This is a genomic window from Massilia soli (genome assembly GCF_016809835.1).
Lineage (GTDB): Bacteria > Pseudomonadota > Gammaproteobacteria > Burkholderiales > Burkholderiaceae_D > Telluria_A > Telluria_A soli.
Genome location: NZ_JAFBIL020000004.1, coordinates 170,151 through 227,126, shown reverse-complemented (window position 1 = coordinate 227,126; position 56,976 = coordinate 170,151). Strand labels below are relative to the sequence as shown.

Sequence of the window (56,976 nt, the reverse complement as noted above, 5' to 3'; positions counted from 1 at the left end):
CCCGGCGCGACCCAGGCTGTGCCTGCCCCTGCGACCCCGATCGCGTTGACCGATGCAGACGCGGAAGATATCCAAGACGCGCAGGCCGTGGCCGCCGCTCCATCGCGGCTGGCCAGCCATTGGGAGCTTGGCGACATCGACAACCGTGCACTGCGCTTCCGTCCGCACCAGGCCAATTACCTGATCGCCACCTACAGCCACGCGCCGAACGGCGAGCCTTACCTGCCATTTCGCGATCTGCTGGAACAGGACAAGGGCTTGTCGCACGCCGAACTGGCTTATCAGCTGAGCTTCAAGATCAAAATGATCGACCAGGCGTTCAGCAAGCCGGTCGACCTGTGGTTCGGCTATACCCAGAAGAGTTTCTGGCAGGCAGCCAATCATGATGCGTCGAGCCCGTTCCGAGAGACCAACTACGAGCCGGAAGTGATGGCGGTGATGCCCTTGAAGGGGTCATTGTTCGGCGTGAACGCGCGTTTCGCCGGGCTTGGTTTCGTGCACCAGTCGAACGGGCAGGCAGGGTCGCTGTCGCGCAGCTGGAACCGCACCTATGCGCAGGTTGGCGTAGACAAGGGCAATTTCTCGCTGGTCGGTCGCGTCTGGAAGCGGGTGAGTGAAGCGGCTGACGACGACAACAATCCCGACATCGTCGATTTCCTGGGCCGCGGCGACCTGGTCGCCGCCTACCAGTGGGACAACGGCCAGGAGCTCAATGCTATGGTCCGTTATAACAAGTCGACCGACAAGAGCGGCGTGCAGATCGGCTACACCTACCCGATCGCCGGCAAGGTCGGCGCCTATGTGCATTTGTTCTCGGGCTATGGCCAGAGCCTGATCGACTACAACTACTTCCAGCGCTCGATCGGATTCGGCTTCAAAGTCTCGCCCTGAGCGGAGCTTGCTGCGCCACCTCAAGGCGCAGGGCTGCCATTTTGATACCTTCGTCGGGTCACTCCGATCATGAAGGAACCGCAATGACAGCCATCCGCATCTCGTGCGCCAAAGTCACCAGCATCAACCAGCACGGCTTCTGGCTGCAGTGCAATGGGGAAGAGCTGCACCTGCCGTTTGTCGAGTTTCCGTGGTTCGAACACGCCACCATCGCCCAGATCTGCCGTGTGACTTGCCCCAGCGCCAACCGGGTCTACTGGCCCGACCTGGACCTCGACCTGACCCTCGACGCCATCCGTTTTCCGATGGCGTTCTCGCACGCCGCCCTCAGTTCGGACTGCTAACGCGGCAAGCCGCCGAAGCGCTGGTAAAACGCCTCTTCGGCCGGCTGTGCCTGCGCATCTTCGCGCAGCAGCGTCGTCATGATATGTTCCTCGGCGGCGCGGTAGGTCGCCAGGTACAGCGCGCGCGCCACGTTGTAGGCTTCCACGCCCGGCCACGGCTGCGGCAGCAGGTCCACCGGCAGCATCGGATCGTGCAGCTGCACGCGGCGGTAAGCGTGAATCAGCAGGGTGCGGATCACGAACGCTTGCTCGGGCACCACGCGCTCGTCCAGCAGCGCTTGCAGCGGCGCGAATTCCTCGATGAAATGACGGTAGCCGGCGGCCACGTCGGACAAGTCCCAGCCTTCGTCGACCAGTTCGCGCAGCGGACGCGAACCAACCTGCGGCAACTCGCCGGCACTGAACACGAACAGCTTGTCGCGCACATCGGCGCGGCCGAGCAGGTCATCCAATACGGCCGGGTCGCCCGCCGGGTGGCCAAATACGCCGGTGCCGACCAGGGCATAGCCTTCCCACAGCAATTGCTTGCGCAGCGAGACCCGTCCCGGCGCGTCCAGCCCGCCTGGGCCGGCCATCACCAGCGTCCATTTGCCGTCCCAGCTGACCGCTGGCACCGCGTAGATGCGGCGGTAGGCACGCTCGAAGCGGGGCAGGGCTTCCGGCAGGATCGCGTACGCGCTGCGGCGGCCGTCGCGGTTGGCGACCAGCCAGCCTTCCTGGGCCAGCCGGAACACGCTGGTGCGCAGCGCGCGGTCGTTCACGCCGAACGGCGCCAGCAGATCGATCAGGCTGCCCAGCCAGATCGCACCGCCGCGCGGCACGATGCTGTCGCCAAAAATCGTCATCACCAGCGACTTCGACCGGGGCGGGTCGCTGGCGAGAAAGTGGCTGATCCATTCAGCGCTGGTCAATTGTTTCATGCGAGCATGGTCTGGCGCTGGGTGCCTGTTTGTCAAGGAATGCCGGAGTTTACTTCGCGGCGCAATCGGCGCACGATTAATTTTTAGCTATCGGAACCGACAATGAGATACATAATTTAAATACGACACAAAAAACGTGTGTACTTCTGATTTTATGTATCGTATTATCGATTCACAGATCACGTGATGGAGAACCACCATGTATGCACAGATGGTAGAAACCGGCCTCAAGAAGGTCACGACCGACGCCGACATGAGTGTCGAAGAACGCGCATTCCAGCAGCGCATCGACGACGGCATCAAGATCGAGGCCAAGGACTGGATGCCGGACGCGTACCGCAAGACCCTGATCCGCCAGATCTCGCAGCATGCCCACTCGGAAATCGTCGGCCAGCTGCCGGAAGGTAACTGGGTCACCCGTGCGCCTACGCTCAAGCGCAAGTCGATCCTGCTGGCCAAGATCCAGGATGAGGCAGGCCACGGCCTGTACCTGTACAGCGCCGCCGAAACGCTGGGCGTCTCGCGTGACGAACTGCTCGCGGCGCTGCACTCGGGCAAGGCGAAATATTCGAGCATCTTCAATTACCCAACCCTGTCGTGGGCCGACATGGGCGCGGTCGGCTGGCTGGTCGACGGCTCGGCCATCATCAACCAGATCCCGCTGTGCCGCTGCTCGTACGGCCCGTACTCGCGCGCCATGATCCGTGTCTGCAAGGAAGAATCGTTCCACGCGCGCCAGGGCTACGACATCATGATGAGCCTGGCCAAGGGCACGCCCGAACAGAAGGCGATGGCGCAGGATGCGCTGAACCGTTGGTGGTGGCCGTCCTTGATGATGTTCGGCCCGTCGGACGCCGAGTCGGTCAACAGCGCGCAGTCGAGCAAGTGGCGCATCAAGCTGTTCTCCAACGACGAACTGCGCCAGCGCATGGTCGACCAGACCGTGCCGCAAGCCGAATTCCTCGGCCTGACCGTGCCCGATCCCGACCTCAAGTTCAACGCCGAGACCGGCCACTACGAGTTCGGCGAGATCGACTGGAGCGAATTTCACAACGTCCTGAAAGGCAACGGCCCCTGCAACAAGGAGCGCCTGGCGACCCGCGTCAAGGCGTGGGACGACGGTGAATGGTTCCGCGACGCGCTGGTGGCGCACGCCGATAAAAAAGCAGCAGCACGCGCCGCGGCGTAAGCGGCTCACACTACAAACACTGGAGCACCGAATGAGCAAAGAATGGCCACTGTGGGAAGTCTTCATCCGCAGCCAGCACGGACTCGCCCACAAGCACGTGGGCAGCCTGCACGCACCGGACGCCGAGATGGCGGTAAACAATGCGCGCGACGTCTACACCCGCCGCAATGAAGGCGTGTCGATCTGGGTGGTGCGCGCCACCGACATCGTCGCCAGCAGCCCGGGCGACAAATCGGCGCTGTTCGAGCCGGCCAACAGCAAAGTCTATCGTCACCCAACCTTCTTCCCGATGCCGGAAGAAGTCAAAAACCTGTGAGCCAGGCCGTGGATCCTAAACTCGATTACCTGCTGCGCCAGGGCGACAATGCGCTGATCCTGTCGCAGCAGCTGTGCAAGCTGTGCGGCAAAGGCCCGGCGCTGGAAGAGGACATGGCGCTTGCCAACGTCGCGCTCGACCTGCTTGGCCAGACCCGCATGTGGCTCACCTACGCGGCCGAACTCGAAGGCCTCGGCCGCAGCGAAGACCACCTGGCCTACCTGCGCGACGCCCACCAGATGCGCTGCTGCCTGATCGTCGAGCAGCCGAACGGCGACTACGGCTTCACGCTGATGCGCCAGTTCCTGTTCGATACCTGGCACTACTTCCTGATGCAGGGACTGACCAGGTCGAGCGACCCGCGCATCGCGGAAATCGCCGAGAAGTCGCTCAAGGAAGTGACCTACCACCTGCGCCGCAGCGGCGACCTGGTGGTGCGCCTCGGCGACGGCACGCCGGAAAGCCGCCAGCGCATGCAGTCCGCGCTGGACGCGCTGTGGAGCTATTCGGGCGAGATGTTCATCTACGACGAGATCGACGACCAGATGGTCGCGCAAGGCGTGGCGCCAGATGCCGCCGACCTGCGCGCTTCCTTCCTCGAACACGCCGGCGAGATCTTCGCCGAAGCCACGCTGGCGATGCCGCCCGCGGACGCCTGGATGCACAAGGGCGGCAAGGTGGGCAAGCACAGCGAACACCTGGGCTACACGCTGGCCGAGATGCAGTTCCTGCAGCGCGCCTATCCGGGAGCGGACTGGTAATGCACGCGACGCTGGCCAGTACCGAGCAGGTTTGGGCCTGGCTCGGCGAGGTGCCCGACCCCGAGATCCCGGTGATCTCGGTGGTGGACCTCGGCATCGTGCGCAATGTCGAATGGCAGGGCGACGAATGCGTCGTCACGATCACGCCCACCTATTCCGGCTGCCCGGCGATGCAGGTGATCGCCGAATCGGTGACCGAAGCGCTGCACCAGCATGGTGTCGGCAAGGTCCGGCTGGTGAACCAGCTGTCGCCTGCGTGGACCACCGACTGGATGAGCGAGGCCGGCAAGGCGGCGCTCAAGGGCTACGGCATCGCGCCGCCTGCGCAGCAGGTGATCGACATCAGCGGCCTGACTGCCGGAGTCAAACGGCGCACGATGCCCGAGCTGGTGATCACCTGCCCCAACTGCGGCTCGAACCATACCCAGCTCACCAGCCAGTTCGGATCGACGCCATGCAAGGCACTGTACAAATGCCTCGACTGCCGCGAACCCTTTGACTATTTCAAGTGCCATTAAGGCCGACCAATGAGCAAATTCTACCCACTGCATGTCGCCGGCGTGCGTAACGAAACGCGCGATACCATCGCCGTTACCTTCGCGGTGCCGCCCGAACTGGCGGACAGCTTCAAGTACCAGCAGGGCCAGCACCTGACCCTGCGCGCAATGATCGGCGACGAAGACGTGCGCCGTTCGTATTCGATCTGCTCCGCCGTGCAGGACAACCAGCTGCGGGTGGCGATCAAGCGCACGCCGGGCGGCCTGTTCTCGACGTGGGCCAACGAAAACCTCAAACCCGGCGACACGCTCGACGTGATGCCGCCGATGGGCCACTTCAACGTGCCGCTGGCGGCCGGGAACAGGCGCCATTACGCCGCTTTCGCGGCCGGCAGCGGCATTACGCCGATCCTGTCGATCATCAAGACCACCTTGCAGGCGGAGCCCGACAGCCAGTTCACGCTGTTCTACGGTAACCGCGCCTCGTCGACCGTCATCTTCAAGGATGAACTGACCGACCTGAAAGACGTCTACATGGAACGCCTTAACCTGGCCTACGTGATGAGCCGGGAACAGCAGGACATCGAACTGTTCAACGGCCGCATCACCAAGGAAAAGTGCGAGCAGTTCATGCGCTACTGGGTGAAGGTGGAAGACATCGACGTCGCCTTCATCTGCGGGCCGGAAGACATGATGCTGGGCGTATCGGCGGCGTTGCAGGAAGCCGGCATGCCGAAATCGAACATCAAGGTCGAACTGTTCGCGGCCAGCATTCCGAAGCACGAACACAAGCCGCGCCACTTCGATCCGACCGTCTCGCACGAGACCGAGGTGACAGTGATCATGGACGGCAGCCACACCAGCTTCACGATGGACAAGGACAAGGAGTCGATCCTCGACGCCGGCCTTCGTCACGGCATCGACATGCGCTACTCCTGCAAGGGCGGCGTGTGCTCGACCTGCCGCTGCAAGATCGTCGACGGCAAAGTCGACATGGACGTCAACTACGCGCTCGAAGACTACGAGATCGCGCGCGGCTTCGTCCTGTCTTGCCAGAGCTTCCCGGTGACGGACAAGGTCGTGGTCGACTTCGACCAGGCTGAATAAATAAAAATAACGGAGACCGCATGAACTACGCAAACATCAAGTTCCAGATCAAGGACGGGATCGCGCTGCTGACGCTGAATCGCCCCGACAAGCTCAACAGCTTCACCCAGGCGATGCACCTGGAAGTGCGGTCCGCGCTCGACGCCGTGCAGGCCGATAAAAGCGTGCGCGTGCTGGTGCTGACCGGCGCCGGCCGCGGCTTCTGCGCCGGCCAGGACCTGGGCGACCGTGCGGTCGAGCCGGGCGCCAAAGGCGTCGACCTGGGCGACTCCGTTGAAAAATTCTACGCGCCGCTGATCCACACGCTGCGCACGCTGCCGATGCCGGTCATCTGCGCCGTCAACGGCGTGGCCGCTGGCGCAGGCGCCAACATCGCGCTGGCCTGCGACATCGTGCTGGCCGCGAAGTCCGCCAGCTTCGTCGAGGCGTTCTGCCGCCTTGGCCTGATCCCGGACAGCGGCGGCACCTGGCATTTGCCGCGCCTGATCGGCCATGCGCGCGCCACCGGCCTGGCCATGCTGGGCGAGAAGCTCAGCGCCGAGAAGGCCGAGCTGTGGGGCCTGATCTGGAAATGCGTGCCCGACGAAGCGCTGTTCGATGACGCCATGAAGATGGCGGAACACTTTGCCGTCGCGCCGACCAAGGGACTGGCCTTCACCAAAAAAGCGCTGCAGGCGAGCTGGCACAACAGCCTTCCCGACCAGCTCAAGCTGGAAGGCGAGATGATGCGTGAACTCGGCTACAGCCATGACTACCGCGAAGGCGTCGCCGCATTCATCGAAAAGCGCCCGGCGTGCTTCAAGGGGGAATGAGGATGGCACAGGCTCTCGACAAGGGAAGCATCGTTGCGGTGGTAGGCAGCGGCGCCATGGGCACCGGCATCGCGCAGGTGGCAGCGGCGGCCGGCTACAAGGTCGTGCTGTTCGACGCACGCCCCGAAGCGGTCAAGGCATCGATCACCGGCATCTGCAACATGTACGGCAAGCTGGCCGAAAAGGGCAAGATGACCGACGAAGAGGTGCAAGCGGCGAGCGACCGCCTGAACGGCGCATCCAGCCTGGCTGAATTGAAGGATGCCGCCATCGTCATCGAAGCGATTGTCGAAAGCCTCGACGTCAAGCGCACGCTGTTCTCCGACCTCGAAGGCATCGTCCATGACGACTGCATCCTGGCCACCAACACCTCGTCGATCTCGGTGACCGCGATCGCGGCGCAACTGCGCCTGCCGCAGCGGCTGGTCGGCATGCACTTCTTTAACCCGGTGCCGCTGATGGCCCTGGTCGAAGTCATCAGTGGCCTGGCCACCAGCGGCGCGGTGGCCGACACCGTGTATGCGACCGCCACTGCGTGGGGCAAGAACCCGGTGCACGCGAAGTCGACGCCAGGCTTCATCGTCAATCGCGTCGCGCGTCCGTTCTACGCCGAGGCGCTGCGCCTGCTGAACGAACAGGCGGCGGACGCGGCCACGCTGGACGCCGTGATGCGCGAGGCGGGTGGCTTCCGCATGGGGCCATTCGAGCTGATGGACCTGATCGGCCACGACGTCAATTTCTCGGTAACGCAGTCGGTGTTCCAAGCTTACTTCAACGATCCGCGTTTCACGCCGTCGGTGCTGCAGCAGGAGATGGTCAACGCGGGTTACTTCGGCCGCAAGTCGGGACGCGGCTTCTATGACTACGCCGCCGGCGCCGTGAAGGAAGAACCCCAGACCGAAGCGCCGCAAGACCGGCCGGACGCGCTTGCGCTGAGCATGGCCCAGGGCGTGACCGGCGCCGTCACCGCGCCGCTGGAGGAGCGCCTGGTCGCTGCCGGCTTCAAGGTGACCCACCGCGAAGCATTGCCGGGCTCCGGCGAAAACGAAGCGCCCGCCTTCCACTGCAATGGCGCGGCTTTGTTCCTGACCGACGGCCGCAGCGCGACGGAACGTGCCGCGGCAAACAAGCATCCCGATACCGTGCTGTACGACCTGGTGCTGGACTACGGCAGCGCCAGGCGCATCGCGCTGGCGCGTGCCGACCAGTGCAGCGACGCCGCCTACAACGCGGTGGTCGGTTTGCTCCAGGCGGCCGGCTTTGCGGTCACGCGCCTCGACGACGTCCCTGGGATGGCCGTCATGCGCACCGTGGCGATGCTTGCCAACGAAGCCGCCGACGCCGTCAACCAGGGTGTGTGCAGCGCCCAGGCCGTCGACATCGCGATGCAGAAGGGAGTCAACTACCCGCGCGGCCCGCTCGCCTGGGCGGACTCCGTCGGCGTGGACCATGTGGCCACTGTGTTGTCGAACCTCGCCTCGACGTATGGCGAAGACCGCTACCGCGTCTCGCCGCTCATGCGCCGCAAGGTCGCCGCATCGGGGACCTTCCATGCATAAGGATGTCCATCACGACGCGCAGGCGCTGGCCGAACTGGCCGGAAAAACCATGTGGGACCGCGATCCGGCCAGCCAGGCGCTCGGCATGAAGCTGAGCGAAATCCGTCCTGGTTACGCGCTGATGACCATGCCGGTGCGGCGCGACATGCTCAATGGGCACCAGACCTGCCATGGCGGCTACATCTTCATGCTGGCCGACAGCGCGTTTGCCTTCGCCTGCAATTCGCATAACCACAACACCGTTGGCGCCGGCTGCACGATCGACTACGTCGCCCCCGGCCGCGAAGGCGAAATGCTGGTCGCCGAAGCGGTCGAGCAAACCCTGAGCGGCAAGACCGGTGTGTACGACGTCAAGGTGAGCAACCAGGATGGGCGCCTGATCGCGCTGTTCCGCGGCAAGTCGCACCGCGTCAGCGGGCTGGTCGCCGAGGTAGCCGGATAAGTTTATTCAAGGAGTCGATGATGGTCCAACGCATTCCCGCCCAGGACGACCTGGAGCCGATAGAACGAGCCAGCCGCGACGAACTGCAGGCGCTGCAGCTTGAGCGCATGAAGTGGTCGCTGAAGCACGCGTACGACAATGTGCCGCATTACCGCGCTGCGTTCGACGCCGCCGGCGTGCACCCGGAAGACCTGCGGACGCTCGCCGACCTCGCGAAGTTCCCGTTCACCGAAAAGAAGACCTTGCGCGACAATTACCCGTTCGGGCTGTTCGCAGTGCCGCGCGAGCAGGTCGTGCGCATCCACGCGTCGTCCGGAACCACCGGCAAGGCCACCGTGGTTGGCTACACGCAGAACGACATCGACACCTGGGCCGGCGTGGTGGCGCGATCGATCCGCGCCGCGGGTGGGCGCCCCGGCGACATCTGCCACATCTCTTACGGCTACGGGCTGTTCACCGGCGGACTTGGCGCGCACTACGGCGCCGAGCGGCTCGGCTGCACCGTCATCCCGATGTCGGGCGGCCAGACCGAAAAGCAGGTGCAGCTGATTTGCGACTTCAAGCCGGACATCATCATGGTGACGCCGTCGTACATGCTCAACATCGTCGAAGAGTTCGAACGCCAGGGCATGGATCCGGCGCAGTCGTCGCTCAAGATCGGCATCTTCGGCGCCGAGCCGTGGACTGACGCGATGCGCACCGAGATCGAACGCCGCGCCGGCATCGACGCGCTCGATATCTACGGGCTGTCCGAGGTGATGGGGCCCGGCGTCGCCAGCGAGTGCATCGAGAGCAAGGATGGCCCGGTCATCTGGGAAGACCACTTCTACCCGGAGATCATCGATCCGGAAACCGGCGAAGTGCTGCCGGACGGTTCCGAAGGCGAGCTGGTATTCACGTCGCTGACAAAGGAAGCCTTGCCGATCATCCGCTATCGCACGCGCGACCTGACGCGCCTGCTGCCGCCAAGTTCGCGCGCCATGCGCCGCATGGGCAAGATCAACGGCCGCTCCGACGACATGCTGATCATCCGCGGCGTCAACGTGTTCCCGAGCCAGATCGAAGAGCTGATCCTGAAGATGCCGGCGCTGGCGCCGCACTACCAGCTGCAGGTCTCGCGCGACGGTCACCTCGACAAGCTCGATGTACTGGGCGAGACGCGCGACGGCTCGATGTCGGCCGACGCCGTCAGCGCGCTATGCCGCGACCTGGAACACCGCATCAAGACTTTCGTCGGCGTGAGCACCCGCGTGACGCTGGTCCCCCCCGAAGGCATCGAACGCACCATGACCGGCAAAGCGCGCCGCGTCGTCGACAAGCGTCCAAAGACTTAACCAGAGGAGCATTCACTTGAGCACAGCAAACGACGCATTCATCTGCGACGCCATCCGCACGCCGTTCGGCCGTTACGGCGGCTCCCTGGCCAGCGTTCGGGCCGACGACCTGGCTGCGCTGCCGATCGCCGCGCTGATCGCCCGCAATCCCGGCGTGGACTGGGCGATGGTCGACGACCTGTTGTACGGCTGCGCCAACCAGGCCGGCGAAGACAACCGCAATATCGCGCGCATGGCGGGCCTGCTGGCCGGCCTGCCTTCCGATGTTCCTGGCAGCACCATCAACCGCCTGTGCGGGTCGAGCCTTGACGCGGTCGGCACGGCGGCGCGGGCGATCAAGGCCGGCGAAGCGAACCTGATCATCGCCGGCGGTGTCGAGCACATGACGCGCGCGCCTTTCGTCATGGGCAAGGCCGACAGCGCCTTCTCGCGCGCAGCCAAGGTCGAAGACACCACCATGGGATGGCGCTTCGTCAATCCTTTGATGAAGGCGATGCACGGGATCGACTCGATGCCCGAGACGGCCGAAAACGTGGCAAAGGAATTCGGCGTCAACCGCGCCGACCAGGATGCCTTCGCGCTGCGCAGCCAGCAGCGCTGGGCCCGCGCTAACGCGGCTGGCCTGTTCAAGGATGAAATCGTCCCGGTGACGATTCACGGCAAAAAAGGCGAGTCGCGCGTGTTCGACACCGACGAGCATCCGCGTCCCGACACCAGCATCGAGATGCTGGCCAGGCTGCGCGGCGTGGTCACGCCGGATGGGACAGTCACTGCGGGCAACGCATCGGGCATCAACGACGGCGCCTGCGCGCTGCTGATCGCCTCCGGCAGTGCGGCCGCGCGCTTCGGGCTCACGCCGCGCGCGCGCATCGTGGGCATGGCGCTGGCGGGGCTGGAGCCGCGCATCATGGGCTTCGGTCCGTCGCCTGCGACCCGCAAGGTGCTGGCGATGACGGGCTTGAGTATCGGCCAGATGGATGTCATCGAACTCAATGAAGCATTTGCCGCGCAGGGATTGGCGGTAACGCGCGACCTCGGCCTGCCGGACGACGCCGGGCACGTGAACCCGAACGGCGGCGCGATTGCGATCGGCCACCCGCTCGGCGCATCGGGCGCGCGGCTGGTGACGGCGGCGGTGAACCAGCTGCACCGCACCGGCGGACGCTACGCGCTGTGCACGATGTGCATCGGGGTAGGGCAGGGCATCGCAGTGGTCATCGAAAGAGTATAAGAAGCCAGAACGGCTTCGAGGTATATGCAGGGCGGGTAAGCGCAAGCGCACCGGCCGTGCACAGTGAGAACGCCAACGATTCTAATAATGGAGACAACCATGTTCAAGAAAACCGTACTTTTCGCCGCACTCGCCTTGGCAGCTGCAACGTCGTTCGCTGCCGACACCATCAAGATCGGCTCGGTCCTGTCGGTCACCGGGCCGGCCGCCTTCCTGGGCGACCCGGAACTGAAAACCCTCCAGCTGTACGTTGAAAAAATCAACGCCGCCGGCGGTGTCCTTGGCCGCAAGCTCGAACTGGTCCACTACGACGACGGCAGCGACGCCGCCAAGGCCAACAGCTTTACCAAGCGCCTGATCGAGTCCGACAAGATCGACGTCCTGATCGGCGGCACCACCACCGGCGCGACCATGGCGATGGCCCCGCTGGTCGAGCGCGCCAAGGTGCCGTTCATTTCGCTGGCAGGCGCAGTGGTCGTCATCGACCCGGTCAAGAAGTGGGTCTTCAAGACCCCGCACACCGACCGCATGGCCGCCGAGAAGGTATTCGAGGACATGAAGAAGCGCGGCATCTCCAAGGTCGGCCTGCTGTCCGAAACCAGCGGCTTCGGCGCGTCCGGCCGCAAGGAGACCCAGGCCGTCGCCGGCAAGTACGGCATCACGCTGGTGGCCGACGAAACCTACGGCCCGAAAGACACCGACACCACCGCCCAGCTGACCCGTATCAAGAACGCGCCCGGAGTGCAGGCGGTGTTCGTCTTCGGCCTTGGCCAGGGCCCGGCCATCGTCACCAAGAACTACGGCCAGCTTGGCATGTCCAAGGTGCCGATGTACCAGTCGCACGGCGTGGCATCGGATGAATACCTGAAGCTCTCCGGTGCGGCTGCCGAAGGCGTGCGCCTGCCGACGCCGGCGCTGCTGATCGCCAAGGCGCTGCCGGCAAACGATCCGCAGAAGGCCATCGTCACCGGCTACGACAAGGACTACCGCGACCGCTACAAGGCCGAGCCATCGACTTTCGGCGGCTACGCGCTGGACGCGCTGAACATGTCGGTCGACGCGATCAAGCGCGCCGGTTCCAGCGATGGCGAGAAGATTCGCGCCGCGCTGGAGTCGACCAGGGGCTTCGTCGGCACCACCGGCGTGTTCAACATGTCGCCGAAAGACCATATGGGCCTGGACCTGTCCGCGTTCCGCATGGTCGAGGTCAAGGCCGGCGACTGGCAGTTGCTGAAGTAAGGCTCGCATGCTCGCTCAATTTCTCCAGTTCCTGTACTCGGGAATGACGGTCGGCTCGGCGTACGCCCTTGCGGCGCTGGGCTTTACGATCATCTACAACACCAGCGGTGTGATCAACTTCGCCCAGGGCGAATTCATCATGCTCGGTGGGATGCTGGCGGCGCTGCTGTCGGCCGGCGGCATTCCGCTTCCGCTCGCGATCATCATCGCGGTACTGGTCACCTGCGCGGTCGGGGCGGCGATGGAGAAGGTGGCGATCGAGCCGGCGCGCGATGCGCAGGTGGTCACACTGATCATCATTACCATCGGCGCGTCGCTGACAATCCGCGGGCTGGTGCAGATCTGGCTCGGCAAAGGCACCCATACGCTGGCGCCGTTTTCCGGCGATACGCCGATCCAGTTCCTCGGCGCCAGCCTGCTGCCGCAAAGCTTGTGGGTGCTCGGCGTCACGCTGCTGGTGGTTGGCGCGCTGGCCTGGTTCTTCGGGCGTACCTTGCTCGGCAAGGCGATGCTGGCGACATCCAACAACCGGCTCGCTGCGCAACTGGTCGGCATCGACACGCGCCGCGTGCTGCTGCTGTCGTTCGCCATGGCCGCCCTGCTCGGCGCAGTCGGCGGCATCCTGGTCGCGCCCATCACCTACACCTCGTATGACGCTGGCATCATGCTCGGCCTGAAAGGCTTTGTCGCAGCGGTACTCGGCGGGCTTGGCGGCGGCGTCGGCGCGATTGCCGGCGGCTTGATCCTGGGCGTCGCCGAATCGATGACGGCGGGTTACATCTCGTCGTCGTACAAGGACGCGGTGCCGTTCGTGCTGATCCTGCTGATCCTGTTCTTCATGCCGCGCGGCCTGTTCGGCGCCAAGATATCGGAGCGCGTATGAAGTCGTTGAATCAACGCTACGCAGGACTGCTGGCACTGGCCGTCATCCTGGCGCTGCTGCCGGTCGTGCTGACCAATCCGTTCTACCTCGATGTCGCCATCCGCATCGCGCTGAACGCGGTAGTGGTCATCGCGCTCAACCTTTTGATGGGCTATACCGGCCAGATCAGCCTCGGGCACGCGGGCTTCTATGGCATGGGCGCGTACGCTTCGGCGGCGCTGACGACGCACATGAACTGGCCGCCAATCGTGGCGCTGCTGGCCGGCGCGGCGGCGACCGGCGTGCTGGCCTTCGCCGTCGCCCGTCCGATCCTGAAGCTCAAGGGCCATACGCTGGCGATGGCGACGCTGGGTCTCGGCATCATCATCTCGATCGCGATCAACAATGAGTCGCAGTGGACCGGCGGGCCCGACGGCATCGGCGTCCCGGCCTTCACGCTGTTCGATGTCGCGATCGAAGGCGAAAAAGCCTGGTACGCCGTGAGTGCCGCGCTGCTGCTCCTGATGACGTGGTTCGCGCTGAACCTGATCGACTCGCCGGTGGGCCGTGCGCTGCAGGCGATCCACGGCTCCGAAGTGGCGTCGCGCGTCGCTGGCGTCGATACCGCCAAGTTCAAGGCGCGCGTGTTCGTGCTGTCGGCGGTCGTCGCCAGTATTACCGGCAGCATCAGCGCGCACTACATCGGCTTCATCACTCCCGGCATGGCTGGCTTCTTCCATTCCATCGAGCTGGTGACGATGGTGGTGGTGGGCGGCATGGCGTCCGTGTTCGGCTCGATCATCGGCGCCGCGCTGCTGACCATCCTGCCGCAGCTGCTGCAAACCTTCGAAGGCTGGGAGGTGGTGGTGTTTGGCGTGATCCTGATGGCCACGATGATCTTCATGCCCAAGGGCCTGGTGCCGAGCATCGCGCAGCGCCTGCGTTCGCGCAAACCAAAGGAGGCTTGAGATGCTGTCGATTGAGAACCTCAGCAAGAGCTTCGGTGGCGTGCACGCGGTGCAGGGTGTCAGCTTCAGCGTCAAGCAGGGCGCGATCCACTCGGTGATCGGCCCTAACGGCGCCGGCAAGACAACGCTGTTCAACCTTGTCACCGGGGTCTACACGCCGACCTCGGGCCGCATCATGTTCAACGGCGAAAACGTCGCCGGCATGTCGCCCGATGCGCTGGCGCGCCGCGGCATGAGCCGCACCTTCCAGAACCTCCAGGTATGCATGAACATGAGCGCGCTGGACAACGTGATGGTTGGCTCGCACCTGCGCCTGAACCAGAACCTGTTCGCGTCGATGCTGCGCCTGCCCGCGGTGCGCCGCGCAGATGAAGCCTGCCGTCACGATGCGGCCGAGCTGATGCGCTTTTGCGGCGTCGGCAAATACATCTACGCTGACGCCGACCAGATGTCCTACGGCGCGCTCAAGCGCCTGGAGATCGCGCGCGCGCTGGCCGCCAAGCCGAAAGTGATCCTGCTCGACGAGCCGGCCGCGGGCCTGAACCACACCGAAACGGGCGAGATCGAGGAACTGGTGCGCAAGATCGCGCAGTCCGGCATCACCGTCGTGCTGGTCGAGCACGACATGAAGCTGGTGATGAACCTGTCCGACCATATCCTGGTGCTCGACTACGGCAAAAAGCTGGCCGAAGGCACCGCTGCTGAAGTGCGTGCCAATCCGGACGTCATCGCAGCCTATCTCGGCGCGGCCGCATAAGGATTGAATATGCAAGACGCAAGCAAAAAACAGCCGATCCTGCAAGTCTCAGGCCTCGACAGCCATTACGGTCCGATCAAGGCGCTGCATGGAATCGACATCGAGATCGGCGAGGGCCAGCTGGTGGCGCTGGTTGGCGCCAATGGCGCCGGCAAGACCACCTTGCTGCGGGCGATCTCCGGCGTCCAGCCGAGCAGCGGCAGCATCCGTTTCGCGGGCCAGGAAATCGGCCGCCTGAGTGCCGACAAGCGCGTGCGCGCAGGAATCTGCCAGGTGCCGGAAGGCCGCCAGGTGTTCGGCCCGATGACGGTCGAAGACAACCTGCGCCTGGGCGCCTACACGCGGCCGAAGCAGGACTTCGCGGGCGACCTCGAACGCATGTACGCGCTGTTCCCGGTATTGAAGGAAAAGCGCCAGCTGCTCGCCGGGATGCTGTCCGGCGGCCAGCAGCAGATGCTGGCCATGGCGCGCGCCTTGATGGGCCGCCCCAGGCTGCTGCTGCTCGACGAGCCGAGCATGGGCCTGGCCCCGCTGCTGATACGCGAGATCTTCCGCATCGTCGAGGAGCTGCGTTCGCATGGCATCACGATCTTCCTGGTCGAGCAGAATGCGCATGCGGCTCTGGCCATCGCCGACGTCGGCTACGTGATCGAAACCGGTTCGATCACCCTGTCGGGCCCCGGCCCCGAACTGCTCGCCAACGAACAGGTGCAAGCCGCCTACCTTGGCATGTAAAGGAACCAGCATGGTCAAAGTTTATGAAATCAATGGTGTGCGCCCGGTGGTCCATCCAAGCGCCTACGTCCACCCGAGCGCGGTGCTGATCGGCGATGTGATCGTCGGTCCGCGCTGCTACATCGGCCCGCTGGCATCGATGCGCGGCGACTTCGGCCGCCTGATCCTGGAAGAGGGCGCCAACCTGCAGGACACCTGCGTGATGCACGGCTTCCCCGGCGACGACACCGTGGTCGAAGTCGACGGCCACATTGGCCATGGCGCGGTGCTGCATGGCTGCCGCATCAAGCGCAATGCGATGGTCGGCATGAACGCCGTGGTGATGGACAAGGCGGTGGTCGGCGAAGAGTCGATCGTCGCCGCAATGAGCTTTGTCAAAGCCGGCATGATCATCCCGCCGCGCAGCATGGTGATGGGCGCGCCCGCCAAGGTGATGCGCGACCTGACAGACAAGGACATCGCCTGGAAAAGCTTCGGCACCAGGCAGTATCACGACCTGGCGATCCGCTCGATGCAGACCATGCGCGAGGTGGACGCCCTGCTGGAAGTGGAGCCGGACCGCGCGCGAATCGATCTCGGCCCTGATATGCACGCCCCCAAAGACACGAAGTAAATTGCCCCCCGCCGTCGTTCCCGCGCAGGCGGGAACCCATAGTCGGCTGGCTATGGGTTCCCGTTTTCACGGGAATGACGCGACATTGGAGAACATGACATGACAAACGTATCAACCCTTCAAAGCCTGATCGCCGGCCGCTGGCTCGGCTCTGAAGCATCGACCCCGCTGCACAGCGCGGTCAACAACAACTTGATTTATCACACCCACGCCGAGAAGATCGATTTCGACGAAGCCGTGACGTTCGCGCGCAAGACCGGCGTGCCTGCGCTGATGAAGCTCGATTTCCAGAAGCGCGCCGGCATCCTCAAGGCACTGGCGCTGTACCTGATGGAACGCAAGGAAGAGCTGTACAAAATCTCGGAGCTGACCGGCGCCACCCGCCCCGACAGCTGGGTCGACGTCGAAGGCGGCATTGGTACGCTGTTCGCTTACGCCAGCATGGGCAGCCGCGAACTGCCGTCATCCAACGTGCTGCACGAAGGCCCCGCCATGGCGCTGGGCAAGCGCGGCGGCTTCGCCGGCACCCACATCCTGGTGCCGCGCGGCGGCCTGGCGGTGCACATCAACGCATTCAACTTCCCGATCTGGGGCATGCTCGAAAAATTCGCGCCAAGCTTCCTGGCCGCGATGCCGTGCATCGGCAAGCCTGCCACTGCGACCAGCTACCTGACCGAAGCGGTGGTGCGCATGATGCACGCATCGGGCCTGCTGCCGGAAGGCAGCTTCCAGCTCGTCATCGGCAGTACCGGCGACCTGCTCGACCGCCTGAGCGGCGCAGACGCCGTTACCTTCACCGGCTCGGCCGATACCGCCGCCAAACTGCGCGTGAACAAAAACCTGATCGCCAATTCGGTGCCGTTCACCGCCGAAGCCGACTCGCTCAATTGCGCAATCCTGGCGCCTGACGTAACCCCGGACGATCCCGAATTCGACCTGTTCGTCAAGGAAGTCGCGCGCGAGATGACCGGCAAGGCTGGCCAGAAGTGCACCGCGATCCGCCGCATCATCGTGCCGAAGCAGCACGTTGACGCAGTGGCTGAACGCCTGCGCCAGCGCCTGTCGAAAGTCGTTGTCGGCGACCCGTCGATGGAAGGCGTGCGCATGGGCGCCCTGGCATCGATGGACCAGCACCGCGATGTCAGCGAGCGTGTCGAGATGCTCGCGCGCGGCAACGAGATCGTCTTCGGCGCGCGCGATGGCTTCAAGCCGGTCGGCGAAGGCGTCGCCAACGGCGCGTTCTTCGCGCCGACCTTGCTGCTGTGCCGCGACGCCATGAACAACGATGCGGTGCACGACATCGAGGCGTTCGGCCCGGTCAGCACCATGATGACCTACGAAGGCATCGACGAGGCGCTGGAACTGGCTGCGCGCGGCAAGGGCAGCCTGGTATCGACCCTGGTCACCAGGGAGCCGGCGATCGCCGCCTACGCGGTGCCGATCGCGGCAGCCTCGCATGGCCGCGTGCATATTCTCGAGCGCGAGGCCGCGGTCGATTCAACCGGCCACGGCTCGCCGCTGCCGCAGCTCAAGCACGGCGGTCCTGGCCGCGCCGGCGGCGGCGAAGAACTGGGCGGCATCCGCGCGGTGCGCCACTTCCTGCAGCGCGCCGCGGTGCAAGGCTCGCCAACCATGCTGGCCGCCGTGACGGGCGAGTACGTGCGCGGCGCGGCGGTGCGCGAGAGCGAGGTGCACCCGTTCCGCAAATACTTCGAAGACCTGCAGATGGGCGACTCGCTGCTGACGCACCGCCGCACCGTGAGCGAGGCCGACATCGTCGCCTTCGGCGGTATTTCGGGCGACTTCTTCTACATGCACTTCGACGAGATCGCGGCCAGGGATTCGCAGTTCGGCAAGCGCATCGCCCATGGCTACTTTGTGCTGTCGGCGGCGGCAGGACTGTTCGTCTCTCCTGCGCCCGGCCCTGTGCTGGCCAACTATGGCCTCGACAACCTGCGCTTCATCACGCCGGTGGCGATCGGCGACACGATCCGTGCGCGCCTGACCTGCAAGCGCAAGGTCGACCGCAACCGCACCGACGAACGTGGTGTCGGCCAGGGCGTGGTCGCATGGGACGTGCAGGTCACCAACCAGGATGAAGAACTGGTAGCCAGCTACGACATCCTGACCCTGGTCATGAAGCGCAGCTAGAATCAGATGTGGTAATGCATCCCCGTCTCTGACGGGGGCATCAGGGTTCCGTTTCGCAGCATCTCTTCGAATGCGCCTGCCGCCACCGGGCGGCTGAAGTAGAAGCCCTGGATTTCGTCGCAGCGCAGCGAACGCAGCACGTCGAGCTGCGCGCTGGTCTCAACGCCTTCGGCCACCACGCGCAGGTGCAGGCTGTGCGCCATCGCGATGATGGCGGCGGCGATGGCCGCATCTTCCGGGTTGCTGTCGATGCCCGCGATGAACGAGCGGTCGATCTTTACAAAGTCGAACGGAAAGCGCTTGAGCTGCGCCAGCGACGAGTAGCCGGTACCGAAGTCGTCGAGCGACAGGCGCACGCCAAGCTGCTTGAGCGCGGCCAGGTTGCGGGCGGCTTCCTCGGGATTGTTCATCACGGCCGTCTCGGTCAATTCAAATTCCAGGTATTTCTCGGTCACCTCGTGGGTCTCGATGGCGCTGCGGATCGTGCGCAGCAGGTCAGGTTGCGCGCTTTGCACCGCCGACAGGTTGATCGCCACAGGCACGATCGCGCTGCCGTTGAGTTTCCATTGCGCCTGCTGCGCGCAGACCGCGTCGATGACCCATGCGCCGATCGGCCGGATCAACCCGGTCTCTTCGGCCAGCGGGATGAACGACACCGGCCCGACCAGGCCGCGGGTCGGGTGATGCCAGCGGATCAGCGCTTCGGCGCTGACGATGGCGCCGGTGCCGAGATTCACGCGTGGCTGGTAGTGCAGCTCGAACTGCTGGTTCTCCAGCGCCGCCTGCAACTCATTTTCCAGCGCCAGCCTGGCCGCCAGGGTAGCGTTCATGCGCGGCGCGTAGAACAGGTGGCGCTCGCCGGAAGTGCGGGCGTTCTTCAGCGCCGCTTCGGCGTGCTTGAACAAGGTATCGGCGTCGGCACCGTCGGCGGGCCACACCGCCATGCCGGCGCGCGACGATATCCGCACGGTCTGGCCATCGAGCCGGAACGGCTGGTCCAGCGCGCGGAACAGGCGGTCGCGCAGCAGGTCGGCCGCCTCCTCGGCATGGTCGAGATCGACGAACGTCAGCCCGAAGGTATCGCCGCCGATGCGCGACAGGTTGAAGGCTTCGGGCAGGCGCTCGCCCAGCCGCGCCGCGATCTGCACCAGCAGGGCGTCGCCGGCGTGGCGTCCCAGCGCATCGTTCAGCTGGGCGAAGCGGTCGAGGTTCACCAATGCCACCACCAGCGGCTGCTGGGTGCCGTCGAGCTGGACCAGCTGCGCCAGTCGATCGAGGAACAGGCGCCGGTTGGGCAGCGCGGTCATCACATCGTAGTAGGCCAGGTAACTGATGCGCTCTTCGCGCTCGAAGAACAGCAGCGCGAACGCCAGGTCGCCGGCCAGTTCGTTAAGCACCTTCATTTCGTCGGGGTCGAACACGCCTTCGACATTCGCGTACAAGGTCAGCACGGCTTCGATGCGGTCGCCCACCGCCAGCGGGAACGCGGCCAGGGAGCGGATATCGCGCGCGTGCATGCGCTCGGCCAGCAGGGCGAATGCCGGATCGGCGGCGACGCTGTTGCAGATGACCTGGCGGTGCTCGCGCATGACCCGCTCGGCCGGGCACAGTTCGGCCAGCTCTGCGGGCACCTCGGGCAGTATCCGTCCGCTGTGGGCGATCACCGCCAGCTCGGGGGTGCCCGGCTGCGGGACGGCGATCGCGGCGGCCAGGAAGCCGCCTTCGACCGTGGACAGGCGGCAGGCTTCCTGGAACAGCGCGTCGCGGTCGCGAATCCGCACGATGGCCGAGTTGATCCCGCTAAGCACCGCATAGACGCGGTTCAGGCGCGCGATCTTGGCGGCCGCCTGCACCCGGTCGGTAACGTCGTGCGCCAGCACAAAGCGGCATGCGCGGCCGTTGTAGTTGATTGCATGGGAGGTGATCTCGACGTCGATCAGGCTGCCGTCTTTCTTGCGGTGTACCCACAGCCCGGATTTCTGCAAGGTGGCGCTGGGCAGGCTGGCGTGGTGCCTGATGTTCTGGAGCAGCCGGGGGGCTTCCTCGGGCGGGCGCAGGTCGATGATGGACAGCGCCATGAACTCGTCTTCGGTATAGCCGTAATGGGCCATGGCAGCGTTGTTCACTGCCTGGAATCCCAGCGTTTCCAGGTCGTACACCCACATCGGGATGGGGTGCGCCTGGAACATCTGGTTGAATGACCGGTCGTTCGCTTCCGTCATGTGGAGTTCGCCGCGGGGGCGCCAGTCCAACGCGTGTCTGAGTTATCAAGTGCCGTGCCCTCTAAGCGGGCTGAACCAGCGTTCAAATTTGATTATAGACCTTCGGTGAAAAGCCGGGGAACGTTCAACAAGCGCTTGGGCGGGTCACCCGAACGGCTGCTCGATCGAGTGCGAGGGCTGGGTGAACCAGCGCGCCCCATGCTCGGTCATGTAGAAGTGGTCTTCGTGGCGGATGCCGAATTCGCCCGGAATGCAGATCATCGGCTCATTCGAGAAGCACATCCCGACGTCGAGCGGGGTGTCGTCGCTGCCGACCAGGTAGGGCCATTCGTGGATGTCCATGCCGATCCCGTGGCCGGTGCGGTGCGGCAGCCCGGGCAGTTTGTAGCCGGGGCCGAAGCCGTTCGCTTCCAGCGAGGCGCGCGCCGCCTCGTCGACCCGGCGGCAGGGCACGCCGAGGCGCGCCGCCTCGAAGGCGGCCAGCTGCGCGCTCTTTTCGGCGTTCCAGACGAAGCGCTGGCGTTCGCTCGCTTCGCCGAACACGTAGCTGCGCGTGATGTCGGAGATGTAGTCCATCACCTTGCAACCGGTATCGATCAACACCATGTCGCCGTCGCGCAGCGTCTGCACGTAGTTGACCCCGTGCGGATATGCGGTGGCCTCGCCGAACAGCACGATGCAGAAGTAGGAGCCGGGCGCGCCGACCTTGCGGTGGGCGCGCGCGATGAAGTCCGCCACCTCGACGGTGGTGATGCCTTCATGGAGGATGGCGGCGGCGGCCTTGTGCACTTCCAGCGTCATGTCCTTCACCCGCTGCATCAGCGCGATCTCGGCCGCCGACTTGCGCGCGCGGCAGAACGCGGTAACAGCGCTGGCGTTGTCGAGCTGGTAGCCGCGTGCCAGCTTGCGCACGCCGTCGGCGATGAACCACGGCGCGCTCTCGCACATGCCGATGCGCGGCGGCGCGCTGTCGCTGGCCGCGATGCCGATGCGCTCGAGGACATCGACAAACAGCTGGTACGGGCTCTCATGCTCCTCCCAGCAGTGGACCGGGCCGCCGACCTGCATGAAGCCCTGCAGCGTGCACTCCTCGAACGCCGGTGCGAGGTATTCCAGCGCGCCGCTGGCCGGCAAGATGGCCCCCACCATGCGTTCGCTCGGGTGCCATTTGGTGCCGGTGAAGTAGGTCAGGTTGGTGCCCGCATTGAGCCAGATCGCCGCCATGCCCAGCGCGCGCATGCGCGCCTGCGCCGTGGCGATACGCTGCTGGTGCTCGTCGCGGCCGATCGCCGCCATCCCGCCCGTCATGTCCGACAAGGCGCCAAGCGCCTGGTCGATTGTTTTGCCGCCTATGCTCATCGGTGTGTTCCTGCTTCTGTCAACGCGTCTGCGATTTATTTTTTCTCGGGCTCGTCGGTGGAGAAGTCCAGCTGCGGGGTCTGGTCTTCTTCCTGCGCCGGGCTGTCCGGCAGCGTCAGCTGCTGGTCGGCCGCCGGGGCGTCGATCCTCAGCTCGAGCTGCTCGGTCATGTCGATTTTTTGCTCGACCGATACCAGCTGCGGGAAGAAGATGATCAGCGAGACCATGATGACCTGGATGCACACGAACGGGATCGCGCCCCAGTAAATGTCGGAGGTCTTGACCTCCTTGGGCGCCACCGATCTTAAGTAGAACAGCGCGAAGCCGAACGGCGGGTGCATGAACGAGGTCTGCATGTTCACGCCCAGCAGCACGCCGAACCAGATCAGGTCGATGCCGAGCTTTTCCGCAACCGGGCCGACCAGCGGCACCAGGATGAAGGCCAGCTCGAAGAAGTCGAGGAAGAAGGCCAGCACGAAGAACATGATGTTGACGACGATCAGGAAGCCCAGCACGCCGCCCGGCAGGCCGGTCAGCAGGTGCTCGACCCACAGGTCGCCGTTGACGGCGCGAAACACCAGCGCGAATACGGTGGAGCCAACCAGGATGAACATGACGAAGCAGGCCAGCCGCGTGGTCGAGTTCATCGCCTGCTTGAGCAGCGGCAAGGTCAGGCGGCCGTTGAGCATCGCCAGGATCAGCGCGCCCATCGCGCCCATGCCGCCGCCTTCGGTCGGCGTCGCAATGCCGACAAAAATGGTGCCCAGCACCAGGAAGATCAGCGCCAGCGGCGGCACCAGGACGAACACGACCTTTTCGGCCATCCGCGACAGCAGGCCGAGCTTGAGGTAGCGGTTGGCCAGCGCGATGGCGAAGGCGGCGCCGATGCCGGCGGCGGCCGAATAGATGCCCAGTTCATCCGACGCCAGCGTTGGATGGGCCGGGCCCCAGACGGCCGCGAAGGCGAAGGCGACCCCGATGGCCGCTGCCACCAGTACCAGCAGCGAGGACACGCCGCTGTCGCCGTTCGGTTCGCGCAGGTTGCGCGCCTCGAGCGGCAGCGCCGGCACGTGGTGCGGCTTGAAGATGGACACGGCCAGCACGTAGCCGCAGTACATCGCGGTCAGCAGCAGGCCCGGAATGAACGCCGCCTTGTACATGTCGCCGACCGAACGGCCCAACTGGTCGGCCATGACGATCAGCACCAGCGACGGCGGGATGATCTGCGCCAGCGTGCCGGAAGCGGCGATCACGCCGGTGGCGATGCGCTTGTTATAGCCGTAGCGCAGCATCACCGGCAGCGAGATCAGGCCCATCGAAATGACCGACGCGGCCACCACGCCGGTGGTGGCGGCCAGCAGCGCGCCGACGAAAATGACCGCATAGGCAACACCGCCGCGGATCGGCCCGAACAGCTGGCCGATGGTGTCGAGTAAATCCTCCGCCATCCCCGACCTTTCCAGGATCAGGCCCATGAAGGTGAAGAAGGGAATCGCCAGCAAGGTGTCGCTGGCCATGATGCCGAAGATGCGGTTAGGCAGCGCCTGCAGCAGTTCAGGGCGCAGCAAGCCCAGTTCGATGCCGACCAGGCCGAAGAACAGGCCGTTGGCGGCCAGCGAAAACGCCACCGGGAACCCGGACAGCAGGAAGACGACAAGTGCGCCAAACATGATCGGCGCCATGTTCGCGATAAGGAATTGTTCCATGAGTCTCTTTGTTTATTGTTGTGGTCGCGAACGGTCAGGCGATCTTGTTGGCCTGCTTGATGGCCTCGATCTCTTCTTGCGGCGTTTTCTGGTGCTTGGCGAATTCGTGGCCGTCGATCTTGCCGGCCAGGAAAGCGATGCGCTTGATGATCTCGGAGATGCCCTGCAAGATCAGCAGCGCGAAGCCGATCGGCACCAGCAGCTTGGCTGGCCAGACGATCAGGCCGCCGGCGTTGCTGGACATTTCCTGGCTGGCGATCGACACCTGGGCAAACGGAATCGCGTCGACCAGGATCAGCAGGCAGACCGGGAGCAGGAACAGCAGGTAGCCGAACAGGTCGATCCACACCTGGGTGCGCTTCGAGAAGCGCCCGACGATGACGTCGATGCGCACGTGCTCGTCGCGCTTGAGGGTATACGAGGCGGCCAGCAGGAACATGGCGCCGTACAGGTACCACTGGATTTCCAGCCAGGCGTTGGAACTGTAATTGAAGGTGTAGCGGACGATCGCGTTGCCGGCGCAGATGATGACCGCGGCCAGCAGCGCCCAGCTGACCGTGTTGGCGATTTTTTCATTGAGGCTGTCAATGAGGCGCGAAAGTGACATGAACATGGTGCTTATCTCCGTTATTGTGTTTTTTCGCGCCTCATCGGGCGCTGATCATTCTGCCAGCTGTGCCCGTACCCGCGCTATCGCGGCCCGCACCTGGTTCGGTGCGGTGCCGCCCACATGGTCGCGGGCAGCAACGGAACCTTCCAGTGTCAGCACGGCGAAGACATCGTCGCCGATCAGCGGCGAAAACGCCCGCAGCTGCTCGAGCGACATCTCGGACAAGTCGCAGCGCAAGTCGTCGCAGGCGCGCACCGCGTGGGCAACGGCTTCGTGCGCGTCGCGGAATGGCAGCCCCTTCTTGACCAGGTAGTCGGCCAGGTCGGTCGCGGTCGCGTAGCCCTGCAGCGCGGCCGAGCGCATCGCCTCCGGCTTGACGGTGATGCCGCCAGCCATGTCGGCGAAGATGCGCAGGGTGTCGACAACGGTGTCGACGGTGTCGAACAGCGGCTCCTTGTCTTCCTGGTTGTCCTTGTTGTAGGCCAGCGGCTGGCCCTTCATCAGGGTCAGCAGGGCGGTCAGGTGGCCGTACACGCGGCCGGTCTTGCCGCGCGCCAGTTCCGGCACATCGGGGTTTTTCTTTTGCGGCATGATCGACGAGCCGGTGCAGAAGCGGTCGGCGATGTCGATGAAGCCGACGCGCGGGCTCATCCAGATGATCAGTTCTTCCGACATGCGCGACACGTGCATCATGATCAAGGCGCTGGCGGCGCAAAATTCGATCGCGAAGTCGCGGTCGGAGACGGCGTCGAGCGAGTTGTGGCAGACGTCGTCGAAGCCCAGCGTGCGCGCGACGCGTTCGCGGTCGATCGGGAAAGTGGTGCCGGCCAGCGCGGCGGCGCCCAGCGGCAGGCGGTTGACGCGGCGGCGCGCATCCTGCATGCGCTCGGCGTCGCGGCCGAACATTTCGACATACGCCAGCATGTGGTGGCCGAAGGTGATCGGTTGGGCCACTTGCATGTGGGTAAAGCCCGGCATGATGGTGTCGGCGTGGCGCTCGGCCAGGTCGACCAGCGCGCCGCGCAGGCCGTGCAGCAGCTTGGTGATGTCGTCGATGGCGGCGCGCACGTACAGGCGGATGTCGGTGGCCACCTGGTCGTTGCGCGAGCGGCCGGTATGCAGGCGCTTGCCGGCATCGCCCACCAGTTCGGTGAGGCGTTTTTCGATATTCAGGTGCACGTCTTCGAGGTCGAGCAGCCATTCGAAGCTGCCCGCTTCGATCTCGCCCTTGATCTGGGCCATGCCGCGCTGGATTTCCGCGTGATCGGCGGCGCTGATGATGCCTTGCGCCTGCAGCATCTCGGCGTGCGCCAGCGAGCCTGCGATGTCGAACAGGGCAAGGCGTTTATCGAAGAAGACCGAGGCGGTGTAGCGCTTGACGAGGTCGGAGACGGGTTCGGAGAAGCGGGCCGACCAGGCCTCGCCTTTTTGGGACAGTTGTGAAGTCATGTAATGATCCTGGTGATTACCTGATTATAAACAGGTTGGCAGGGCCACTGGGATTTTATGCGCCGGCGGCGCCGGATCGCGCAGGTGACTTTCCGGCCAAAATCGGGGATAGTGGCTTACCTGCCGACGTCATGCGTCACCCTATCTCATGAGTCACTGAGGCAGATCGATTGTCATTGGCGCCGCTGTCGTACGCGAACGTCGCTTTCCGGAATTCGACGGTAGAATTGGATTTTTACGATGGGTGTCATTGCTATGTCCGCCTTGCAGATCAGTACCGACCGGTCGGAACTCGACGTTCCCCTCATCTACCGTTTCCTCAGCGAACAGTCGACCTGGGCGGTCGGCATTCCACGCGCCGTGGTTGACCGGGCGATTGAAAACTCGCTGTGTTTCGGCGGCTATGTCGACGGCCGCCAGGTGGCGTTCGCCCGGGTCGTCACCGATTACGCCACCCATGGCTGCATCGACGACCTGTTCGTTGTGCCCGAATACCGCGGCCGCGGCTACGCCAAGGCGATCATGCAGACCTTGCTGGCGCATCCCAGCCTGCAGGGCCTGCGACGCCTGACCTTGGCTTCCAGCAATGGACAGGCGCTGTTCGCGCAGTTCGGTTTTGCCCCGGCGCCGCACCCCGAAACGCTGCTTGAGCGCTATTTCCCCAACATCTACGTGTCCTGAGTCTTACTGGCTCAACAGTGAGCCGCTACGGAACGCCACCGGACCGGCCACCTTGGCCACGGTCATGCCGCGCAGCACGTGGCGGTGCTTGCTGCGCGCGAACAGCACGCCCTTGACCGTGCAGCGCAAGGTAAGGGTGTCGCCACTGACCGGATCGACCAGGTCGGCGATCGCGTCGCCAGCCTCGACCCGGTCTCCCGGGCGCTTCAGAAACACCACCACGCCGGCGCGCGGCGCGTCGATGGGCTCGACACCTTCGAGCGGCGTCGGTTCGCACAGCGGCTGAGGCAACGGCGCGGCAGGCTGGTCGACAACGCCTTCGTGGGCGAGGTAGCGCAGCAAGCCACGCGCATCCTGTTGCGCCAGTTCATAACTGACATCGGCTTCGCCGCGCAGTTCAACTGTTGTTGCCACACAAGAGGGCGGCAGCGGGAACGCGGGCCCGAAGTGGCTCGCCAGGTCCCACCACAGCCGGCTGCAGGCTTCGTCGAACGGCTCGCCGCCCGCCTGCAGCGCCAGCAGCACCGCGTGCGCGCCCATGATGGCAGCCAGCGGCCGCACCGCGCCGGCCAACGGCGTGCCGGTGTAGATATGCACCACCGATTCGGTATCGCAGTGCAGGTCGAGCACGATGTCGGCGTCGATCGCCATCGCCAGCAGGATCTTCTTGAGCGCCTCGGTGTCGGTCGCTGGCTGCCATTGTTCGACCGACCTCAGCGCATGCGAACGGACCAGCTGCACGTTGGCGCCGGCGTCCTTGCCCAGCAAGCCGTCAAGCGACGCCTTGAGCTCGTCCGCCACATGCTTGTAGGCACGGTTGAAATTGGTGCCGGTGTGCAGGTCGAAGCGGCCGAACGGTGCGCCATGGATGGCCTGCGACAAGCCGACCGGATTGGCCGCCGGCACCAGGATCACTTCGCCTTTCAGCTTGCCTGCCGCCTCCAGCGCGGCCAGCTGCTCGCGCAGGAACCGCGACACCAGCATGCCTGGCACCTCGTCGGCATGCAGCCCGGCCTGGATGTATGCCTTCTTGCCGGTTCCGGGCGTGCCGAAGTGAAAACTGGTGAGCCGGAACGACGCACTGCTGTCCTGGATCGAAATGAGATGAGTTTGTGGGTGCATTGTCGCGCCTGATTGTGTTGTACCGAACAGTCCCGCATTGAATTCGCCATTAATCTTATATAAACATCACGCGGGACCGCACACGGTCCGAATGTGTTGATTGGTAGCAATATCGTTTAGTTGCACGCGGGTATTCTTTGTAGCTGAAACCGACCCGCCTGAAAGGTAGTCTTATGTTTTATCGCGTGTTCAGGGATGCCGTGCTGTTGATCGCGCTCTTGGCGAGCGCGCAGAGCCATGCCGCGCAGGTGCAGGCCCAGGTTGCCGCACCCAAGGGCACGCTGGTCATCATCGGCGGCGGGCTGCGCGGCGATAACGCCGCCGTGTGGTCGCGTATCGTCCAGCTGGCCGGCGGCGAAGGCGCACGCATCGCGGTGTTCGGCGCGGCGTCGTACAACGCGGCCAAGGCCGGCGACGTGAACGCCGCGCGCCTCAATCAATACGGCGCCAAGGCCTTCGCGGTACCGATCGGCCGCGGCTTGCCGGATACGGCCGACGATCCCGAACTTGCCGACGCCATTCGCAAGGCGGGCGGCGCCTATTTCGCCGGCGGCGACCAGGCCCGCATCACGCGCGCGCTGCGCCGTCCCGACGGCAGCAACACCAAGGTGCTCGATGCGCTGTGGGAGATGTACCGGCGCGGCGGCGTCATCGCCGGCACCAGCGCCGGCGCGGCGATCATGAGCAGCACCATGTTCTACCGCGCCGACACCGTGCTCTCGACCCTGCGGCAGGGTGTCGAAGAGGGCAACGAGATTGCGCCCGGGCTCGGGTTCATCGGCGACGACGTGTTCGTCGACCAGCACCTCTTGATACGCGGGCGCTTCGCGCGCATGCTGCCGGCCATGCTCAAGAAGGGCTACAAGCTTGGCCTGGGTATCGATGAAAACACGGCGATGGTGGTCGGCGCCGACCGCGAAGTCGAAGTGCTAGGCTACCGCGGCGCGCTGCTGCTCGACATGACGGAAGCGAGCACGCAGGACGGCGGCGAATTCAATGTCAGCAACGTCAAGCTCAGCTACCTCGATAACGGCGACCGCTTCAACCTGGCCAGCGGCGCGATCACGCCCGGGCGCGACAAGGCCGACGGCAAGCTCAATCCCTCGCGGCCCTATTACAAGGGCCCGCTGTTCACCGCCGACATCCTCGCCAACAGCGCCGTGACCGACCTGATGGCCAGGCTGATCGACAGCGACCAGCTCGACGCCATCGGCGTGGCCATGAGCAGCCCGTTCGACAAGAAGTCCGACCTCGGCTTCGAGTTCCGCCTGAGCCGCGTGCAGGAAAGTGTCGGCTACCAGTCGCCGCTCACCGACGCCTATTCGATCTACAAGCTGCGGCTCGACATCCGTCCGATCGCCGTGCGCCAGCCGATGTACCAGTACCGCAACGGCAGCAGTCAGGATTACAATGCAGCACAATCCAACGCCCGCTAGGAACTGCCATGTCGTTTTCCCTGAGCCGCCTGTTCGCGGCCGCGCTCGTATTTGCCGCAGGCGCCGCCTGCGCGCAGCAACCGGCGACGGTCCGCGTCGATTACCTCCACAGCGGTAACGCGCTGCACGACCAGTACGCGCTCGAACGCGTGGTCATCGAACCGCTGGCATGGCCCGGCGACCTCTCGCAAGCCCTCGACAACACCAACCGCGGCCAGAACCGGGTCGAAGTGGTCGACGCCAAGACCGGCGACCTGCTGTACTCGCGCGGCTTCTCCACCATTTTCGGCGAATGGCGCACCACCGAGGAAGCCAACAAAATGAACCGCGGCTTCCAGGAATCGGTACGCTTCCCGAAGTACGCCAAGCCGGTGCGCGTGCGCATCCTCCAGCGCGACGAACGCAATGAGTTCTCGGTAGTGTGGAGCGTCGAGATCGACGCCGACGCGCAGGAAGTGGTCAAGCAGCAGGCCGCCGCGCCGGCCAAGCCGATTGCGATCCGCGTCAACGGCCCGTCGCCGCAGAAGGTCGACCTCCTGGTGATGGGCGACGGCTACACCGCGCGCGACATGAAGAAGTTCGAAGCCGACGCCCGCCGTCTGGCCGACTACCTGTTCACGGTCTCGCCGTTCAAGGAGCGCGCCAAGGACTTCAACGTCTGGGCGCTGGCGGTGCCGACCGAAAAATCGGGCATCAGCCGGCCATCGACGGGCGTACACAACCCGTCGGCGCTCGGCACCCGCTACGACATCTTCGGCAGCGAGCGTTACGTGCTCACGCTGGACAACCGCGCGCTGCGCGACATCGCCCAGCACGCGCCCTACGAGTTCATCGAAATTTTGGTCAACAACGAGACCTACGGCGGCGGCGGCATTTTCGGCCAGTTCAGCACCGCGGCGGCCGGCAACGACTGGGCCAACTACCTGTTCGTCCACGAGTTCGGCCACCACTTCGCGGGCCTGGCCGACGAGTACTACACCTCGCCCGTGTCGTACCAGTCGAGCGGCGCGCGGATGGAACCGTGGGAGCCGAACGTCACCGCGCTGCGCGACCCGGCCAGGCTGAAATGGAAGCAGCACGTCAAGGCGGGCACGCCGCTGCCCACCGCCTGGCCGAAAGCCGAGTTCGAGGAAGCCTCGCGTGCCTATCAAAAGCGCCGCGCCGCGCTGCGCGCAGCGAACCGGCCCGAGTCGGAGATGAGCGCGCTGTTCAAGGAAGACCTGCGCTTCAACGAGCAGCTGTTCGCCGGGTCGCCGAACCGCCATGTGGTCGGCGCGTTCGAGGGCGCCAATTACGAAGCAAAGGGCTTCTACCGGTCTGAAATGCAGTGCCTGATGTTCGACCGAAGTGAAAGATTCTGTAACGCTTGCAGCGATGGCGTGGCCGAAATCATCGATTTGTACTCGCGACCCGGCACCAGGCAATAAGCCAGAGAGCCAGCAGCCACAAGGCGTCCTTTAAAGCGGGGCGCCTTTTTTTTCGACGGCCTTTAGTACTTACAATAGTTACATCCTTAGTGCGCCAGCGAACAGACCCACTGCTGAGCAAAGCCTATTCTGGAACTGTCCTATCAACTACTACAAGAAAAGGCCCCACCATGAATAAAGTACTCGCAACCCTGATCGCCGGCCTGTTCGCCACCTCGGCATTTGCACAGACCGCAGCTACCACGACTACCAGCACCACCACCGTCGGCGTCACGACCCCGGCCACCAAAGAAGTCGTCAAGGCACATCACGAAGCAGTGAAAGACGTCGCCAAGGCGCAGGAAAAAGAAGCCAAGGTCGCGGCCAAGGCCGATGAAAAGGAAATCAAGGCCGTCGCTAAAGCGGTAGAGACGAAAGCGGAAGCCAAGTCGAAGGCGCTGAAGAAGCACGCCGACGCACGCGAAAACGTTGCTGAAGCCGATCCGGAAGACCGCATGAAAGCAGAAGCCAAGGCCGAGAAGAAAATGGCTGAAGCTAACCTGACCGCGGAAAAGAAGATGATCAAGGCGGACGCGAAAGCCGAAAAGGTTGCGGTTGAATCGGCAAAGGACAAGGCGATTGCCGCAGCCAAGACCGCTGAAGTGAAAGCTGAAGCCAATGCGGATATCAAGAAGGCCGCTGCTAAGTAATGAGCGAGGGCTGAAGTGAAAAAGGACAGGCTCGCGCCTGTCCTTTTTTTTGGTTCGAATTGGCGGATGACGCTTCGCTTTTTCGCCGAATCCGCTTGCCTAACCGTTCGCCAGCAACCCCTGCACCTTCACCTTGGCCGCCAGCGCCTTGCCCTTGCGCGCGCGCTTGCCGATGTGCGGCGCCAGGCCGGTCGCGTTCAGCGGCACTTCGCGCGGCTTGGTCGCCCAGATGCCGGTCACGATCACCCCCTTCTGGGTAATCGGCTGCACCGCCAGCAGGTTCTCTTTATCCTCCAGCTCCATCAGGGTCACGCCGCGGCCGCCGTTCGACAGCGTCTTGAGCTCGTCGATGCCGAACACCAGCAGGCGACCCTTCTCCGACAAGCACGCCACCGCGCTGGCATTTTCGGCGACCAGCTTCGGCGCCAGCGGCACTGCGCCATCGTCGAGGGTGATGAACGCCTTGCCGCCCTTGAGTCGGCTGACCATGTCTCCAGCCTGCGCCATGAAGCCATAGCCGGCGCTCGACGCCAGCATCAGGCGTGTGCTCGCCGGTCCGGCGAAGTAATGCAGGATGCGCACCGGACGTCCGCCGGCGCCGCCCGACAGGTCGGCCAGCGTGGTGATCGGTACGCCGTCGCCGCGCGCTCCCGGCAATGCCGCCACCGGCACCGAGTAGATCTTGCCGTTGTCGCCGAAGGCCAGCAAGGTGTCCACCGTGCGGCACTCGAACGCACCGTGCAGCGAGTCGCCCGCCTTGAAGGTGAACTGCGCCACGTCGTGCCCGATGCCGGTGCGCGCGCGCACCCAGCCCTTGTCCGAGATGATGACCGTGACCGGCTCGTCGACCACCTTCTGCTCGACCACTGCCTTCTGCGCTTCCTCAATCACGGTGCGGCGCGCATCGCCGAACTGCTTGGCGTCGGCCTCGATCTCCTTGATGATCAGGCGCTTCATCGTCGCCGGATTGTCGAGGATGTCCTGCAATGTGCCTTTTTCCTTGCGCAGCTCGGCCAGCTCCTGCTGGATCTTGATCGTCTCGAGACGGGCCAGCTGGCGCAGGCGGATCTCGAGGATATCCTCGGCCTGGCGGTCCGACAGGCGGAACTCCGCGATCAGCGCGGCTTTCGGCTCGTCCGAATTGCGGATGATCTGGATCACCTTGTCGATGTTCAGCAGGACCGCTTCGCGGCCCTCCAGGATATGGATGCGGTCATCGACCTTGCCGAGCCTGAACTCGGTGCGGCGGCGGACGGTCGTGAAGCGGAACTCGATCCACTCGGCGATGATGTCCGACAGGCCCTTCTGGCGCGGGCGGCCATCGCCGCCGATCATCACCAGGTTCATCGAGCTCGATGACTCCAGCGACGTATGCGCCAGCAGCATCAGCATGAATTCGGTCTGGTCCTGGTTCTTCGACTTCGGCTCGAACACCAGGCGCACCGGCGCGTTGCGGCCCGATTCGTCGCGGATGGTATCGAGCGAGCCGAGGAACAGCTGCTTGAGCGCCAGCTGTTCCGGCGACAGCGCCTTCTTGCCCAGCTTGACCTTCGGATTGGTCAGCTCCTCGATCTCCTCGAGCACCTTCTGCGACGAGCAGCCCGGCGGCAGTTCATTGACCACCGCCTGCCACTGTCCGCGCGCCAGGTCCTCGATCGACCAGCGCGCGCGCACCTTCATCGAACCGCGGCCGCTGCCGTACATCTCGGCGATCTGCGACGGCGGTGTGATGATCTGGCCACCACCCGGGAAATCCGGACCCGGGACAAAGGCCATCAGCTCGGCGTGGGTGATCTTCGGGTTCCTGATCATCGCCACGGCGGCCTGCGCCACCTCGACCAGGTTATGCGAAGGGATTTCGGTCGCCAGGCCGACCGCGATACCCGAAGCGCCGTTCAGCAGCACCATCGGCAAGCGCGCCGGCAGCGCCTTCGGCTCCTTGTGCTGGCCATCGTAGTTCGACTGGAAGTCGACGGTGCCCTGATCGATCTCGTCGAGCAGCAGGCGGGCGATTGGCGACAGGCGCGCCTCGGTGTAGCGCATCGCCGCGGCGCCGTCGCCGTCGCGCGAGCCGAAGTTACCCTGGCCATCGATCAGCGGATAGCGCAGCGAGAAATCCTGCGCCATGCGCACCAGCGCATCGTAGATCGACTGGTCGCCGTGCGGATGCAGCTTACCCATCACATCGCCGACCACGGCGGCCGACTTGCGCGGCTTGGCGTTGGACGCCAGGCCCAGCTCGTTCATCTGGTACAGGATGCGGCGCTGGACCGGCTTCTGGCCGTCGGTCACTTCAGGCAGCGCGCGGCCCTTGACGACCGACACGGCGTAATCGAGATAGGCGCGCTCGGCGAAGGTCGACAGCGTCAGGGTCTCGACGTCATCCCCGGCTGGCGCAGTTGCTTGTTCAAAAAGATTTGCTTGGCTAGTCATAAAATATATTCAGCAATGTTCCAAAATCGGGGACAGACCGGGTCACGCAGACCACCATTTTTTGTTCCAAAATCGGGGACAGACCACCATTTTGGAATGTTCCAAAATGGTGGTCTGTCCCCGATTTTGGAATGTTTCACCGAGTGGGAATTGATTGTCAGATGTCGGCTTCGGTTTCGTTGCCGTGCTCTTCGATCCAGGCGCGGCGGGCGGCGGCTTCGCCTTTGCCCATCAGCATGTTGAAGCGCGCGGCGGCGTCGCCGTGCGCGAAGTCGCCCAAGGTGACTGGCAGCAGGCGGCGCGTGTCCGGGTTCATCGTGGTTTCCCACAGTTGTTCCGCGTTCATCTCGCCCAGGCCCTTGAAGCGCGAGATGCTCCAGGCGCCTTCCTTCAGGCCGTCCTTCTTGAGCTTGTCTTCGATCGCGACCAGCTCGCCGTCGTCGAGCGCGTACAGCTTCTGGATCGGCTTCTTGCCGCGCGCCGGCGCATCGACGCGGTACAGCGGCGGGCGGGCGACGCAGATGTGGCCGTGGTGGAACAGGGCAGGGAAGTGCTTGAAGAACAAGGTCAGCAGCAACACCTGGATGTGCGAGCCGTCCACGTCCGCATCCGACAGGATGCAGATCTTGCCGTAGCGTAGGCCCGACAGGTCCGGGCTGTCGGTGTGCGAGTGCGGGTCGACGCCGATCGCCACGGCAATGTCGTGGATTTCGTTGTTGGCGAACAGGCGGTCGCGGTCGGTTTCCCAGGAGTTCAGCACCTTGCCGCGCAGCGGCAAAATGGCCTGGAATTCCTTGTCGCGGCCCATCTTGGCCGAGCCACCCGCCGAGTCGCCCTCGACCAGGAAAATTTCGTTGCGCGTGATGTCCGACGATTCGCAGTCGGTCAGCTTGCCGGGCAGCACCGCCACGCCGGACGATTTCTTCTTCTCGACTTTTTGCAGCGAGCGCAGGCGCGACTGGGCCTGCTTGATAACCAGGTCGGCCAGCTTCTTGCCGTAGTCGACGTGCTGGTTCAGCCACAGCTCCAGCGGCGGCTTGGAAAAGGTCGATACCAGGCGCACCGCGTCGCGCGAATTCAGGCGTTCCTTGATCTGGCCCTGGAACTGCGGGTCGAGCACTTTGGCCGACAGCACGAACGAGGTGCGCGCGAACACGTCTTCCGGCAGCAACTTGACGCCTTTCGGCAACAGCGAGTGCATCTCGACGAAATTCTTGACCGCGCCATACAGGCCGTCGCGCAGGCCCGATTCGTGGGTGCCGCCGTTTGGCGTCGGGATCAGGTTGACGTACGATTCGCGCACCACCGCGCCTTCTTCGGTCCACGCGATCACCCACGCCGCGCCTTCGCCTTCGGCAAAGCCGTCGGTTTCGCCGTTCGAGTACTGGGCGCCCTCGAATACCGGGATCAAGGGCTCGCCGCTGCCCTGCGCCAGCATTTCGTTGAGGTAGCCGCGCAGGCCTTCGTCGTACTTCCAGGTCTGCACGTCGCCGGTCTTGGCGTTGGTCAAGGTGACGGTCACGCCCGGCAGCAGCACCGCCTTCGAGCGCAGCAGGCGCTGCAGCTCGGTCCTGGAGATTTCCGGCGAGTCGAAATACTTTGCGTCCGGCCAGGCGGTCACGCGCGTGCCGGACTTCTTGCCGTCGCGCGGCGCCACCACCGACGACAGCGGCTCGACCACGTCGCCGTGTTCGAACGCCAGCTTGTGCATGCCGGTGCCGTCAGGCTCCTTGCGCCAGACCGTAATCTCCAGGCGCTTGGACAGCGCATTGGTGACCGACACGCCGACGCCGTGCAGGCCGCCCGAAAACGCGTACGCGCCGCCCGAGCCCTTGTCGAACTTGCCGCCCGCGTGCAGCCGCGTGAAGACGATTTCCACCGTCGGCACGTTTTCCTCAGGGTGCAGCCCGACCGGGATGCCGCGGCCATCGTCTTCCACCGTGATCGATCCGTCGGCGTTCTGGGTCACCGAGATGTGCTTGCAGTGCCCGCCCAGCGCCTCGTCCGAGGCGTTGTCGATCACTTCCTGGATGATGTGCAGCGGGTTTTCGGTGCGGGTATACATGCCCGGACGCTGTTTGACGGGCTCGAGTCCCTTGAGGACGCGGATGGATGATTCGCTGTAGTCGGATGCAGGTTTTTTAGTGGCCATACTTGGTCAGGCTTGAAGGGGTGATTCGTTTCGTGATGTCGCTAGCTTGCGCATTCTATCTTGTCAGGGGGCAAAAGATGGGAAATTGGCGTGAATGAAGTGCTTGCCAGCCTACACGAATGTGGTTAGATTCGTACGATATGGCAGGTAGCGAAGGCCCGATGTTTTTATGTGTTTATAAATATGCACGAGAAAAAATATCCGTTCGCGGTGCGGCTGACCGGGTTTCCACCCCGCGAGCAGGCCAGCATCGCAGCCTTGCTGGCCCAGGCGCCGCCGTCCGGGCCTGCCTACTTGCGCCTGCTCGACGACAGCCTGCAGGAGCCTGACCTGACCATCGCCAACGGCGACGACTACCATGCCCTGGCCGCGCTGCCGGCCAACGGCATGGCCGAACTGCATCCGGCGCTGGTGGTCGGCGAGTGCCTGGCGGACCATGGTTTCCCCCGCGTGCCGCGCCCGGTTACTGCCGAAAAGCTGTTCGCCGTGATGGCCGCCCTGGTCGCGCGCCGCGCCGACGCGATGGCGCGCATCATGGCCAGCGGCCTGCCTTACATCCCAGAACGGCGCCGAAGTCCGCGGCTGGACCTCGACCTGACCGATCCTTCCGACTACATCATGCGGCGCAAATCGCCATCCACCGGCGCCGTCCTCATCATCGACAAAGGCGCCGCCTTCCGCGACCACCTGGCGCGCCTGGTGGCCACCCGGCGCATGGGCGTCGAATGGACCGACAGCGCCCCGGCCGCGCTGCGCCTGTGCGAAGAAACCCCGGTATCGGTGGTAATGGTCAATACCGCCGCCAGCAGCATCGACCCCTACCAGCTGTGCAGCGCGATCAAGCGCCAGGACACCGGCGCGCGGATCGCGGTGGTCCTGATGGTCAGCTGCAGCTACCCGTACGACAGCGCGCGCGCGCGCGCCTGCGGGGTGCGCGGCCTGCTCGACAAGCCGATTCCCGACCGGGCGCTCATCGGGGCGCTGCAGAGGCTGCTTTCGCTGCCGGCGTGAGTGGATTAAGGTAAATTTAATCGTGCGCGGGCTCGTCCGCGATATAGTTGAGGCATGCCAGATATAGAAAAGCCGCAGCCACCTGAGAACCAGGCCGACCGGGATCCTCGCCCGTCACCCGAATTGATGCCGGAACGGCGCGTCGCTCCTGCCCCTGACAGCGGCCAGCCCGCTGCCCGCGTGCCCGACCGGCGTTCGCCCGATCGCGCCGCCGACCGCACCCCGTCCACCGAAGGCGTCCCGCGCTATCAGCGCGAGGGCGACACGCCGCTGGCGCTGGCGCGCAGGGTCATCTCGTCGCGCTGGCGCGCCATGCGCGACCGGCTCAGCCGCGACTTCATGCGGCGCACCCTGCGAATCGGCGTCTCGGCGCGCATCTTCCATCCGGAACCGGGGTCCACTGGCCTGCGCAGCAAGAACCTGCAGTACCTTGAAGAGTCGATCGCGCAGTGGGTCATGTCGCGCGATGTACTGGTCTTCATGATCCCGACGGTAAACACCAACGGGCTTCTCCATCCAAGCAACATCACGCTGCGCCACTACGCGCGCCATCTCGACGGGCTGGTGCTGCAGGGCGGCGCCGACGTCTCGCCGCAGACCTACTCAGAGACGCCGACCCGGCCCGAGTGGAGCGGCGACCGGGCGCGCGACCTGTACGAGCTGGAACTGCTGCACGAATTCGTCGACGCCGGCAAGCCGGTGCTGGGTATCTGCCGCGGCTGCCAGCTGATCAACGTGGCGTTCGGCGGCACCTTGTACCAGGACGTCGAGACCAATGTGCCGGAGGCGCGCGCGCACGTGCACAGCGACTACGACGCGCACCGCCACGAGGTGGTGTTCCCGCCGGGGTCCTCGCTGGGGCAGATGTTCCCGCGCGTGCAGCGGCCGGTGGTCAATTCGATCCACCACCAGGCGGTGAAGGACCTGGGACGCGATATCACGGTCGAAGCGATGTCGGACCCGGACGGCATCGTCGAGGCGATTCGCTACCAGCGCGCCGATTTTGTGATGGGGCTGCAGTGGCACCCTGAGTTCCACCGGGCCGGCGGGGTCGACCTGCTCGATTGCACGCCGATCCTGGACGAGTTCTTGCGCGCCGCGCGCGAGACCCGCTTCTGACAGGTAGCGGCCAGGTAGGGCGGATAATCCCCTTGGGGCGCATCCGCCGCTGTCGCGTCGCGTTGACCCAGCCGCGCGGCTGCGCCTGATGGGCTGATCCGCCCGGAGTTCGATTACCGCTTTCCCCTGAACTGGCGGATCGCGGCATCGACCATTCCCTCGGCGCTGCCCTGCTGTTCGAACTGGCGCCGCAAATAGGTGGCGTCGCCGCCTTCCTGCACCACCTGCGCCAGGTGCCTCAGCGCGTCCATGCTGCCGAGCGCCTCGCCGTGCGGCTCCATCTTGCGCAGCGTCGTCAAGATATCCTCGCGCAGCGACATCGTTTCATAGGTCTTCGGATGCGTGATCGCGCCGTCCAGGCCGAACCGGCATGCCTGGAAGCGGTTGAAGTTGTACACCAGGTAATCGTCCTCCACCGGCGCCTGTTCGCGCCGCTCCAGCAGGTGCCGGCACAGCGCCTGCAGGTACCCGGCCAGCGCCGCCGCCCGCTCCACCGTCAGCGGCGTATCGCACACGCGCAGTTCGATGGTGCCGTACTCCGGCTTGGGCCGCACGTCCCAGTAAAAGTCCTTCATGCTCTTGATGATCCCGGTCGCTTCCATTTTGGCGAAGTAGACGTTGGCAAAATCGTCCCACGACAGCGTGAAGGGCGCGCGCCCGCTCATTGGAAACGCGAACACGGAGTTCAGCCGCGCCGAGTCGAACAGGCTGTCCTGGCCCTGTACAAACGGCGACGACGCCGACAGCGCGATGAAGTGCGGGATGTAGCGGTTCAGCGAATGCAGCAGGAACATCGCGTCGTCGCCCGACGCGCAGCCGATGTGCACGTGCTGCCCGAACACCGTGAACTGCTTGGCCAGGTAGCCGTACAGCGACGACAGTTGCTGGAAGCGCTGCTTGGGGAAGATGCGCTGCTCCGACCAGTGCTGGAACGGATGCGTGCCGCCGCCGGCAATGCCGATATTGAGCTGGTCGGCGGCGGCCACGAGCGTGTCGCGGATGTTGCGCAGTTCTTCCAGCAGCGGCCCATAGCACGAGTGCACGCTGGAGTTAATCTCGATCATGCTCTCGGTGATTTCGGGGGTGACGTTGCCCGGGAAGGGCTTGCGCGCCAGCAGGTGCAGCAGGTCGGGGCTGGAGGCGCTGAGGTCGAAGTCGGCCAGGCTGACCAGCTGCAGCTCGAGCTCCACGCCAAAGGTCAGGGGTTGGGATTGTGCGAAAGGTTCGAGCATGTCAGGACTCCGGTGCTTCGTTGGCCAGCTTCAGCGCGCGCTGGACGATGATCGGGCCAAGGACTTCGAGCAGGATGGTCACCGCCGCCATGGCCTGCAGCTCGGCGGCGACGTAGACGCCGCGCTGGCGCGCATGCTCGAGCAGCAGGATCACGAACACCGACGCCGGAGCCAGCGCGAGGCCGGTCAGCAGGCCCTTGCGCCAGGAAATGCCCGACAGGTGCGAGAACGCTGCCACGCCCATCGTTTTGGTGACCAGCCGGACGGCGACGACGGCAACGGCCAGCGCGCCGCCGGCGACGATGTCGCGCCAGTCCAGCAGCGAGGCGGCGTACACGAACAGCAGCACTGTCAGCAGTTCGCCCAGCGCGCCGAAGTTGCGCTGCGCCTGGCTGAAGGCGATGCGGCGGTGGCGCGCGGTCAGGCCGAACACCAGGGTGGCGACCACCGGCGACAGCTGCGCGGTGTAGCTGATGGTGACCAGCAGGATCACGGCCAGCGCGAAGGCGACCGTGGCGTCCTGCGACACGTTGCCGAGCCGGCGCAGCAGCGCGGGGACGGCAACGCCGAAGAACGCCCCGGTGGCGGCCGATATCGCCAGCGCCGCCATGCTGCTCAGGATGGCGTCGCCGATGTCGTCGGAGGTGTTGAAGATCCAGAAGCCGACGATGATGTTGAAGGTGAACACCGCCAGCACGCAGTTCAGCGCCGACAGGTGCAGCACGCGCTCGGTGACCTGCCCGGAACTGCGCAGCTCGTTGACGACGCGGATCACGGTGGCGGGGGAGGTCGACATGGCCAGCGAGGCGAGCATCATCGCGGCCATGATCGAGGTGCCGAAGGCCATCGCGACGAGGTACACGGCCACGAAGGTGAGGGCGGCTTCGGCCAGCCCGGCCACGCCGAACCAAGGATTGGTGCGCAGCCAGCGCAGGTTGATGCGGTAGCCGAGTTCACACAGGATCAGGCCGAAGGCGACGTCGGCAAGCAGCAGCACCGGGCCGTCGCCGCGCGCCGGCAGCACGCCGATCTGCGAGCTGGCGAGCGCGAAGCCAATGATGCCGTAGAAAGTAATTTTGGGCAGCCCGGTCAGGCGATGGCCGAATTCGCCAGCGAGCCATGCCAGGCAGATGGCAACCGGCCAGGACAGGTTGGTGAGAATTGTGAGCAATTCCGGCATGGTGTCCTTGTTGAGTTCGTTGCGCGTTTTTGACGCTTGCCGATTCTACAAGAGCGAGGGGGGCGCACGATTCGAGTGCGGCAAAGGCCCCGTCGTTCCCGCCTTCGCGGGAGCGGCGGGCCCTTACTTGCTGAGCAGGCGCATGGCCCGTTCCAGCCCTTCGATGGTCAGCGGGAACATCCGGTGATTCATGATCTGCAGGATCACGGAAATTGACTGCCGATAATGCCAGGCCGCTTCCGGCTCGGGGTTCAGCCAGACAAATTTCGGGAAGGCATGGCAGAAGCGGGCCAGCCACTCGGCGCCGGCTTCCTCGTTGTTGTACTCGATCGAGCCGCCCGGCTGCAGGATCTCGTACGGGCTCATGGTCGCGTCGCCGACGAAAATCAGCTTGGTGTCGGGCGGGTATTTGCGCAGCACGTCCCAGGTCGCAAACCGCTCGCTGCTGCGGCGCCGGTTGTGCTTCCACAAATAGTCATACACGCAGTTGTGGAAGTAGAAGAACTCCATGTTCTTGAATTCGGTGCGCGCGGCCGAGAACAGCTCCTCGGTGCGTTCGATATGGTCGTCCATGCTGCCGCCGACGTCGAGCAGCATCAGCACCTTGATCTTGTTCTTGCGTTCGGGCTGCATCTTGATGTCGAGGTAGCCGGCATTGCTGGCGGTGGCGCGGATGGTGGCGTCGAGCGCCAGTTCCTCTTCCAGTCCCTCGCGCGCGAATTTGCGCAGGCGCCGCAGTGCGACCTTGATGTTGCGCGTGCCCAGTTCGCGCTCGGCGTCGTAGTCGCGGTAGCTGCGCTGCTCCCAGACCTTGACGGCGCTGCGGTTGCGCCCCGACCCGCCGATGCGGATGCCTTCCGGGTTGGTGCCGCCATTGCCGAACGGCGAAGTGCCGCCGGTGCCGATCCACTTGCTGCCGCCTTCGTGCTTTTCCTTCTGCTCCTTGAGCAGCTCGTTAAGCCGGTCCATCAGCTTGTCGTAGCCGAATTTTTCCAGCTGCGCGCGCTGTTCGTCCGACAGCTCGCGCTCCATGCGCTTGATCAGCCAGTCCAGCGGTATCGCCTTGTTGCCCTCGAACGAAGCCTGCACGCCCTTGAAGTACAGCGCAAAGGCGCGGTCGAACTTGTCGAAGTTGGCCTCGTCCTTCACCAGGGTCAGGCGCGACAGGTAGTAGAAGTCGTCCATCGATGGCGCGATGACGCTCTTCTCCATCGCTTCGAGCAGGGTCAGGAACTCCTTGATCGACACCGGAATCTTGGCGTCTTTCAGGGTAAAGAAGAAATCGATCAGCATGGTGTCTGGTGTTGGTGCAGTTTGTCGCGCAGGCGCGCGTTCACGCCAGGCCACTCGCTGCGCAGAATGCTGTACATGACCGCGTCGCGCACGGTGCCGTCGCGGCGCGCATTGAAGTGGCGCAGCACGCCGTCCTTGGTCGCGCCGATCCGCTCGATTGCCGCCTGCGAGGCGAAGTTCAGGTGATCGGTGCGCAGGCCGACCACCGCGCAGCCGAGCGTGTCGAATGCGTGCGTCAACAGCAGCAGCTTGCAGCTGGTGTTGACGTGGCTGCGCTGGCGGCTTTTCGCATACCAGGTCCAGCCGATTTCAACCCGGTCCACCGCCGCCACGATGTCGTGGTAGCTGGTGGTGCCGATCACCGCGCCGCTGGCGGTGTCGACGACGGCGAACGCCATCCGGTCGGCCATCCCCAGCGCCGTGCTGATGTACTGCTCGACGTTGTGCGGCTCCGGCACCGAGGTGACGCGGATGTTCCACAGCTCGCCGTCGCTGGCGGCCGCGCGCAGCCCGGCGGCGTGGCCCAGGCTCAAGGGCTCGAGGCGCAGGCCGTTCAATTCCAGCGTAATCGGCTCGACCCGGATCATCAGCGGTTGGTCCTCGACATATAGACAAGGCGTTCGAACAGGTGGACGTCCTGCTCGTTCTTGAGCAGCGCGCCGTGCAGCGGCGGCACGGCGGCCTTGGCGTCCGGGTTGCGCAGCGCTTCCGGCGGGATGTCTTCGGCCAGCAGCAGCTTGAGCCAGTCGAGGAACTCGGAGGTCGATGGCTTCTTCTTCAGGCCCGGCACCTCGCGCAGCTGGTAGAAGGTCTGCAGCGCGGCGGCCAGCAAATCCTGCTTCAGGGTCGGGAAGTGCACCTGGACGATCTGCTCCATCGTGTCCTTGTCCGGGAACTTGATGTAGTGGAAGAAGCAGCGGCGCAGGAAGGCGTCCGGCAATTCCTTCTCGTTGTTCGAAGTGATGATGACGAGCGGGCGATGGCGCGCAACCACCATCTCGCGCGTTTCGTAGACGTAGAACTCCATCCGGTCGAGTTCGCGCAGCAGGTCGTTGGGGAACTCGATGTCGGCCTTGTCGATCTCGTCGATCAAGAGCACCACCGGCTCGGGCGAGTTGAACGCCTGCCACAGCACGCCCTTGACGATGTAGTTGTGGATGTCGCGCACCCGCTCGTCGCCCAGCTGCGAGTCGCGCAGGCGCGAGACGGCGTCGTACTCGTACAGGCCCTGCTGGGCCTTGGTGGTCGACTTGATGTGCCACTGCATCAGCGGCATGTTCAGCGCTTGCGCCACTTCTTCGGCGAGCATGGTCTTGCCGGTGCCGGGTTCGCCTTTGATCAGCAGCGGGCGCTGCAGGGTGAGCGACGCGTTGACGGCCAGTTTCAGGTCATCGGTGGCGACATAGCTCTCGGTGCCTTCAAAACGGTTCTGCTGATGCGGTGCTTGCATGGGAAAGGTAGGGTGAAGTTTGATTGGTTTCAGTATATTCCACATCCGCTGGTCCGTTGTAAGCGCTCCCATTGCACAGCGCGAATGTGGACGGCCCGCACCTGTTTGGGTTAGAATCGCAGGTTGATAGTGCGAAAGATGTCGTTTTTGCACGTGCGGTACCCGATTACCTCTTACCATCGCCACCATGAAAAAATTCTTCGCACTGCTCATGTTCGCCAGCATCGCCAACGTTGCTGCAGCGGCTGACGTCGTCGCCAATGCCAAGGCCGCCAAGGTCGAGATGTGCATCGGCTGCCACGGCATTCCTGGCTACAAAGCGACTTTCCCAGAAGTTTATTCCGTACCGATGATCGGCGGCCAGTCGGCCAAGTACATCGAGAATGCGTTGAATGCTTACAAAAAGGGCGAGCGCAAGCACCCGTCGATGCGCGGTATCGCAGCATCGATGAGCGATCAGGAAATTGCTGACGTGGCTGCGTACTACGCGCAGCAGACCGCCCAAACCGCGAAGAAATAAGGACGAGAACCATGAAAAAGATGATTGCAGCCCTGTTCTTCGGCGCGATGTCCATGAGCGCTGTCGCAGCTGGCAATATTGCCAACGGCGAAGCCCTGGCCAAGAAATACAACTGCGCAGCCTGCCACGGCGCCGACTACACCAAGGCGATCGACCCGAGCTATCCAAAGCTGGCCGGCCAGCACGCCGACTACCTCAAGCATGCGCTGGTCGCCTACAAGCGCGGCGCAGGCCCTAACGGCCGCAACAACCCGATCATGACGGGCCAGGTCCAGCCGCTGTCGAACGCCGACATGGCCGACATCGCAGCTTACCTGCACAGCCTGCCTTCGGCGCTGGTCATCAAGCGTTAATCCCCCGGTCATCGTATTGATGACCCCAAAAATCCTTTCAGCCGGCGCCACGCTCCGGTGCGAAAGGATTTTTTCATTTCTGCGGCGCGCCGGCGCCTGCCCTGGAGTCTCCCTTGCCTGCTTTTGATATCCGCGACGCCAAGACCAACCTGCTCAGCGGCCTGACTGTGGCGCTGGCCATGGTGCCCGAGGCGATCGCCTTCGCGCTGGTGGCCCAGGTGTCGCCGCTCACCGGCCTGTACGCCGCCGTGCTGGTGGCGTTTATTACCTCCGCCTTCGGCGGCCGGCCCGGGATGATCTCCGGCGCGACTGGCGCGCTGGCCGTGGTGATGGTGGCGCTGGTGGTCGCCCACGGGCCCGAGTACCTGTTCGCCACCGTGGTCCTGATGGGCATCCTGCAACTGCTGTTCGCCGCCGCGCGCCTCGGCAAGTTCATACGCATGGTGCCGTACCCGGTGATGCTCGGCTTCGTCAACGGGCTGGCGATGGTGATCTTCATCGCGCAGTTCGGCCACTTCAAGGTTGCCGGCCCCGATGGCGTGCAGCAGTGGATGAGCGGTGCGCCGCTCTACACGATGCTCGGTCTGGCGGCGCTGACGATGGCGATCATCTATCTGTTCCCGCGCGTGACCAAGGCGGTGCCGGCCACCCTGGTGGGCATCCTGGCCGTGTCGGCGCTGGTGGCGCTGGGCGGCATCGACACCAAGACGGTGGGCGACCTCGGGTCGATCAAGGGCGGCTTCCCGTCCTTCCACCTGCCGCAGGTGCCCTTGAGCTGGGAAACGCTGGCGATCATCTTCCCGTACGCGCTGGTGCTGGCGGCGGTCGGCCTGATCGAGTCGCTGCTGACGCTGACCCTGATCGACGAAATCACCGACACCCGCGGCCAGCCAAACCGCGAGAGCATGGCGCAGGGCGCCGCCAACGTCGTCACCGGCCTGTTCGGCGGCATGGGCGGCTGCGCGATGATCGGCCAGAGCATGATCAACGTCAACAGCGGCGCGACCGGGCGCTTGTCCGGGATTGCGACGGCGCTGTTCCTGATGGCCTTCATCCTGTTCGGCTCGGCCTGGATCGAGCGCATTCCGCTGGCCGCGCTGATCGGCGTGATGTTCGTGGTGTGCCAGAAGACCTTCGAGTGGGGCAGCTTCCGCCTGTTCGGCAAGGTGCCGCGCGCCGATATCTTCGTCGGGCTGCTGGTGGCGGTCGTTACGCTGGCGTTCGACCTGGCCATTGCCGTGATCACCGGCGTGATCGTCTCGGCGCTGGTGTTCGCCTGGGAGCACGCCAAGAACGTGCGCGTCACCGCCTCGATCGATGCCAACGGCTGGAAGGTGTACGAGCTGGAAGGCTCGCTGTTCTTTGCGTCGGTGGCCGGGTTCGGGCAGATGTTCTCGCCGAAGGACGATCCGCAGGATGTGGTGATCGAGTTCCGCCGCGCGCGGGTGGTGGATCATTCGGCGATCCAGGCGATCGACGCGCTTGCCGACCGCTACCGCCAGGCCGGCAAGCGCCTGCACCTGCGGCATTTGAGCCCGGACTGCCGCGAGGTGCTGGAAACGGCGAAGGGCATGATCGAAGTGAACCTGCTGGAGGATCCGCGCTATCACGTCGCGGACGATAAGCTGGGGTGATTCGCCGCCTAGCGGCGGCGCACGCAGGCGAGATATGCCGCGGTGTCGGGCGGCGTGCCATTGCGCTGCGACGCCCAGATCATCTCGCCGAGGCATTCCATGATCTGGTGGTGCGCGTCATGTTCGCCGATCCGCTGTACCAGCGCATGATGCGCGGCGCGGATGCCGGGCGGCTGGTCGATCGACACCTGCTCGGCGATCGACAGGTGCATGGACAAGTGCAGGAAGGGATTCGCCTGGCCGCCTTCGACCGAGTAGTCGCGCGCAATGGCGCTGTCGGCGTCGGATAAGACATCGGCGTATTCGGGGTGCCGGGAAATCCAGTCGGCCGCGATGGCATCCATCGGGGTCAGGACTTCGCCGGCGCGCTGCTTGCGGAACGCTTCGCAGAAGAAGCGCCGCACATCATGGGAGGACGGGGTGAACATGGGCGTATTGTACCGCTGTCCACCCATCCCCGCCGCCGACTAGCTCTTTCCAGGAGCCAATACCAATTCCTGCACCACGACGCACTGGGGCTCGACCGCCACCACCTGCGGCGCCGGCTGCTGGGCGCGCTGGGGATGCGGCTGGCGCAGGTAGCGCGGCGTGTGCCGGCGTTCCTGCCCGGCATGCGCCGGCCAGGACAGGAAGCGCGACAGCTCCTGCAAGGCGCGCTGATAGACATCGCGCTTGAATTCGATCACGACATCGAGCGGCACCCAGTAATCATGCCAGCGCCAGGCGTCAAACTCGGGGTGGTCGGTCAGGCGCAGGTTAACTTCGCTATCGCGCGCGACCATCCGCAGCAGGAACCAGATCTGCTTTTGCCCGCGGTAATGCCCGCGAATCTCGCGCTTGATGAAATGATCGGGCACTTCATAGCGCAGCCAATCGCGGGTACGACCCACGATTTTGACGTGCTCCTGCCGCAAGCCGATTTCTTCTTCCAGCTCGCGGTACATCGCCTGTTCCGGCGTTTCGCCGTATTTAATGCCCCCTTGCGGGAATTGCCACGAGTGCTCGCGCACCCGCTTGCCCCACCACACCTCGTTCTGGGCGTTTAGCAGGATGATGCCGACGTTGGGGCGGAACCCTTCACGATCGAGCATAGTGCACCTCGAAACTTTCTGCGGCCGGGCGCCTTCTTACATTTTTGCCCACATATCCGGGCATCCACCAGGTTTTCGCAGCGCGAAAACGGCAGATACCGCATCAAACGGGTTTGTTTGTACAAAGAATGGTCGCATCGGCCAGCTAATCCTTTAAAATTAGGTTGATTATAACTCTCTCTTTTTAAAAAGAATTCATCCATATGCGTGCCTCCCGTTTTTTTATTTCAACTCTTAAAGATGCGCCATCCGACGCCGAAATCGTCAGCCACCAGCTGATGATGCGCGCCGGGATGATCAAACGACTCGGTTCGGGCATTTATACCTATATGCCGACCGGTCTGCGCGTGATCCGCAAGGTCGAAGCGATTATCCGGGACGAGATGAACAAGGCAGGCGCGATCGAGCTCTTGATGCCGCTGGTGCAGCCTGCCGAACTGTGGCAGGAGACCGGCCGCTGGGAGAAAATGGGCCCTGAGCTGATGCGCGTGAAAGACCGCCATGGCCGCGAATTCGCGATCCAGCCGACCTCCGAAGAAGTCATCACCGACGTGGTGCGCGGCGAGATCAAGTCGTACCGCCAGCTGCCGCTGAACTTCTACCATATCCAGACCAAGTTCCGCGACGAGCGCCGTCCGCGTTTCGGCCTGATGCGCGGCCGCGAATTCACCATGAAGGACGCCTACTCGTTCGACCGCGACCTGGCCAGCATGCAGGCCTCGTACAAGGTCATGTTCGACGCCTACACCGCCATCTTCACCCGTTTCGGGCTGAAGTTCCGCGCGGTGGCGGCCGACAACGGCGCCATCGGCGGCACCGGCTCGCATGAATTCCACGTCATCGCCAGCACTGGCGAAGACGCGATCGTCTACTGCCCGACCTCCGACTACGCCGCCAACATGGAAGCGGCCGAAGCGCTGGCGCTGACCGGCGAGCGCGCCGCCGCCTCCCAGGAGCTCGCCAAGATCGCCACGCCAGGCGCCACCAAGTGCGAAGCGGTGGCCGAGATGCTCAAGGTCGACCTGTCGCAGACCGTCAAGTCGATCGCCCTGACCGTCGAGCGCGAGCTGGAAGGCAAAGTCACGAAGGAAAACTGGCTGCTGCTGATCCGCGGCGACCATGAGCTGAACGAAGTCAAGGTCGGCAAAGTGCCGGGCCTGGCGAACCACCGCTTCGCGACCGAAGACGAGATCCTCGCAGCCTACGGCACCATCCCTGGCTACCTGGGCCCGATCGGCGCGCTGCAAGCGGTGCGCGTGGTGGCTGACCGCACGGTGGCCAACATGACCGATTTCGTCTGCGGCGCCAACGCCGAAGGCTTCCACTACACTGGCGCCAACTGGGGCCGCGACGCGGGCGAGCCGGAAGTGGCCGACCTGCGCAACGTGATCGAAGGCGACGCGTCGCCGGACGGCAAAGGCGTGCTGGCGATCGAGCGCGGTATCGAAGTGGGCCACGTGTTCCAGCTTGGCACCGCCTACTCGGAAGCGATGAAGGCCACCTTCCTCGACGAGAACGGCAAGCCGGCGCCGCTGCAGATGGGCTGCTACGGCATCGGCGTGACCCGTATCCTGGGCGCGGCGATCGAGCAGAACTTCGACGACAAGGGCATCATCTGGCCGACCGCGATCGCGCCGTTCGAGCTGGTGCTGTGCCCGATGGGCTACGACCGCAGCGAGATGGTCAAGGAAGAAACCGACAAGCTGTACGCGGCCATGCAGGCAGCCGGCGTGGACGTCGTCATCGACGACCGCGGCCTGCGCCCGGGCGCGATGTTCGCCGACTGGGAGCTGATCGGCGTGCCGCACCGCGTCGTCATCGGCGACCGTGGCCTGAAGGAAGGCAACCTGGAATACCAGGGCCGCCGCGATGCAGAAGCAACCGCAGTGCCGGTCGCCGGCATGGTGGACTTCATCAAGGGCAAACTCGCCCAGTGAAGCGCAGCAGTATAAGCATTGGAGGCATCGCCGGCGCCGCGCTGGTGGTGCTGCTCGCCTGCGCCAATGTGGCGCAGGCCGGCAACCAGAAAGAAGAAGCGATGGCCGACGGCGTCCGGCTGGCGCTGGCCAACGCCATCAAGGACGCGCGGCCGCCCAAGCCGGTGTTCCGCGACGAAGCCGCGCGCCTGCGCTACGAGCGCTGGCTGGCGCAGATGTCCGAGCGCCTCAAGCGCAAGATCCCCGATGACCTGTCGCGCCGCGAGTTCCTCGAAGCGGCATGGTATGAATCGAGCAGGGCCGGGCTGGACCCAGGCCTGGTGCTCGGTCTGATCCAGGTCGAATCGGCATACCGCAAGTACGCGGTGTCGATGGTCGGCGCGCGCGGCTACATGCAGGTGATGCCGTTCTGGGCCAAAGTCATCGGCGACAACGACCGCAGCAAACTCTTCCACATGCAGACCAACCTGCGCTACGGCTGCTCGATCCTGCGGATGTATCTCGACATGGAGAAGGGCAACCTGTACCTGGCGCTGGGCCGCTACAACGGCAGCCGCGGCAAGCCGAAGTACCCCAACGCGGTGCTCGGCGCATGGAAGAAGTGGGAATTCCACGAATAACTCAACACGATAAGGCACAACATGCGACTTCACCTCGTTGCGGCCGCCGCATTGCTGGCGGGCCTGGCCGGATGCGCCACCGCGCCGCCACCGCAAAGCGCAGGCGCCCAGCCGAAGAACATCATCTTCTTCCTTGGCGACGGCCTGGGGATCAACACCTTGACCGCCGCGCGCATCTACGCGGTGGGCGAAGACGGCCAGCTGACGCTCGACACGCTGCCCGAATCGGCGTTCGTGAAGACCTACTCGAACGACGCCCAGGTGACCGACAGCGCCGCCTCGATGACCGCCTACATGACGGGGGTGAAGGCGAACAACGGCGTGATCTCGATGGGCGCGGTGACCCTGGCTGAACTGGCCAAGCAGCGCGGCATGTCGGCCGGGCTGGTCACCACCACCCGCGTCACCGACGCCACGCCAGCGGCCACGTATGCGCACGTGCCCAGGCGCGAGCTTGAAGGCGAGATCGCCGCGTCGCTGGTGCCGGGCGGAGCTGGCTACAACGCCGCACTTGGCGCGGCGGGGCTCGATCTCGTGTTGGGCGGCGGCGTCGACGCTTTCGTCAAGCGTGGCGACGGCCGCAACCTGCTGGCTGAACTGCGCGCCAGGGGCTACCGCACGCCGATGAACACGGCCGAGATGAAGGCGCTCGACGAACGCCCAGGCCAGCCGGTGATCGGCCTGTTCGCCCCGTCCGACATGAGCTTCGACGCGCTGCGCGACCCGGCCAGAGAGCCGAGCCTGACCGAGATGACTTCCAAAGCCATAGGCGTGCTGTCGAAAAACCCGAACGGCTTCTTCCTGATGGTTGAAGGCGGCCTGATCGACCTGGCCCTGCACGCCACCAACGCCAAACGCGCGCTGCAGGAGACCGTGGCGTTCGACCAGGCGCTCAAGGCCGCGATCACGCAGATGCAGGCGATTGACCCGGGTCTGAAGAATACCCTGATCGTCGCCACCGCCGACCATGACCACACGCTGCTGCTGAACGGCTATGCCAAGCGCACCGGCCCGACCACGGCCACCGAGCCTGGCGTGCTGGGACTGATCAAGCAGCTCCCCGACGGCAAGCTGCGCCGCGACCTTGACGGCGCGCCGGTCACCATCATTGGCTTCGGCACCGGCGAGAACCGCGTCCAGGGCGGCCGCGCAACGCAAGCGGCGCTGACCGACGCCATTGTCAGCGCCGACGACTACCACCAGGAAGCGGTGGTGCGCATGGCGCCGGGCAACGAGACCCACGGCGGCACCGACGTTTACCTCGGCGCCATCGGCGCGGGCGCGGAACGCTTCCACGGCACCATCGACAACACGCACGTTTTCAAGGTCATCAAGGCGGCAGCTGGCTGGTAAGCCGCGGCGCACAATGAACAGGGCTCAACAATGAAACCAAACCGACTCCCCGCGCTGCTGCTGGCCGCCGCGATCGCCCCGGCGTACGCCGCCGGTCCCGCGAAGAACATCATCTTCTTCCTTGGCGACGGCATGGGCCCGACCACCATCACGGCCGCCCGCATCTACAAGTACAAGGAAGAAGGCCTGCTCAACTTCGAGAAGTTCGAACGCACGGCGCGCCTGAAGACCTACTCGAACGACGCCCAGACCACCGACAGCGCGCCGTCGATGGGGGCATACATGACCGGCATTAAGATCAACAACGACGTCATCTCGATGGCCGGCGCGAAGCCGGTGTCGCCTGCCAAGGACGCCAACGGCAATGCCACCATCGACCGCTGCGGCGAAGGCAACGGCCGCGCGGCGCCGACCATCCTGGAACTGGCCAAGGCCAGGGGCAAGGCGGTGGGCGCGATCACCACCACCGAGCTGACGCATGCCACGCCGGCCTCGACGTTCTCGCATGTGTGCGACCGCGACGCCGCGTACTCGATCGCAGCGCAGGTGGTGCCGGGAGGCGCGGGCTACAACGCGGCGCTGAAGGATGGCGTCGATGTCCTGATGGGTGGAGGGCGCAACCACTTTACGCCATACGACAAGGAGCGCAATCCGAAGGGCAGGGCGGACGGCCGCGACATGATGGCGGAGTTTGCGGCGCGCGGCTACTCGGTGGCGCTGGACCGCAATGGCATGATCGGCGCGCCGCTGGCGCGCAAGTTCGTCGGCATTTACAGCGCCGACACCCATCTCGATTACGAGCTGACGCGGCGTCCGGAGCAGCCAAGCCTGTCGGAAATGACGCGCAAGGCGATCGACCTGCTGGCGCATGACCCGGATGGCTTCTTCCTGATGGTCGAAGGCGGCAAGATCGATCATGCGCTGCATGGATCGAACGCCAAGAATGCGCTGGTCGATGCGGTGGCGATGGACGACGCGGTGCAGGCGGCGGTCGACAAGATGCAAGCGATCGACCCGGGGCTGAAGAACACCCTGATCGTGGTGACGGCGGACCATGACCACACATTGACGTTCAACGGCTACGCCAGGCGCGGCAACCCGATCCTCGATATCGTGCGCAGCTACCACGACGGCCAGCCGGCGCGCGATGCCGATGGCAAGACCTACACCACGCTGGTGTTCGGGAATGGTCCGAACCGCAAGGGCGAGCGGGTCGAGCTGACCAGCGAGCAGGTGCTTGCCGACGACTACAAGCAGGAGGCCGGGGTGCGGTTCACCGGCGAGACGCACGGCGGCGGCGATGTGAAGCTGTTCGCGACCGGCGCCGGATCGCAGGCCTTCAAAGGCACGATGGAGAACACCAGGGTGTTTCACCTGATGAAGGCGGCGTTCGGGTTTTAGTGTGAGAACCGCCAGCGTCGCCGTCGTCCCCGCGAATGCGGGGACCGATAGGTCGCCGGTTTAAGATGCGGCTGATGGATTCCCGCCTTCGCGGGAATGACGGTCTCAAACAAAAAGGCCCCGGTTCTTCAACCGGGGCCTTTTCACTTTGCCTGGACAGGCTAATTCTTTTTATTTCAGGTGATCGGAAATGAGCTTGGTCATTTCGAACATCGACACCTGTGCTTTGCCGCCGAAGACAGCTTTGAGCTTGTCGTCCGCGTTGATCATGCGACGGTTCGCCGGGTCTTGCAGGTCCAGCTTCTTGATGTAGTCCCAGACCTTCTTGGTCACTTCAGTGCGTGGCAGCGGGGTCGAACCAACAACTTGTGCCAGGACATCCGACGGCGTCATTGCCTTCATGAAGGCTGCATTAGGCTTGCGTGGAGCTGCTGGTTTTTTTTCTGCTGCAGCTTTTGCTGGAGCGGCCTTCTTGGCAGCTGGCTTAGCGGCTGCTTTTTTTGCTGGCGCTGCTGGGGATTTTTTGGCTGTTGCCATCTTCGAGCCTCCTAAACGAACACATGGGGAAATTGCGCAATTGAACGCACCGGCCTATATTGGTGGGGATTTACTGTTGTTGCAAGTGTTTTTCGAAAATTTCGGCCGTTTTCATAGGGGGAATGGTGCTTTTTTCCCCGTACGGAGCGGCAAAGGGGGGCTTCGCCCCCCTTTTTTGTCAGCGCATCCCGCCGGGCATCATGCCCTTCATCGAGCGCATCATCTTCATCATGCCGCCGCCCTTGAGCTTTTTCATCATGGTCTGCATCTGGTCGTACTGCGCCAGCATGCGGTTTACTTCCTGCACCTGCACCCCGGCGCCGGCCGCGATGCGGCGCTTGCGGGTAGCCTTGATCAGCTCCGGCTTGGCGCGTTCCTGCGGCGTCATCGAATCGATGATGCCGACCATGCGGCGCACCTGGCGGTCGGCCTGGTCCATGTTGGCGCCGCCCGCGGCTTGCTGGAACTGGGCCGGCAGCTTGTCGACCAGCGAGGCCATGCCGCCCATCTTCTTCATCTGTCCGAGCTGCGACTTGAAGTCGTTCATGTCGAAGCGGCCGCCGACCTTGATCTTGTTGGCCAAATCGGCCGCCGCTTTCGAGTCGACGCCTTTGCGGGCTTCTTCCACCAGCGCCAGGATGTCGCCCATGCCCAGCACGCGGTTGGCCATGCGCTGCGCGTCGAAGGCTTCGAGGCCGTCGAGTTTTTCGGAGACGCCGGCAAACTTGATCGGCTTGCCGGTGATGTGGCGTACCGACAGCGCAGCACCGCCGCGCGAATCGCCGTCAAGCTTGGTCAGTACGATACCGGTCAGCGGCAGCGCGTCGTTGAAGGCCTTGGCGGTATTGATCGCATCCTGGCCGAGCATCGCGTCGACCACGAACAGGGTCTCGATCGGCTTGACCGCTTTGTGGACCGCGCTGATCTCCTGCATCATCGCTTCGTCGATACCGAGGCGGCCGGCGGTGTCGATGATGACTACGTCGTGATAGTGCTTGCGCGCCCAGTCGAGGGCGGCGAGCGCGATGTCGACCGGCTTGTCGGCGCTGGTCGACGGGAAGAAGTCCGCGCCGACCTGCTTGGTGATCATTTCGAGCTGGGCGATCGCGGCCGGACGATACACGTCGGCCGACACGGTCAGCACTTTTTTCTTCTTCTGCTCGCGCAGGTATTTGGCCAGTTTGCCGACGGTGGTCGTTTTACCGACACCCTGCAAGCCTGCCATCAGGATGACCGCCGGCGGCTGCTGCGCAAAACTTAGTTGCGACGCTTCCGGGCCGAGGTCGGCGCCCATCAGGACGGCCAGCTCGCGCTGGACCACGCCAACCAGGGCCTGGCCCGGCGACAGCGAAGCGATGACTTCTTCGCCCAGCGCCTTTTCCTTCACGCGGGCGATAAATTCGCGCACCGCGGGCAGCGCCACGTCGGCTTCGAGCAGCGCGAGGCGCACTTCGCGCAGCATGTCGGCGGTGTTCGATTCGGTCAGACGCGCCTCACCGCGCATGGTCTTGACGACCTTGGCAAGGCGTTGGGTTAAGTTATCTAACATGGGAGACCTGGCTAATTAGAGGCATACAGCGAAAAATACCGGCACGGAGCCGGTTGCGCCAACATTTTACCCTATGTGGCAGCTTGTTCCGGCCTACCCGCGCCGCATGGCTAAATCCGCTCTTATTAAGCAAACGCAAACTTTGGTCTGTTGTCGTTTGACACTCGTAGTCGCCCCTTATAGCCTTTCCGGCCAGCAGTAAGTTTCGTATCGGTAGCATTAACAGGGGAGACAGGGATGACAGCGTTCACGATGTGCAAGGCCATCGCTATTGGAATGATGCTCGCCGCCGGCGCCGCCCAGGGCCAGGAAACGATCCGGCTAGGCAACCTCAAGCTCGCCCATTTTGGCGCCGTGGCCTATATCAAGGAGATCGCGCCCAAGTGCGGCATCAAGGTCGAGGAGCGGGTGTTTGCCAAGGGCCTGGACGTGATGCAGGCGATCATCGCTGGCGAACTCGATGTCGGCGCGACCGCGTCGGAGGCGGCGATCGCCGGCCGCGCGGGCGGCACCCCGGTGTTCGTGGTGGCCGGCTTTGCCCGGGGCGGTGCGCGGCTGGTTGCGCGGCCCGGCCTGAACATCAAGGAAATCAAGGACCTGAAAGGCAAGAAGGTTGGCGTGACGCGCGGCGCGATCCAGGAAGTGCTGCTGATGGCGCTGCTGCAGCAGCACGGCCTGAAGGGCGACCCGGTGCCTGGCAAGGATGTGCAGCTGGTCTACCTCGCGTATTCGGACCTGAACCACGCCTTGCTCGGCAAGGATATCGACGCCATGATGCAGTCCGAGCCGCAATCGTCGCAGGCGATCAACAAGGGCTTTGGGGTCGAGGTGCTCAAACCTTACGGCACGCCGATCGGCTCGCCGATCCGGACGATGGTAATGACCGAGGCGTTTTATGGCCAAAAGCGCGCGGTCGCGGAAAAGTTCATGCGCTGCTTCGTGATGGCCACCAAAATGTTCATCGACGACAAGGCCGTGGCCGAGCGCTACGTGCGCGATGTGATGTTCAAGGGCCAGATCAGCAAGGATGACTTCGACGACGCGATCAGCAATTCGCCGTACTCGTACGACATTACCCCGGAACACATCCAGATCACCACCGACACGATGGCCAGGACCGGCGTCGGACGGATGAGCAAGCCGCCGGTGGCCCGGGACTGGGTCCGCACCGATTTGCTCGATGCCGCAAAGAAGAGCCTGAACGTCCAGTAACCTCGCCCGGGAGCGATCATGAAAAGCAAGCATGTGAAGGAAATCGCGGTCGGGGCGGTGGCGCCGGCGTTGCTGATCGCGGTCTGGCAGGCGGCGGCGATGCTCGGCTGGGTCAATCCACAGGTGTTGCCGTCGCCGCTGGCGGTGGCGGAAAAGTGGGTGGCGTACCTGCTGCCCCTGCAGCCGCACAGTGCGGGCAGCTGGCTGGCCTGGGCATTCTCCGGCGAGCTGGTGGTCGACTCGATCGGCAGCCTGTACCGCGTGGTGGCCGGCTTCGTGGTTGGCGCCGGGCTGGCGCTGCCGCTCGGCCTGGCGATGGGAGCGAGCCCGAGAGTCTACGCCTGGTTCAACCCGCTGCTGCAGGTGCTGCGGCCGATTCCCCCGATAGCCTACATCCCGCTGTCGATGCTGTGGTTCGGACTGGGCGACCCGCCGGCCGTGTTCCTGATCGCGCTGGGGGCGTTCTTCCCGGTGCTGATGAACACCATCGCCGGTGTGCGCCATGTCGACGGTATTTACCTGCGCGCCGCGCGCAACCTCGGCGCCGGCGGCGGCACCTTGTTCCTGCGCGTGATCCTGCCCGCTGCGGTGCCTTATATATTGTCGGGCGTGCGGATCGGGATCGGCACCGCGTTCATCGTCGTGATCGTGTCGGAGATGATCGCCGTGAACGACGGGCTCGGTTACCGCATCCTCGAAGCCCGCGAATTCTTCCTGTCCGACAAAATCATGGCCGGCATGATCACCATTGGCCTGCTGGGGCTGGCGATCGACGTCGGCATGAACCGTCTCAACAACCACCTGCTGCGCTGGCACCGTGGCCTGGAGAACTGACATGAGCGCATCGCCCATCAGCATTAAAGGCGTCAACAAGGTTTTCCGTAATGACGAACGCGAACTGATCGCGCTCAAGGACATCGACCTGGAAATCCCGAGCGGGCAATTCACCTGCCTGCTGGGGCCATCGGGCTGCGGCAAGTCGACCTTGCTCAACGCGATTGCCGGATTCGCGCTGCCGACCAGCGGCAGCATCGTGGCCAATGGCGGCGACGTGACGGGGCCGGGGCCGGACCGCGGCATGGTGTTTCAGGAATACGCGCTATTTCCCTGGATGACAGTCGAAGAAAACGTCGCCTTCGGGCTGCAGATCAAAGGCACAGGCAAGGGCGTGATCGACGCCACGGTCGGCAAGCTGCTGGGGATGTTATCGCTGTCGGACTTCCGCAAGCGCTACCCGAAGGACCTGTCGGGCGGGATGCGCCAGCGGGTAGCGATAGCGCGGGTGCTGGCGCTGGACTCGCCGGTGATGCTGATGGACGAACCGTTCGGCGCGCTCGATGCGCTAACGCGGCGCAACCTGCAGGACGAGCTGCTGCGCATCTGGGCCGAGCTCAAGAAAACGATCATCTTCGTCACGCACAGCATAGAAGAAGCGATTTACCTGGCGGACCGGATCGTGGTGATGACGTA

At 64.4% G+C, this 56,976-nt stretch carries 53 protein-coding genes (2 of these 53 running past the window's edge); 35 read left to right on the top strand and 18 right to left on the bottom strand.

Annotated elements, in window-relative coordinates; genetic code table 11:
• Positions 1-891: the 3' portion of a phospholipase A gene (locus I4X03_RS11210; RefSeq protein WP_223468306.1), read on the top strand. Its footprint begins 66 nt before the window's first position; the window shows 891 of its 957 coding nt (coding positions 67-957); the start codon falls outside the window, past its left edge; the stop codon is at positions 889-891.
• A gap of 83 nt (positions 892-974) precedes the next feature.
• Positions 975-1,235, top strand: coding sequence for a DUF2442 domain-containing protein (locus I4X03_RS11205; protein ID WP_223468305.1), 261 nt, complete (start codon positions 975-977; stop codon positions 1,233-1,235).
• Here I4X03_RS11205 and paaX read toward each other — a convergent pair.
• Entirely contained in the window at positions 1,232-2,155 is a 924-nt protein-coding gene (gene paaX / locus I4X03_RS11200; protein ID WP_223468304.1) for a phenylacetic acid degradation operon negative regulatory protein PaaX, read from the bottom strand. The genes I4X03_RS11205 and paaX overlap by 4 nt on opposite strands.
• A 199-nt stretch (positions 2,156-2,354) precedes the next feature.
• On the opposite strand from paaX, the gene paaA reads away from it, so the two are divergent.
• From paaA to paaZ, 17 genes are all read left to right on the top strand, one after another.
• A complete protein-coding gene (paaA, locus tag I4X03_RS11195; protein WP_223468303.1) occupies positions 2,355-3,344 on the top strand; it encodes a 1,2-phenylacetyl-CoA epoxidase subunit PaaA in 990 nt (329 codons plus the stop codon).
• Between the two features lie 31 nt (positions 3,345-3,375).
• Entirely contained in the window at positions 3,376-3,660 is a 285-nt protein-coding gene (gene paaB, locus I4X03_RS11190; protein WP_223468302.1) for a 1,2-phenylacetyl-CoA epoxidase subunit PaaB, read from the top strand.
• Between the two features lie 8 nt (positions 3,661-3,668).
• A complete protein-coding gene (paaC, locus tag I4X03_RS11185; RefSeq protein ID WP_223468301.1) occupies positions 3,669-4,421 on the top strand; it encodes a 1,2-phenylacetyl-CoA epoxidase subunit PaaC in 753 nt (250 codons plus the stop codon).
• A complete protein-coding gene (paaD, locus tag I4X03_RS11180) occupies positions 4,421-4,939 on the top strand; it encodes a 1,2-phenylacetyl-CoA epoxidase subunit PaaD (RefSeq protein ID WP_223468300.1) in 519 nt (172 codons plus the stop codon). Before paaC ends, paaD begins: the two co-directional genes overlap by 1 nt.
• A 9-nt stretch (positions 4,940-4,948) precedes the next feature.
• Positions 4,949-6,025 (top strand): 1,2-phenylacetyl-CoA epoxidase subunit PaaE, encoded by a 1,077-nt coding sequence (gene paaE, locus I4X03_RS11175; RefSeq protein WP_223468299.1) that lies wholly within the window; start codon positions 4,949-4,951, stop codon positions 6,023-6,025.
• A gap of 20 nt (positions 6,026-6,045) precedes the next feature.
• Positions 6,046-6,837 (top strand): 2-(1,2-epoxy-1,2-dihydrophenyl)acetyl-CoA isomerase PaaG, encoded by a 792-nt coding sequence (gene paaG / locus I4X03_RS11170; protein WP_223468298.1) that lies wholly within the window; start codon positions 6,046-6,048, stop codon positions 6,835-6,837.
• Between the two features lie 2 nt (positions 6,838-6,839).
• Entirely contained in the window at positions 6,840-8,396 is a 1,557-nt protein-coding gene (gene paaH, locus I4X03_RS11165) for a 3-hydroxyacyl-CoA dehydrogenase PaaH (protein ID WP_370660508.1), read from the top strand.
• A complete protein-coding gene (paaI, locus tag I4X03_RS11160) occupies positions 8,389-8,838 on the top strand; it encodes a hydroxyphenylacetyl-CoA thioesterase PaaI (protein WP_223468296.1) in 450 nt (149 codons plus the stop codon). The genes paaH and paaI overlap by 8 nt, the downstream gene beginning before the upstream one ends.
• A gap of 20 nt (positions 8,839-8,858) precedes the next feature.
• A complete protein-coding gene (paaK, locus tag I4X03_RS11155) occupies positions 8,859-10,172 on the top strand; it encodes a phenylacetate--CoA ligase PaaK (protein ID WP_223468578.1) in 1,314 nt (437 codons plus the stop codon).
• Between the two features lie 16 nt (positions 10,173-10,188).
• Entirely contained in the window at positions 10,189-11,403 is a 1,215-nt protein-coding gene (pcaF, locus tag I4X03_RS11150; RefSeq protein WP_223468295.1) for a 3-oxoadipyl-CoA thiolase, read from the top strand.
• Positions 11,404-11,502: 99 nt separating this feature from the next.
• Positions 11,503-12,642 (top strand): ABC transporter substrate-binding protein, encoded by a 1,140-nt coding sequence (locus I4X03_RS11145; protein ID WP_223468294.1) that lies wholly within the window; start codon positions 11,503-11,505, stop codon positions 12,640-12,642.
• A 7-nt stretch (positions 12,643-12,649) separates the two neighbouring features.
• On the top strand, positions 12,650-13,525 hold the full coding sequence (locus I4X03_RS11140) for a branched-chain amino acid ABC transporter permease (RefSeq protein ID WP_223468293.1): 876 nt from the start codon (positions 12,650-12,652) through the stop codon (positions 13,523-13,525).
• A complete protein-coding gene (locus I4X03_RS11135) occupies positions 13,522-14,472 on the top strand; it encodes a branched-chain amino acid ABC transporter permease (RefSeq protein ID WP_223468292.1) in 951 nt (316 codons plus the stop codon). Before I4X03_RS11140 ends, I4X03_RS11135 begins: the two co-directional genes overlap by 4 nt.
• A 1-nt stretch (position 14,473) precedes the next feature.
• Positions 14,474-15,229 carry an ABC transporter ATP-binding protein gene (locus tag I4X03_RS11130; protein ID WP_223468291.1) on the top strand — a complete coding sequence of 252 codons (756 nt, stop codon included), beginning with the start codon at positions 14,474-14,476 and terminating at the stop codon, positions 15,227-15,229.
• A 9-nt stretch (positions 15,230-15,238) separates the two neighbouring features.
• On the top strand, positions 15,239-15,964 hold the full coding sequence (locus tag I4X03_RS11125; RefSeq protein WP_223468290.1) for an ABC transporter ATP-binding protein: 726 nt from the start codon (positions 15,239-15,241) through the stop codon (positions 15,962-15,964).
• Between the two features lie 10 nt (positions 15,965-15,974).
• Positions 15,975-16,577: a phenylacetic acid degradation protein PaaY gene (gene paaY, locus I4X03_RS11120; protein WP_223468289.1), complete on the top strand. Its 603-nt coding sequence runs from the start codon at positions 15,975-15,977 to the stop codon at positions 16,575-16,577.
• A gap of 99 nt (positions 16,578-16,676) precedes the next feature.
• Positions 16,677-18,728: a phenylacetic acid degradation bifunctional protein PaaZ gene (paaZ, locus tag I4X03_RS11115; RefSeq protein WP_223468288.1), complete on the top strand. Its 2,052-nt coding sequence runs from the start codon at positions 16,677-16,679 to the stop codon at positions 18,726-18,728.
• 2 nt (positions 18,729-18,730) lie between these two features.
• On the opposite strand, the gene I4X03_RS11110 is transcribed toward paaZ, so the two are convergent.
• From I4X03_RS11110 to argH, 5 genes are all read right to left on the bottom strand, one after another.
• Entirely contained in the window at positions 18,731-20,950 is a 2,220-nt protein-coding gene (locus I4X03_RS11110; RefSeq protein ID WP_223468287.1) for a sensor domain-containing protein, read from the bottom strand.
• Between the two features lie 144 nt (positions 20,951-21,094).
• Complete coding sequence (locus I4X03_RS11105; RefSeq protein ID WP_223468286.1) at positions 21,095-22,309, bottom strand: M24 family metallopeptidase; 1,215 nt, start codon at positions 22,307-22,309, stop codon at positions 21,095-21,097.
• A gap of 35 nt (positions 22,310-22,344) precedes the next feature.
• Complete coding sequence (locus I4X03_RS11100; RefSeq protein WP_223468285.1) at positions 22,345-24,015, bottom strand: TRAP transporter large permease; 1,671 nt, start codon at positions 24,013-24,015, stop codon at positions 22,345-22,347.
• 34 nt (positions 24,016-24,049) lie between these two features.
• Entirely contained in the window at positions 24,050-24,622 is a 573-nt protein-coding gene (locus tag I4X03_RS11095) for a TRAP transporter small permease subunit (protein WP_223468577.1), read from the bottom strand.
• Positions 24,623-24,676: 54 nt separating this feature from the next.
• Entirely contained in the window at positions 24,677-26,074 is a 1,398-nt protein-coding gene (argH, locus tag I4X03_RS11090) for an argininosuccinate lyase (protein WP_223468284.1), read from the bottom strand.
• Positions 26,075-26,314: 240 nt separating this feature from the next.
• Between argH and I4X03_RS11085 the strand changes: the two genes are divergently transcribed.
• Positions 26,315-26,755 carry a GNAT family N-acetyltransferase gene (locus tag I4X03_RS11085; RefSeq protein WP_223468283.1) on the top strand — a complete coding sequence of 147 codons (441 nt, stop codon included), beginning with the start codon at positions 26,315-26,317 and terminating at the stop codon, positions 26,753-26,755.
• A gap of 3 nt (positions 26,756-26,758) precedes the next feature.
• On the opposite strand, the gene I4X03_RS11080 is transcribed toward I4X03_RS11085, so the two are convergent.
• Positions 26,759-27,877 carry a succinylglutamate desuccinylase/aspartoacylase domain-containing protein gene (locus I4X03_RS11080; protein WP_223468282.1) on the bottom strand — a complete coding sequence of 373 codons (1,119 nt, stop codon included), beginning with the start codon at positions 27,875-27,877 and terminating at the stop codon, positions 26,759-26,761.
• Between the two features lie 173 nt (positions 27,878-28,050).
• On the opposite strand from I4X03_RS11080, the gene I4X03_RS11075 reads away from it, so the two are divergent.
• From I4X03_RS11075 to I4X03_RS11065, 3 genes are all read left to right on the top strand, one after another.
• A complete protein-coding gene (locus I4X03_RS11075; RefSeq protein ID WP_223468281.1) occupies positions 28,051-29,313 on the top strand; it encodes a cyanophycinase in 1,263 nt (420 codons plus the stop codon).
• A gap of 8 nt (positions 29,314-29,321) precedes the next feature.
• Positions 29,322-30,740: an IgA Peptidase M64 gene (locus I4X03_RS11070; RefSeq protein WP_223468280.1), complete on the top strand. Its 1,419-nt coding sequence runs from the start codon at positions 29,322-29,324 to the stop codon at positions 30,738-30,740.
• A gap of 170 nt (positions 30,741-30,910) precedes the next feature.
• A complete protein-coding gene (locus tag I4X03_RS11065) occupies positions 30,911-31,429 on the top strand; it encodes a hypothetical protein (RefSeq protein ID WP_223468279.1) in 519 nt (172 codons plus the stop codon).
• Positions 31,430-31,528: 99 nt separating this feature from the next.
• On the opposite strand, the gene parC is transcribed toward I4X03_RS11065, so the two are convergent.
• The gene (gene parC / locus I4X03_RS11060; protein ID WP_223468278.1) at positions 31,529-33,862 is read right to left on the bottom strand and encodes a DNA topoisomerase IV subunit A; all 2,334 of its coding nucleotides are present in this window, start codon (positions 33,860-33,862) and stop codon (positions 31,529-31,531) included.
• A 157-nt stretch (positions 33,863-34,019) separates the two neighbouring features.
• Positions 34,020-36,014 carry a DNA topoisomerase IV subunit B gene (locus tag I4X03_RS11055; RefSeq protein WP_223468277.1) on the bottom strand — a complete coding sequence of 665 codons (1,995 nt, stop codon included), beginning with the start codon at positions 36,012-36,014 and terminating at the stop codon, positions 34,020-34,022.
• A 183-nt stretch (positions 36,015-36,197) separates the two neighbouring features.
• Between I4X03_RS11055 and I4X03_RS11050 the strand changes: the two genes are divergently transcribed.
• Positions 36,198-37,025, top strand: a complete 828-nt coding sequence (locus I4X03_RS11050; RefSeq protein ID WP_223468276.1) for a response regulator — start codon at positions 36,198-36,200, stop codon at positions 37,023-37,025.
• 126 nt (positions 37,026-37,151) lie between these two features.
• The gene (locus I4X03_RS11045) at positions 37,152-38,144 is read left to right on the top strand and encodes a gamma-glutamyl-gamma-aminobutyrate hydrolase family protein (RefSeq protein ID WP_223468576.1); all 993 of its coding nucleotides are present in this window, start codon (positions 37,152-37,154) and stop codon (positions 38,142-38,144) included.
• Between the two features lie 113 nt (positions 38,145-38,257).
• On the opposite strand, the gene I4X03_RS11040 is transcribed toward I4X03_RS11045, so the two are convergent.
• From I4X03_RS11040 to I4X03_RS11020, 5 genes are all read right to left on the bottom strand, one after another.
• Entirely contained in the window at positions 38,258-39,376 is a 1,119-nt protein-coding gene (locus tag I4X03_RS11040) for a YbdK family carboxylate-amine ligase (protein ID WP_223468275.1), read from the bottom strand.
• A 1-nt stretch (position 39,377) separates the two neighbouring features.
• Positions 39,378-40,556: a cation:proton antiporter gene (locus I4X03_RS11035; protein WP_223468274.1), complete on the bottom strand. Its 1,179-nt coding sequence runs from the start codon at positions 40,554-40,556 to the stop codon at positions 39,378-39,380.
• Between the two features lie 123 nt (positions 40,557-40,679).
• The gene (locus tag I4X03_RS11030; protein ID WP_223468273.1) at positions 40,680-41,849 is read right to left on the bottom strand and encodes a vWA domain-containing protein; all 1,170 of its coding nucleotides are present in this window, start codon (positions 41,847-41,849) and stop codon (positions 40,680-40,682) included.
• Positions 41,843-42,436 (bottom strand): GNAT family N-acetyltransferase, encoded by a 594-nt coding sequence (locus I4X03_RS11025; RefSeq protein WP_223468272.1) that lies wholly within the window; start codon positions 42,434-42,436, stop codon positions 41,843-41,845. Before I4X03_RS11025 ends, I4X03_RS11030 begins: the two co-directional genes overlap by 7 nt.
• Positions 42,436-43,299: an AAA family ATPase gene (locus tag I4X03_RS11020; RefSeq protein ID WP_223468271.1), complete on the bottom strand. Its 864-nt coding sequence runs from the start codon at positions 43,297-43,299 to the stop codon at positions 42,436-42,438. Before I4X03_RS11020 ends, I4X03_RS11025 begins: the two co-directional genes overlap by 1 nt.
• A gap of 187 nt (positions 43,300-43,486) precedes the next feature.
• Between I4X03_RS11020 and I4X03_RS11015 the strand changes: the two genes are divergently transcribed.
• The 3 genes from I4X03_RS11015 to I4X03_RS11005 all read left to right on the top strand — a co-directional run bounded on the left by I4X03_RS11015 (position 43,487) and on the right by I4X03_RS11005 (position 45,806).
• A complete protein-coding gene (locus tag I4X03_RS11015) occupies positions 43,487-43,819 on the top strand; it encodes a c-type cytochrome (RefSeq protein ID WP_223468270.1) in 333 nt (110 codons plus the stop codon).
• An 11-nt stretch (positions 43,820-43,830) separates the two neighbouring features.
• A complete protein-coding gene (locus tag I4X03_RS11010) occupies positions 43,831-44,172 on the top strand; it encodes a c-type cytochrome (RefSeq protein WP_223468269.1) in 342 nt (113 codons plus the stop codon).
• 113 nt (positions 44,173-44,285) lie between these two features.
• Complete coding sequence (locus I4X03_RS11005; RefSeq protein WP_223468268.1) at positions 44,286-45,806, top strand: SulP family inorganic anion transporter; 1,521 nt, start codon at positions 44,286-44,288, stop codon at positions 45,804-45,806.
• Positions 45,807-45,814: 8 nt separating this feature from the next.
• Here I4X03_RS11005 and I4X03_RS11000 read toward each other — a convergent pair whose 3' ends face one another.
• Together I4X03_RS11000 and I4X03_RS10995 are read right to left on the bottom strand one after the other, a co-directional pair.
• The gene (locus I4X03_RS11000) at positions 45,815-46,234 is read right to left on the bottom strand and encodes a DUF1841 family protein (protein ID WP_223468267.1); all 420 of its coding nucleotides are present in this window, start codon (positions 46,232-46,234) and stop codon (positions 45,815-45,817) included.
• A 39-nt stretch (positions 46,235-46,273) separates the two neighbouring features.
• Positions 46,274-46,897, bottom strand: coding sequence for an RNA pyrophosphohydrolase (locus I4X03_RS10995; protein WP_223468266.1), 624 nt, complete (start codon positions 46,895-46,897; stop codon positions 46,274-46,276).
• A 203-nt stretch (positions 46,898-47,100) separates the two neighbouring features.
• Between I4X03_RS10995 and I4X03_RS10990 the strand changes: the two genes are divergently transcribed.
• The 4 genes from I4X03_RS10990 to I4X03_RS10975 are packed head-to-tail and all read left to right on the top strand — an operon-like array spanning position 47,101 to position 52,208.
• A complete protein-coding gene (locus I4X03_RS10990; RefSeq protein ID WP_223468265.1) occupies positions 47,101-48,834 on the top strand; it encodes a proline--tRNA ligase in 1,734 nt (577 codons plus the stop codon).
• Complete coding sequence (locus tag I4X03_RS10985; protein ID WP_370660507.1) at positions 48,831-49,454, top strand: lytic transglycosylase domain-containing protein; 624 nt, start codon at positions 48,831-48,833, stop codon at positions 49,452-49,454. The genes I4X03_RS10990 and I4X03_RS10985 overlap by 4 nt, the downstream gene beginning before the upstream one ends.
• Positions 49,455-49,475: 21 nt before the next feature.
• Positions 49,476-50,807: an alkaline phosphatase gene (locus I4X03_RS10980; RefSeq protein WP_223468264.1), complete on the top strand. Its 1,332-nt coding sequence runs from the start codon at positions 49,476-49,478 to the stop codon at positions 50,805-50,807.
• A gap of 30 nt (positions 50,808-50,837) precedes the next feature.
• Entirely contained in the window at positions 50,838-52,208 is a 1,371-nt protein-coding gene (locus I4X03_RS10975) for an alkaline phosphatase (protein WP_223468263.1), read from the top strand.
• 171 nt (positions 52,209-52,379) lie between these two features.
• On the opposite strand, the gene I4X03_RS10970 is transcribed toward I4X03_RS10975, so the two are convergent.
• Both I4X03_RS10970 and ffh read right to left on the bottom strand, forming a co-directional pair.
• Positions 52,380-52,745, bottom strand: a complete 366-nt coding sequence (locus I4X03_RS10970; RefSeq protein WP_131428124.1) for an SWIB/MDM2 domain-containing protein — start codon at positions 52,743-52,745, stop codon at positions 52,380-52,382.
• Between the two features lie 178 nt (positions 52,746-52,923).
• Positions 52,924-54,294 (bottom strand): signal recognition particle protein, encoded by a 1,371-nt coding sequence (ffh, locus tag I4X03_RS10965; protein WP_223468262.1) that lies wholly within the window; start codon positions 54,292-54,294, stop codon positions 52,924-52,926.
• Positions 54,295-54,531: 237 nt separating this feature from the next.
• On the opposite strand from ffh, the gene I4X03_RS10960 reads away from it, so the two are divergent.
• The 3 genes in view from I4X03_RS10960 to I4X03_RS10950 are tightly spaced (at most 18 nt apart) and all read left to right on the top strand, a layout consistent with a single transcriptional unit that may run on beyond the window.
• Positions 54,532-55,506: an ABC transporter substrate-binding protein gene (locus tag I4X03_RS10960; RefSeq protein ID WP_223468261.1), complete on the top strand. Its 975-nt coding sequence runs from the start codon at positions 54,532-54,534 to the stop codon at positions 55,504-55,506.
• A gap of 18 nt (positions 55,507-55,524) precedes the next feature.
• Positions 55,525-56,340, top strand: a complete 816-nt coding sequence (locus tag I4X03_RS10955; protein ID WP_223468260.1) for an ABC transporter permease — start codon at positions 55,525-55,527, stop codon at positions 56,338-56,340.
• Between the two features lies 1 nt (position 56,341).
• Positions 56,342-56,976, top strand: the 5' portion of a protein-coding gene (locus I4X03_RS10950; protein ID WP_223468259.1) for an ABC transporter ATP-binding protein. It continues 163 nt past the right edge of the window; 635 of the gene's 798 nt are visible here — the first part of the coding sequence; it begins with the start codon at positions 56,342-56,344; its stop codon lies off the right edge, out of view.

Bases quoted from the DNA above. Each gene is read 5' to 3' on its own strand.
- I4X03_RS11205 (WP_223468305.1), top strand. From the start codon at position 975: ATGACAGCCATCCGCATCTCGTGCGCCAAAGTCACCAGCATCAACCAG.
- paaX (WP_223468304.1), bottom strand. From the start codon at position 2,155: ATGAAACAATTGACCAGCGCTGAATGGATCAGCCACTTTCTCGCCAGC.
- paaA (WP_223468303.1), top strand. From the start codon at position 2,355: ATGTATGCACAGATGGTAGAAACCGGCCTCAAGAAGGTCACGACCGAC.
- paaB (WP_223468302.1), top strand. From the start codon at position 3,376: ATGAGCAAAGAATGGCCACTGTGGGAAGTCTTCATCCGCAGCCAGCAC.
- paaD (WP_223468300.1), top strand. From the start codon at position 4,421: ATGCACGCGACGCTGGCCAGTACCGAGCAGGTTTGGGCCTGGCTCGGC.
- paaE (WP_223468299.1), top strand. From the start codon at position 4,949: ATGAGCAAATTCTACCCACTGCATGTCGCCGGCGTGCGTAACGAAACG.
- paaG (WP_223468298.1), top strand. From the start codon at position 6,046: ATGAACTACGCAAACATCAAGTTCCAGATCAAGGACGGGATCGCGCTG.
- paaH (WP_370660508.1), top strand. From the start codon at position 6,840: ATGGCACAGGCTCTCGACAAGGGAAGCATCGTTGCGGTGGTAGGCAGC.
- paaI (WP_223468296.1), top strand. From the start codon at position 8,389: ATGCATAAGGATGTCCATCACGACGCGCAGGCGCTGGCCGAACTGGCC.
- paaK (WP_223468578.1), top strand. From the start codon at position 8,859: ATGGTCCAACGCATTCCCGCCCAGGACGACCTGGAGCCGATAGAACGA.
- I4X03_RS11145 (WP_223468294.1), top strand. From the start codon at position 11,503: ATGTTCAAGAAAACCGTACTTTTCGCCGCACTCGCCTTGGCAGCTGCA.
- I4X03_RS11140 (WP_223468293.1), top strand. From the start codon at position 12,650: ATGCTCGCTCAATTTCTCCAGTTCCTGTACTCGGGAATGACGGTCGGC.
- I4X03_RS11135 (WP_223468292.1), top strand. From the start codon at position 13,522: ATGAAGTCGTTGAATCAACGCTACGCAGGACTGCTGGCACTGGCCGTC.
- I4X03_RS11130 (WP_223468291.1), top strand. From the start codon at position 14,474: ATGCTGTCGATTGAGAACCTCAGCAAGAGCTTCGGTGGCGTGCACGCG.
- I4X03_RS11125 (WP_223468290.1), top strand. From the start codon at position 15,239: ATGCAAGACGCAAGCAAAAAACAGCCGATCCTGCAAGTCTCAGGCCTC.
- paaY (WP_223468289.1), top strand. From the start codon at position 15,975: ATGGTCAAAGTTTATGAAATCAATGGTGTGCGCCCGGTGGTCCATCCA.
- paaZ (WP_223468288.1), top strand. From the start codon at position 16,677: ATGACAAACGTATCAACCCTTCAAAGCCTGATCGCCGGCCGCTGGCTC.
- I4X03_RS11110 (WP_223468287.1), bottom strand. From the start codon at position 20,950: ATGACGGAAGCGAACGACCGGTCATTCAACCAGATGTTCCAGGCGCAC.
- I4X03_RS11105 (WP_223468286.1), bottom strand. From the start codon at position 22,309: ATGAGCATAGGCGGCAAAACAATCGACCAGGCGCTTGGCGCCTTGTCG.
- I4X03_RS11100 (WP_223468285.1), bottom strand. From the start codon at position 24,015: ATGGAACAATTCCTTATCGCGAACATGGCGCCGATCATGTTTGGCGCA.
- I4X03_RS11095 (WP_223468577.1), bottom strand. From the start codon at position 24,622: ATGTCACTTTCGCGCCTCATTGACAGCCTCAATGAAAAAATCGCCAAC.
- argH (WP_223468284.1), bottom strand. From the start codon at position 26,074: ATGACTTCACAACTGTCCCAAAAAGGCGAGGCCTGGTCGGCCCGCTTC.
- I4X03_RS11085 (WP_223468283.1), top strand. From the start codon at position 26,315: ATGGGTGTCATTGCTATGTCCGCCTTGCAGATCAGTACCGACCGGTCG.
- I4X03_RS11080 (WP_223468282.1), bottom strand. From the start codon at position 27,877: ATGCACCCACAAACTCATCTCATTTCGATCCAGGACAGCAGTGCGTCG.
- I4X03_RS11075 (WP_223468281.1), top strand. From the start codon at position 28,051: ATGTTTTATCGCGTGTTCAGGGATGCCGTGCTGTTGATCGCGCTCTTG.
- I4X03_RS11070 (WP_223468280.1), top strand. From the start codon at position 29,322: ATGTCGTTTTCCCTGAGCCGCCTGTTCGCGGCCGCGCTCGTATTTGCC.
- I4X03_RS11065 (WP_223468279.1), top strand. From the start codon at position 30,911: ATGAATAAAGTACTCGCAACCCTGATCGCCGGCCTGTTCGCCACCTCG.
- parC (WP_223468278.1), bottom strand. From the start codon at position 33,862: ATGACTAGCCAAGCAAATCTTTTTGAACAAGCAACTGCGCCAGCCGGG.
- I4X03_RS11055 (WP_223468277.1), bottom strand. From the start codon at position 36,014: ATGGCCACTAAAAAACCTGCATCCGACTACAGCGAATCATCCATCCGC.
- I4X03_RS11050 (WP_223468276.1), top strand. From the start codon at position 36,198: ATGCACGAGAAAAAATATCCGTTCGCGGTGCGGCTGACCGGGTTTCCA.
- I4X03_RS11045 (WP_223468576.1), top strand. From the start codon at position 37,152: ATGCCGGAACGGCGCGTCGCTCCTGCCCCTGACAGCGGCCAGCCCGCT.
- I4X03_RS11040 (WP_223468275.1), bottom strand. From the start codon at position 39,376: ATGCTCGAACCTTTCGCACAATCCCAACCCCTGACCTTTGGCGTGGAG.
- I4X03_RS11035 (WP_223468274.1), bottom strand. From the start codon at position 40,556: ATGCCGGAATTGCTCACAATTCTCACCAACCTGTCCTGGCCGGTTGCC.
- I4X03_RS11030 (WP_223468273.1), bottom strand. From the start codon at position 41,849: ATGCTGATCGATTTCTTCTTTACCCTGAAAGACGCCAAGATTCCGGTG.
- I4X03_RS11025 (WP_223468272.1), bottom strand. From the start codon at position 42,436: ATGATCCGGGTCGAGCCGATTACGCTGGAATTGAACGGCCTGCGCCTC.
- I4X03_RS11020 (WP_223468271.1), bottom strand. From the start codon at position 43,299: ATGCAAGCACCGCATCAGCAGAACCGTTTTGAAGGCACCGAGAGCTAT.
- I4X03_RS11015 (WP_223468270.1), top strand. From the start codon at position 43,487: ATGAAAAAATTCTTCGCACTGCTCATGTTCGCCAGCATCGCCAACGTT.
- I4X03_RS11010 (WP_223468269.1), top strand. From the start codon at position 43,831: ATGAAAAAGATGATTGCAGCCCTGTTCTTCGGCGCGATGTCCATGAGC.
- I4X03_RS11000 (WP_223468267.1), bottom strand. From the start codon at position 46,234: ATGTTCACCCCGTCCTCCCATGATGTGCGGCGCTTCTTCTGCGAAGCG.
- I4X03_RS10995 (WP_223468266.1), bottom strand. From the start codon at position 46,897: ATGCTCGATCGTGAAGGGTTCCGCCCCAACGTCGGCATCATCCTGCTA.
- I4X03_RS10990 (WP_223468265.1), top strand. From the start codon at position 47,101: ATGCGTGCCTCCCGTTTTTTTATTTCAACTCTTAAAGATGCGCCATCC.
- I4X03_RS10980 (WP_223468264.1), top strand. From the start codon at position 49,476: ATGCGACTTCACCTCGTTGCGGCCGCCGCATTGCTGGCGGGCCTGGCC.
- I4X03_RS10975 (WP_223468263.1), top strand. From the start codon at position 50,838: ATGAAACCAAACCGACTCCCCGCGCTGCTGCTGGCCGCCGCGATCGCC.
- I4X03_RS10970 (WP_131428124.1), bottom strand. From the start codon at position 52,745: ATGGCAACAGCCAAAAAATCCCCAGCAGCGCCAGCAAAAAAAGCAGCC.
- ffh (WP_223468262.1), bottom strand. From the start codon at position 54,294: ATGTTAGATAACTTAACCCAACGCCTTGCCAAGGTCGTCAAGACCATG.
- I4X03_RS10960 (WP_223468261.1), top strand. From the start codon at position 54,532: ATGACAGCGTTCACGATGTGCAAGGCCATCGCTATTGGAATGATGCTC.
- I4X03_RS10955 (WP_223468260.1), top strand. From the start codon at position 55,525: ATGAAAAGCAAGCATGTGAAGGAAATCGCGGTCGGGGCGGTGGCGCCG.